This is a genomic window from Pseudomonas sp. GW460-LB5 (assembly GCF_059423245.1).
In genome coordinates this window covers 31,959-89,629 of record NZ_JBWKXT010000019.1, presented here as the reverse complement: position 1 = coordinate 89,629, position 57,671 = coordinate 31,959, and the positions used below count along the sequence as shown (strand labels likewise).

General features: G+C 62.2%; 53 protein-coding genes (1 of these 53 only partly in view). 27 read left to right on the top strand and 26 right to left on the bottom strand.

Translation table 11 applies throughout. From position 1 onward, the window contains the following. Positions 1-2,412, bottom strand: the 5' portion of a protein-coding gene (gene smc / locus AC07XM_RS14000; RefSeq protein ID WP_102688969.1) for a chromosome segregation protein SMC. Its footprint begins 1,077 nt before the window's first position; 2,412 of the gene's 3,489 nt are visible here — the first part of the coding sequence; it begins with the start codon at positions 2,410-2,412; its stop codon lies off the left edge, out of view. A 3-nt stretch (positions 2,413-2,415) separates the two neighbouring features. Beyond that, positions 2,416-3,075: a GntR family transcriptional regulator gene (locus tag AC07XM_RS13995; protein ID WP_016488356.1), complete on the bottom strand. Its 660-nt coding sequence runs from the start codon at positions 3,073-3,075 to the stop codon at positions 2,416-2,418. Positions 3,076-3,343: 268 nt separating this feature from the next. On the opposite strand from AC07XM_RS13995, the gene xdhA reads away from it, so the two are divergent. Genes xdhA through guaD form a run of 4 tightly spaced genes read left to right on the top strand, consistent with a single transcriptional unit; the run spans position 3,344 to position 9,401 of the window. After that, positions 3,344-4,798, top strand: coding sequence for a xanthine dehydrogenase small subunit (gene xdhA, locus AC07XM_RS13990; protein WP_102688970.1), 1,455 nt, complete (start codon positions 3,344-3,346; stop codon positions 4,796-4,798). After that, the gene (xdhB, locus tag AC07XM_RS13985; RefSeq protein ID WP_016488358.1) at positions 4,791-7,190 is read left to right on the top strand and encodes a xanthine dehydrogenase molybdopterin binding subunit; all 2,400 of its coding nucleotides are present in this window, start codon (positions 4,791-4,793) and stop codon (positions 7,188-7,190) included. Before xdhA ends, xdhB begins: the two co-directional genes overlap by 8 nt. Positions 7,191-7,240: 50 nt before the next feature. Beyond that, entirely contained in the window at positions 7,241-8,086 is an 846-nt protein-coding gene (gene xdhC / locus AC07XM_RS13980; RefSeq protein WP_016488359.1) for a xanthine dehydrogenase accessory protein XdhC, read from the top strand. 10 nt (positions 8,087-8,096) lie between these two features. Next, positions 8,097-9,401: a guanine deaminase gene (gene guaD / locus AC07XM_RS13975; protein WP_016488360.1), complete on the top strand. Its 1,305-nt coding sequence runs from the start codon at positions 8,097-8,099 to the stop codon at positions 9,399-9,401. Here the strand turns inward: guaD and aqpZ are convergent. Beyond that, entirely contained in the window at positions 9,398-10,096 is a 699-nt protein-coding gene (gene aqpZ / locus AC07XM_RS13970; RefSeq protein ID WP_019472843.1) for an aquaporin Z, read from the bottom strand. The genes guaD and aqpZ overlap by 4 nt on opposite strands. A gap of 150 nt (positions 10,097-10,246) precedes the next feature. Next, entirely contained in the window at positions 10,247-11,002 is a 756-nt protein-coding gene (locus tag AC07XM_RS13965) for a GntR family transcriptional regulator (RefSeq protein ID WP_012273431.1), read from the bottom strand. A gap of 283 nt (positions 11,003-11,285) precedes the next feature. Here AC07XM_RS13965 and AC07XM_RS13960 point away from each other — a divergent pair, with 283 nt between their 5' ends. Together AC07XM_RS13960 and AC07XM_RS13955 are read left to right on the top strand one after the other, a co-directional pair. Further along, positions 11,286-12,635, top strand: coding sequence for an NCS2 family permease (locus AC07XM_RS13960; RefSeq protein WP_102688971.1), 1,350 nt, complete (start codon positions 11,286-11,288; stop codon positions 12,633-12,635). Positions 12,636-12,790: 155 nt separating this feature from the next. Next, positions 12,791-13,570, top strand: a complete 780-nt coding sequence (locus AC07XM_RS13955) for an RHS repeat-associated core domain-containing protein (protein ID WP_256596920.1) — start codon at positions 12,791-12,793, stop codon at positions 13,568-13,570. 60 nt (positions 13,571-13,630) lie between these two features. On the opposite strand, the gene uraH is transcribed toward AC07XM_RS13955, so the two are convergent. After that, a complete protein-coding gene (gene uraH / locus AC07XM_RS13950; protein WP_003254328.1) occupies positions 13,631-13,984 on the bottom strand; it encodes a hydroxyisourate hydrolase in 354 nt (117 codons plus the stop codon). Positions 13,985-14,383: 399 nt separating this feature from the next. On the opposite strand from uraH, the gene puuE reads away from it, so the two are divergent. The 8 genes from puuE (at position 14,384) to AC07XM_RS13910 (ending at position 23,604) form a co-directional block, all read left to right on the top strand. Then, entirely contained in the window at positions 14,384-15,310 is a 927-nt protein-coding gene (gene puuE, locus AC07XM_RS13945) for an allantoinase PuuE (RefSeq protein ID WP_016488363.1), read from the top strand. Beyond that, positions 15,310-15,825 carry a 2-oxo-4-hydroxy-4-carboxy-5-ureidoimidazoline decarboxylase gene (uraD, locus tag AC07XM_RS13940; protein ID WP_016488364.1) on the top strand — a complete coding sequence of 172 codons (516 nt, stop codon included), beginning with the start codon at positions 15,310-15,312 and terminating at the stop codon, positions 15,823-15,825. The genes puuE and uraD overlap by 1 nt, the downstream gene beginning before the upstream one ends. A 48-nt stretch (positions 15,826-15,873) precedes the next feature. Then, positions 15,874-16,377, top strand: a complete 504-nt coding sequence (locus AC07XM_RS13935; protein ID WP_016488365.1) for an ureidoglycolate lyase — start codon at positions 15,874-15,876, stop codon at positions 16,375-16,377. A 43-nt stretch (positions 16,378-16,420) separates the two neighbouring features. Continuing rightward, positions 16,421-17,749, top strand: a complete 1,329-nt coding sequence (locus AC07XM_RS13930) for a urate hydroxylase PuuD (RefSeq protein ID WP_016488366.1) — start codon at positions 16,421-16,423, stop codon at positions 17,747-17,749. Positions 17,750-17,974: 225 nt separating this feature from the next. Further along, positions 17,975-19,330: a nucleobase:cation symporter-2 family protein gene (locus AC07XM_RS13925; RefSeq protein ID WP_016488367.1), complete on the top strand. Its 1,356-nt coding sequence runs from the start codon at positions 17,975-17,977 to the stop codon at positions 19,328-19,330. Between the two features lie 150 nt (positions 19,331-19,480). Further along, on the top strand, positions 19,481-20,266 hold the full coding sequence (locus tag AC07XM_RS13920) for an outer membrane protein OmpK (RefSeq protein WP_023047851.1): 786 nt from the start codon (positions 19,481-19,483) through the stop codon (positions 20,264-20,266). Positions 20,267-20,619: 353 nt separating this feature from the next. Then, positions 20,620-21,402, top strand: a complete 783-nt coding sequence (locus AC07XM_RS13915) for an outer membrane protein OmpK (protein WP_016488369.1) — start codon at positions 20,620-20,622, stop codon at positions 21,400-21,402. Positions 21,403-21,660: 258 nt separating this feature from the next. Next, positions 21,661-23,604, top strand: a complete 1,944-nt coding sequence (locus AC07XM_RS13910; RefSeq protein WP_016488370.1) for an LTA synthase family protein — start codon at positions 21,661-21,663, stop codon at positions 23,602-23,604. A 130-nt stretch (positions 23,605-23,734) separates the two neighbouring features. Here the strand turns inward: AC07XM_RS13910 and AC07XM_RS13905 are convergent, their stop codons facing one another. Next, positions 23,735-24,649, bottom strand: coding sequence for a DUF808 domain-containing protein (locus tag AC07XM_RS13905; protein WP_016488371.1), 915 nt, complete (start codon positions 24,647-24,649; stop codon positions 23,735-23,737). 132 nt (positions 24,650-24,781) lie between these two features. Here AC07XM_RS13905 and AC07XM_RS13900 point away from each other — a divergent pair, with 132 nt between their 5' ends. After that, positions 24,782-25,393, top strand: coding sequence for a TetR/AcrR family transcriptional regulator (locus tag AC07XM_RS13900; RefSeq protein ID WP_010955036.1), 612 nt, complete (start codon positions 24,782-24,784; stop codon positions 25,391-25,393). 135 nt (positions 25,394-25,528) lie between these two features. Here the strand turns inward: AC07XM_RS13900 and AC07XM_RS13895 are convergent, their stop codons facing one another. After that, a complete protein-coding gene (locus AC07XM_RS13895; protein ID WP_016488372.1) occupies positions 25,529-25,969 on the bottom strand; it encodes a GlcG/HbpS family heme-binding protein in 441 nt (146 codons plus the stop codon). Between the two features lie 257 nt (positions 25,970-26,226). Between AC07XM_RS13895 and gcl the strand changes: the two genes are divergently transcribed. From gcl to AC07XM_RS13865, 6 genes are all read left to right on the top strand, one after another. Further along, positions 26,227-28,002 carry a glyoxylate carboligase gene (gcl, locus tag AC07XM_RS13890; protein WP_016488373.1) on the top strand — a complete coding sequence of 592 codons (1,776 nt, stop codon included), beginning with the start codon at positions 26,227-26,229 and terminating at the stop codon, positions 28,000-28,002. Positions 28,003-28,056: 54 nt separating this feature from the next. Further along, positions 28,057-28,881: a hydroxypyruvate isomerase gene (hyi, locus tag AC07XM_RS13885; RefSeq protein WP_016488374.1), complete on the top strand. Its 825-nt coding sequence runs from the start codon at positions 28,057-28,059 to the stop codon at positions 28,879-28,881. 89 nt (positions 28,882-28,970) lie between these two features. Further along, the gene (locus AC07XM_RS13880) at positions 28,971-29,864 is read left to right on the top strand and encodes a 2-hydroxy-3-oxopropionate reductase (protein ID WP_016488375.1); all 894 of its coding nucleotides are present in this window, start codon (positions 28,971-28,973) and stop codon (positions 29,862-29,864) included. Positions 29,865-30,042: 178 nt separating this feature from the next. Further along, positions 30,043-31,317 carry a glycerate kinase type-2 family protein gene (locus AC07XM_RS13875; RefSeq protein ID WP_024717675.1) on the top strand — a complete coding sequence of 425 codons (1,275 nt, stop codon included), beginning with the start codon at positions 30,043-30,045 and terminating at the stop codon, positions 31,315-31,317. Beyond that, entirely contained in the window at positions 31,314-32,729 is a 1,416-nt protein-coding gene (gene pyk, locus AC07XM_RS13870) for a pyruvate kinase (protein ID WP_016488377.1), read from the top strand. Before AC07XM_RS13875 ends, pyk begins: the two co-directional genes overlap by 4 nt. A gap of 195 nt (positions 32,730-32,924) precedes the next feature. After that, positions 32,925-33,800 (top strand): urea transporter, encoded by an 876-nt coding sequence (locus tag AC07XM_RS13865; protein ID WP_016488378.1) that lies wholly within the window; start codon positions 32,925-32,927, stop codon positions 33,798-33,800. Here the strand turns inward: AC07XM_RS13865 and AC07XM_RS13860 are convergent. After that, positions 33,785-34,543, bottom strand: coding sequence for an RHS repeat-associated core domain-containing protein (locus AC07XM_RS13860; RefSeq protein WP_102688974.1), 759 nt, complete (start codon positions 34,541-34,543; stop codon positions 33,785-33,787). The two genes, AC07XM_RS13865 and AC07XM_RS13860, sit on opposite strands and share 16 nt — an antisense overlap. 145 nt (positions 34,544-34,688) lie before the next feature. On the opposite strand from AC07XM_RS13860, the gene AC07XM_RS13855 reads away from it, so the two are divergent. The 3 genes from AC07XM_RS13855 (at position 34,689) to AC07XM_RS13845 (ending at position 38,924) form a co-directional block, all read left to right on the top strand. Then, positions 34,689-35,510, top strand: coding sequence for an ion transporter (locus tag AC07XM_RS13855; protein ID WP_016488379.1), 822 nt, complete (start codon positions 34,689-34,691; stop codon positions 35,508-35,510). 217 nt (positions 35,511-35,727) lie between these two features. Continuing rightward, positions 35,728-36,726: a sulfate ABC transporter substrate-binding protein gene (locus AC07XM_RS13850; RefSeq protein ID WP_016488380.1), complete on the top strand. Its 999-nt coding sequence runs from the start codon at positions 35,728-35,730 to the stop codon at positions 36,724-36,726. Positions 36,727-36,899: 173 nt separating this feature from the next. Continuing rightward, positions 36,900-38,924 (top strand): mechanosensitive ion channel family protein, encoded by a 2,025-nt coding sequence (locus AC07XM_RS13845; protein WP_070086967.1) that lies wholly within the window; start codon positions 36,900-36,902, stop codon positions 38,922-38,924. Positions 38,925-39,043: 119 nt separating this feature from the next. Here AC07XM_RS13845 and AC07XM_RS13840 read toward each other — a convergent pair whose 3' ends face one another. Beyond that, complete coding sequence (locus AC07XM_RS13840) at positions 39,044-39,970, bottom strand: class I SAM-dependent methyltransferase (protein ID WP_016488382.1); 927 nt, start codon at positions 39,968-39,970, stop codon at positions 39,044-39,046. Between the two features lie 145 nt (positions 39,971-40,115). Continuing rightward, entirely contained in the window at positions 40,116-41,012 is an 897-nt protein-coding gene (locus tag AC07XM_RS13835) for a DMT family transporter (protein ID WP_102688976.1), read from the bottom strand. Positions 41,013-41,145: 133 nt separating this feature from the next. On the opposite strand from AC07XM_RS13835, the gene AC07XM_RS13830 reads away from it, so the two are divergent. The 3 genes from AC07XM_RS13830 to AC07XM_RS13820 all read left to right on the top strand — a co-directional run bounded on the left by AC07XM_RS13830 (position 41,146) and on the right by AC07XM_RS13820 (position 44,416). Further along, a complete protein-coding gene (locus AC07XM_RS13830) occupies positions 41,146-41,583 on the top strand; it encodes an Lrp/AsnC family transcriptional regulator (RefSeq protein ID WP_019473363.1) in 438 nt (145 codons plus the stop codon). A 555-nt stretch (positions 41,584-42,138) separates the two neighbouring features. Further along, on the top strand, positions 42,139-43,671 hold the full coding sequence (locus AC07XM_RS13825; protein ID WP_023047689.1) for an NCS1 family nucleobase:cation symporter-1: 1,533 nt from the start codon (positions 42,139-42,141) through the stop codon (positions 43,669-43,671). A 16-nt stretch (positions 43,672-43,687) separates the two neighbouring features. Beyond that, a complete protein-coding gene (locus AC07XM_RS13820; protein WP_016488386.1) occupies positions 43,688-44,416 on the top strand; it encodes an aspartate/glutamate racemase family protein in 729 nt (242 codons plus the stop codon). Between the two features lie 120 nt (positions 44,417-44,536). Here AC07XM_RS13820 and AC07XM_RS13815 read toward each other — a convergent pair whose 3' ends face one another. The 16 genes from AC07XM_RS13815 to ccmA all read right to left on the bottom strand — a co-directional run bounded on the left by AC07XM_RS13815 (position 44,537) and on the right by ccmA (position 57,600). After that, a complete protein-coding gene (locus AC07XM_RS13815) occupies positions 44,537-45,730 on the bottom strand; it encodes a D-amino acid dehydrogenase (protein ID WP_102688977.1) in 1,194 nt (397 codons plus the stop codon). 44 nt (positions 45,731-45,774) lie between these two features. Next, positions 45,775-46,437, bottom strand: coding sequence for a hypothetical protein (locus AC07XM_RS13810; protein ID WP_016488388.1), 663 nt, complete (start codon positions 46,435-46,437; stop codon positions 45,775-45,777). A gap of 207 nt (positions 46,438-46,644) precedes the next feature. Beyond that, a complete protein-coding gene (locus AC07XM_RS13805; protein WP_016488389.1) occupies positions 46,645-46,983 on the bottom strand; it encodes an FKBP-type peptidyl-prolyl cis-trans isomerase in 339 nt (112 codons plus the stop codon). Positions 46,984-47,065: 82 nt separating this feature from the next. After that, positions 47,066-47,473 carry a GFA family protein gene (locus AC07XM_RS13800; protein ID WP_016488390.1) on the bottom strand — a complete coding sequence of 136 codons (408 nt, stop codon included), beginning with the start codon at positions 47,471-47,473 and terminating at the stop codon, positions 47,066-47,068. Between the two features lie 193 nt (positions 47,474-47,666). Then, complete coding sequence (locus tag AC07XM_RS13795) at positions 47,667-48,455, bottom strand: PhzF family phenazine biosynthesis protein (protein WP_016488391.1); 789 nt, start codon at positions 48,453-48,455, stop codon at positions 47,667-47,669. Positions 48,456-48,506: 51 nt separating this feature from the next. Next, entirely contained in the window at positions 48,507-49,445 is a 939-nt protein-coding gene (locus AC07XM_RS13790; protein WP_016488392.1) for a 2-hydroxyacid dehydrogenase, read from the bottom strand. An 809-nt stretch (positions 49,446-50,254) separates the two neighbouring features. Beyond that, positions 50,255-50,671 carry a hypothetical protein gene (locus AC07XM_RS13785; RefSeq protein WP_016488394.1) on the bottom strand — a complete coding sequence of 139 codons (417 nt, stop codon included), beginning with the start codon at positions 50,669-50,671 and terminating at the stop codon, positions 50,255-50,257. A 12-nt stretch (positions 50,672-50,683) separates the two neighbouring features. Further along, entirely contained in the window at positions 50,684-51,880 is a 1,197-nt protein-coding gene (gene ccmI / locus AC07XM_RS13780; RefSeq protein WP_070087048.1) for a c-type cytochrome biogenesis protein CcmI, read from the bottom strand. Then, positions 51,873-52,349, bottom strand: coding sequence for a cytochrome c-type biogenesis protein (locus AC07XM_RS13775; RefSeq protein WP_023048719.1), 477 nt, complete (start codon positions 52,347-52,349; stop codon positions 51,873-51,875). Before AC07XM_RS13775 ends, ccmI begins: the two co-directional genes overlap by 8 nt. Then, positions 52,346-52,882, bottom strand: coding sequence for a DsbE family thiol:disulfide interchange protein (locus AC07XM_RS13770; protein WP_016488397.1), 537 nt, complete (start codon positions 52,880-52,882; stop codon positions 52,346-52,348). The genes AC07XM_RS13775 and AC07XM_RS13770 overlap by 4 nt, the downstream gene beginning before the upstream one ends. After that, positions 52,879-54,867, bottom strand: a complete 1,989-nt coding sequence (locus AC07XM_RS13765; RefSeq protein ID WP_016488398.1) for a heme lyase CcmF/NrfE family subunit — start codon at positions 54,865-54,867, stop codon at positions 52,879-52,881. The genes AC07XM_RS13770 and AC07XM_RS13765 overlap by 4 nt, the downstream gene beginning before the upstream one ends. Then, complete coding sequence (ccmE, locus tag AC07XM_RS13760) at positions 54,864-55,319, bottom strand: cytochrome c maturation protein CcmE (protein ID WP_016488399.1); 456 nt, start codon at positions 55,317-55,319, stop codon at positions 54,864-54,866. Before ccmE ends, AC07XM_RS13765 begins: the two co-directional genes overlap by 4 nt. Further along, on the bottom strand, positions 55,316-55,492 hold the full coding sequence (ccmD, locus tag AC07XM_RS13755; protein WP_012273475.1) for a heme exporter protein CcmD: 177 nt from the start codon (positions 55,490-55,492) through the stop codon (positions 55,316-55,318). The genes ccmE and ccmD overlap by 4 nt, the downstream gene beginning before the upstream one ends. Continuing rightward, on the bottom strand, positions 55,489-56,256 hold the full coding sequence (locus AC07XM_RS13750) for a heme ABC transporter permease (RefSeq protein ID WP_012273476.1): 768 nt from the start codon (positions 56,254-56,256) through the stop codon (positions 55,489-55,491). The genes ccmD and AC07XM_RS13750 overlap by 4 nt, the downstream gene beginning before the upstream one ends. 46 nt (positions 56,257-56,302) lie before the next feature. Further along, complete coding sequence (gene ccmB / locus AC07XM_RS13745; RefSeq protein ID WP_013973563.1) at positions 56,303-56,980, bottom strand: heme exporter protein CcmB; 678 nt, start codon at positions 56,978-56,980, stop codon at positions 56,303-56,305. Next, a complete protein-coding gene (ccmA, locus tag AC07XM_RS13740) occupies positions 56,968-57,600 on the bottom strand; it encodes a cytochrome c biogenesis heme-transporting ATPase CcmA (RefSeq protein ID WP_016488400.1) in 633 nt (210 codons plus the stop codon). Before ccmA ends, ccmB begins: the two co-directional genes overlap by 13 nt. Positions 57,601-57,671 lie beyond the last annotated feature (71 nt).

The following is a 57,671-nucleotide window of genomic DNA, read 5'->3' as shown; positions in this document are numbered from 1 at the left end:
GCCCAAGCGCACGGCCAACTGGTGGGCGTGGTCCTTGTGCTGGCGGGCCTCTTGGCGCACCCGGTCGAGGGCTTCGCGCAGGGTGTCGCGGCGGGCCATCAGTTGCTCGCGCTGCTCGGTGTCCTGGGCCATCAGCTCCAGGGCCTCCTGCAGCAGCAGGCGCGCTTCGCCTAGCTGTTCGTGCTCCACGGCGCGCTGCTCTTCAAGCTCGGCCAGTTCTTCAAGCAGGCGCCGACGGCGCAACGCGACCTGCTCGGCTCGGGCGCGGCTGGCCGAGAGCCTGGCATTCAGTTCGCCATGCAGACGGTTTTCTTCCTGGGTACGGCGGCGCAGCTGTTCGCGCTGCTCTTCCTGGTCCAGCTGCTGCTCGCGCAGGGCCTGCAACTGTTGCTCAAGCTGCTCCAGTGCCGCTTCCTGCTCCTGTTGCTCCTGCCCCAGGCGCTCGATTTCCTGGCCACGCGCCAGCACGCCGCCTTCAGCTTCACCACCACGGCGCACCCGCAGGAAGTGCCGGCCAACCCAGTAGCCATCGCGGCTGACCAGGCTCTGGCCTTCGCCAAGCGACACGCGCTGCGCCAGTGCCTGGGCCAAGTCCTCCACAGGCTTGACCTGGCCCAGCCAGGGCGCCAGGTCGATGCGACCTGCGACCTTTTCCAGCAGGCTGCCAGGCAACGATGAACCCTTGCCGCTGGCCTGCAGCAAACGCAGCTCACCTTGCTCAAGGCCTGTGAAATCGAGCGTATCGAAATCATCCACCAGCACCGCCTGCAGATCGGCGCCAAGCACCGTTTCTACTGCCAACTCCCAACCCGGTTCTACGCGCAAGCCTTCAGCCAGGCGTGGCTGTTGCTCCAGACCTTGGCCTTGCAGCCAGCCTGCAGCACCCGCGCCCGGTTCCAGGGCGGCCTGCTGCAAGGCTTCGAGCGAGGCCAGACGACCACCCAGGCGCTGCAGGTCGCCCTGCGCCTGCTGCTGGGCCTGGGTGGCCTGTTGCAGTTGCTCGCGCGCGCCTTCCAGGCGCTCGACCACCTGTTCTTCGGACAGCTGCAATTCTTCCAGCAGCATTTCACTGCTGGCCAGTTGCTCGGCCAGTTCGAGCATGGCGGCATCCTGCGGGTCGCTCCCCAGTTGCTCGCGCTCCTCGCCCAGCTTGCGCTGGCGCTCGGCCAAACGCTCCAGGCTGGCTTCCAGCTGTTGCAGGCGCGCCTGCTGCACTTCGGCCTGGCGACGTGGTTCGGCGGAGCGGCTGTTGAAACTGTCCCACTGTTCCTGCCAGCCGTGCATGCCCGCCTCGGCTTCTTCAAGGGCCGCAGCGGCCTCTTCGGCGGCGGCCAGGGTCATTTCCTGCTCGGGCTCGAGCATGGCCAGCTCTTCGCCCAGGGTGGCCAGCAAGGTGCGGTCGTGGCCCAGGTGCGATTCGGTCTCCAGGCGCGTGCGCTCGGCTTCCTTGAAGTCGTCCTGCAACTGCCGCAGGCGCTGCTGGCCATGCTGGATACTCTGCTCGACCCGGGCAATATCACCGGCTACCGAGTAGAAGCGGCCCTGCACCTGGTTGAAGCGCTCGGATAATTCATGATGGCCATCGCGCAGGCGCTCGATACTGGCATCGGCATTGCGCTGCTCGGCCACCAGTGCTTCATGGGACACACCCTGGTCGCCAATCACCGACTCGCGCTGGCGTACCTGTTCGTCCAGGCCGCGCCAGCGCAAGGCCGAAAGGCGTGCCTTCAACTGGCGTTCCTGCGCTTTGTACTCGCGGTACTTCTCGGCGGCCTGGGCCTGACGGTGCAGGCGCTCCAGCTGGCGCTCCAGCTCTTCGCGCAGGTCGGTCAGGCGCGCGAGGTTTTCCTGGGTGCGGCGGATGCGGTTCTCGGTTTCGCGGCGCCGCTCCTTGTACTTGGAGATGCCGGCCGCTTCTTCGATGAAGTTGCGCAGTTCCTCGGGCTTGGCCTCGATCAGCTTGGAGATCATCCCCTGCTCGATGATCGAATAGCTGCGCGGCCCCAGGCCGGTACCGAGGAAAATATCGGTGATGTCACGCCGACGACACTTGGTGCCGTTGAGGTAATAGCTGTTCTGCCCGTCGCGGGTAACCTTGCGGCGGATCGAGATTTCGGCATAGGCGGCATACTCGCCGACCAGGGTGGTTTCGCTGTTGTCGAACACCAGTTCGATGCTGGCCTGGCTGACCGGCTTGCGGCCACTGGAGCCGTTGAAGATGACGTCGGTCATCGACTCGCCGCGCAGGTTCTTTGCCGAACTCTCGCCCATCACCCAGCGCACCGCGTCGATGATGTTGGACTTGCCACAGCCGTTGGGGCCGACCACGGCCGCCATGTTACTGGGGAAATTGACCGTGGTCGGGTCGACGAACGACTTGAACCCGGCCAGGCGAATGCACTTCAGGCGCATCGGTCAGCCTCGGGCCAGCGCCGCCAGCACCAGTTCGCAGCTGCGCTGGCCGTAGGCAGTTAGCACCTCCCGGATGCGTGGCAGGTCGCGGGCGACCACGGCGTCGAGCAGGCGGGCGAACAGGTCCAGGTAATCGATCATGTTGGCCTGGCGCTGGTCCAGCGACAAATAGTAGGCACGGCTCATCGCCGGTTGCAGGTTTTCCACGGTTTCCTGCAGGAACGGGTTGTCGGCGAATGGATAGGCCGCGCGCATCACCGCGAAGCTCTCGGCGACAAACGTCTTGATGTCGAGCTGGTCATGGGCGCGCTGCAAACGCTGCTGAATATCCAGAAACGGGCGCAGGTCGGCATCGGTGCGCCATTTTTGCGCAACCGCGTTGCCCAGCAGGATGTAGAACTCGCCCATCAAGGAACACAGGCTACGCACGCTGCGCTCGTCCAGCACGGTCACGTGGGCACCCCGGCGCGGCAAAATCGCCACCAGGTGCCGGCGCTCGAGGATCAGCAGCGCTTCGCGGACCGAGCCACGGCTGACGTTGAGGGCCAAGGTCACCTTCTGCTCCTGGATACGCTCGCCTGGCGCCAGCTCGCCGCGGATGATGCGTTCGGCCAGGTAATCGGCAATCTGCTCGGAGAGGCTGTCCGGGGCCTTGAACGTCATGGTTTTCCTTCAAAATCATTGAACTGGGCACAAGGGGCGGATTGTAGCGTACTTGGGCGGTAATCGCGCAGAGGGGCCAGGCGGTTTATTTGACCCGCCAGACAGCCGCGCGCCCGGCGCGATCTATGCTTGTTGTATGGGCAACGTGTTCGGCCGGGCGGCTACACGCGCAATTTCTTGACCTTTGAGTCAGAAAAATATTGACCTGCTGGACAGGTGTTGCTTAGAGTCCGCCCAACAACAATAAAACCATTGCGAGGCTATCCCCGTGATCCAGTTTCTCGTCAACCAGGAGCTGCATAGTGAGCACGCCCTGGACCCGAACATGACGGTGCTGCAGTACCTGCGCGAGCACCTGGGCAAACCCGGCACCAAAGAGGGCTGCGCCAGTGGTGACTGCGGCGCCTGCACCGTGGTCGTCGGCGAACTGAGCCAGGACGAGCAAGGCAACGACAGCCTGCGCTACCGCAGCCTCAACTCGTGCCTCACCTTTGTCTCGTCGCTGCACGGCAAGCAACTGATCAGCGTCGAAGGCCTCAAGCATCAGGGCCAACTGCACAGCGTGCAACAGGCCATGGCCGATTGCCACGGTTCACAATGCGGCTTCTGCACCCCTGGCTTTGTCATGTCGCTGTTCGCCTTGCAAAAAAACAGCAGCGGCCCGGACCTGCACCAGGCCCAGGAAGCCCTGGCCGGTAACCTGTGCCGTTGCACCGGCTACCGCCCCATCCTCGAAGCCGCCGAGCAGAGCTGCCGCCAGCCCTGTCGCGACCAGTTCGATGCCCAGCAGGCGCAAACCATCAGCCGCCTCAAGGCCATTGCACCGACCCAGACCGGCGAGCTGAACAGCGGCGACAAGCGTTGCCTGGTGCCGCTGACCGTGGCCGACCTGGCCGACCTGTACAGTTCACACCCCGAAGCCCGCTTGCTGGCCGGCGGTACCGACCTGGCCCTGGAAGTGACCCAGTTCCACAGGACGTTGCCGGTGATGATCTATGTCGGCCACGTGGCCGAGCTCAAACGCATCGAAAAAACTGCCAGCCACCTGGAAATCGGCGCTGCCACCCCGCTCACCGACTGCTACGGCGCACTCCACGAGGAATACCCGGACTTCGGCGACCTGCTGCACCGCTTCGCCTCGCTGCAGATCCGCAACCAGGGCACGCTGGGCGGCAATATTGGCAACGCCTCGCCCATCGGCGACTCGCCTCCCCTGCTGATTGCCCTGGACGCGCAGATCGTACTGCGCCAAGGCGAGCGCCAGCGCACCATGGCGCTGGAAGACTACTTCATCGATTACCGCATCACCGCCCGCCAGGACAGCGAGTTCATCGAGAAGATCATCGTGCCTCGCGCCACCAATGACTGGGCGTTCCGCGCCTACAAAGTGTCCAAGCGCCTGGACGACGACATTTCTGCCGTGTGCGCGGCCTTCAACCTCAGCATCGAAAACGGCGTGGTCAGCGGTGTGCGCATCGCCTTCGGCGGCATGGCGGCCATCCCTAAACGGGCCCGCGCCTGCGAAGCAGCGCTGCGCGGCAAGCCGTGGAACCAGGCCGCCATCGAGCGGGCCTGCCAGGCCCTGGCCGTAGATTTCACCCCGCTCAGCGACTTCCGCGCCAGCAAGGAATACCGCCTGCTGACCGCACAAAACCTGCTGCGCAAGTACTTCATCGAACAGCAAACGCCGCACATCGAAACCCGGGTGACCGCTTATGTCTAACCATCACGTAGCCAAGAGCCAGGCCGAGATGGCCGAGCTGTTCAGCCAGGACCTGACCACCGGGGTTGGCCGCAGTGTCAAGCACGACAGCGCCGACAAGCATGTATCTGGCGAGGCGCTGTACATTGACGACCGCCTGGAATTCCCCAACCAGCTGCACGTCTATGCGCGCACCGCCGACCGCGCCCATGCGCGTATCCTGCGCATCGACACCACGCCGTGCTATGCCTTCGAGGGTGTGCGCATCGCCATCACCCACGAGGACATCCCCGGCCTGAAAGACATCGGCCCGGTGGTGGCCGGTGACCCGCTGCTGGCCATCGACAAGGTCGAGTTCTTCGGCCAGCCGGTGCTTGCCGTTGCGGCCCGTGACCTTGAAACCGCGCGCCGCGCGGCCATGGCCGCCATCGTCGAATACGAAGACCTGGAGCCGGTGCTGGATGTGGTCGATGCGCTGCGCAAGAAGCACTTCGTGCTCGACAGCCACACCCACCAGCGCGGTGATTCAGCTACCGCCCTGGCCAGCGCCCCGCACCGCATTCAGGGCACCCTGCACATCGGCGGCCAGGAACACTTCTACCTGGAAACCCAGATTTCCTCGGTAATGCCCACCGAAGACGGCGGCATGATCGTCTACTGCTCCACGCAAAACCCCACCGAAGTGCAGAAACTGGTCGCCGAAGTGCTCGACGTGCCGATGAACAAGGTAGTGCTGGACATGCGCCGCATGGGTGGCGGGTTTGGCGGCAAGGAAACCCAGGCCGCCAGCCCTGCCTGCCTGTGCGCGGTGGTGGCGCGCCTGACCGGGCAGCCGACCAAGATGCGCCTGCCACGGGTCGAAGACATGACCATGACCGGCAAACGCCACCCGTTCTATGTCGAATACGATGTGGGCTTCGACGACAACGGCCGCCTGCACGGCATCAATTTCGACCTGGCCGGCAACTGCGGGTACTCGCCCGACCTCTCCGGCTCGATCGTCGACCGCGCCATGTTCCACTCCGACAATGCCTACTACCTGGGCGATGCCACCGTGCATGGCCACCGCTGCAAGACCAACACCGCCTCCAACACCGCCTACCGCGGCTTTGGCGGCCCGCAGGGTATGGTCGCCATCGAGCAGGTGATGGACCATATCGCCCGCCACCTGGGCCGTGACCCCCTGGCCGTGCGCAAGGCCAACTACTACGGCAAGACCGAACGCAACGTTACCCACTACTACCAGACCGTCGAGCACAACATGCTCGAAGAGATGACCGCCGAGCTGGAGGCCAGCAGCGACTACGCCGAGCGACGCGAGTCGATCCGGCGCTTCAACGCCAACAGCCCGATCCTGAAGAAAGGCCTGGCGCTGACGCCGGTCAAGTTCGGCATCTCGTTCACCGCCACCTTCCTCAACCAGGCCGGTGCGCTGATCCATATCTACACCGATGGCAGCATTCACCTTAACCACGGCGGCACCGAGATGGGCCAGGGCCTGAACACCAAGGTGGCACAGGTGGTGGCGCAGATCTTCCAGGTGGATTTCAGCCGCATCCAGATCACCGCCACCAATACCGACAAGGTTCCCAATACCTCGCCGACCGCCGCCTCCAGTGGTGCCGACCTGAACGGCAAGGCAGCGCAAAACGCTGCCGAAATCCTCAAGCGGCGCCTGACCGAGTTCGCCGCACGGCACTATCAGGTGACCGAGGAAGATGTCGAATTCCGCAACGGCCATGTACGCGTGCGCGACCAGATCGTCAGCTTCGAGCAACTGGTGCAGCAGGCGTACTTCGCCCAGGTGTCGCTGTCCAGCACCGGGTTCTACCGCACGCCGAAAATCTTCTACGACCGCAGCCAGGCACGCGGCCGGCCGTTCTACTACTTCGCCTTTGGCGCCGCCTGCGTGGAGGTGATCGTCGATACCCTGACCGGCGAATACAAGATGCTGCGCGCCGACATCCTGCACGACGTGGGCGATTCGCTGAACCCGGCCATCGACATCGGCCAGGTGGAAGGCGGCTTCATCCAGGGTATGGGCTGGCTCACCACCGAAGAGCTGGTGTGGAACGCCAAGGGCAAACTGATGACCAACGGCCCGGCCAGCTACAAGATCCCGGCAGTCGCCGACATGCCGCTGGACCTGCGGGTGAAGCTGGTGGAAAACCGCAAGAACCCGGAAGACACCGTGTTCCACTCCAAGGCCGTGGGCGAGCCGCCGTTCATGCTCGGCATTGCGGCCTGGTGTGCGATCAAGGATGCCGTGGCCAGCCTGGCTGACTACCGCGTACAGCCGAACATTGACGCGCCGGCGACACCGGAACGGGTGCTGTGGGGTTGTGAACAGATGCGCAAGGTAGTGGCTGCAGCGCAACCTGAAGCCCCAGAGTTGGAAACTGTGACTCAGTAACGCCGCTCCTACACAAAGCCGACCGCGTTGCACTGAAGAGGATCTGCATCATGCACCAATGGATCAACGCCCTCGCCGACCACCAGTCCCGTGGTGAAGCGTGCGTGCTGGTGACCATCATCGAGGAGCGCGGCTCGACCCCGCGCAACGCAGGCTCGAAGATGGTGGTCAGCGCCAGCGGCCTGTTCGACACCATCGGCGGCGGCCACCTGGAATACAAGGCGCTGCACATCGCCCGGCAAATGCTCGAAGAGCAGCGCACCACGCCGCACCTGGAGCGCTTCAGCCTCGGCGCCAGCCTGGGCCAGTGCTGCGGCGGCGTGACCGTGCTGCTGTTCGAGCCGATGGCCGCCGTGCAGGCGCAGATCGCCGTGTTCGGCGCGGGCCATGTCGGCCGGGCTCTGGTACCCTTGCTCGCCGCGCTGCCCTGCCGGGTGCGCTGGATCGATTCGCGCGAACAGGAATTCCCCGAGCTCATCCCCAACGGGGTGACCAAGGTCGTCAGTGAGGAACCGGTCGACGAAGTCGCAGGCCTGCCACCAGGCTGCTACTGCATCGTCATGACCCACAACCACCAGCTCGACCTGGAGCTGACCGCCGCCATTCTCAAGCGCAACGATTTCACCTGGTTCGGCCTGATCGGCTCGAAGACCAAACGGGTCAAGTTCGAGCACCGCTTGCGCGAGCGCGGCTACGACGAGGCCGTGCTGGCGCGTATGCGCTGCCCGATGGGCCTGCCCGAGGTAAAGGGCAAGCTGCCCATCGAGATCGCCGTGTCCATCGCCGGCGAAATCATCGCCACCTACAACGCCTGCTTCGGCCAGCACGACGCTGCGGCCAATGCCGGCCCCATTGCCCAGTTGCTGCCGCCCTCCCGGCGCAGCCAAGCTATTTGACGAGTGTGTTATGACCGTTACCCGTAAAGCCTACCGCGCCGCCATCCTGCACAGCATCGCCGACCCGGCCGAGGTGGGCCTGGAGGCTTCCCATGAGTACTTCGAAGACGGCCTGCTGGTGGTCGACGATGGGCGCATCAGCGCCATTGGCCACGCCAGCGAACTGCTGCCGACCCTGGACGCAGGCATCCCGGTGGAGCACTACCAGGACGCGCTGATCACCCCAGGCTTTATCGACACCCATATCCATTTCCCGCAAACCGGCATGATCGGCTCCTACGGCGAGCAATTACTGGACTGGTTGAACACTTACACCTTCCCCTGCGAAAAGCAGTTCGCCGACAAAGCGCACGCCGACCAGGTGGCGAAAATCTTCCTCAAGGAACTGCTGCGCAACGGCACCACCACTGCATTGGTGTTCGGCAGCGTGCACCCGGAATCGGTCAACGCCCTGTTCGAAGAGGCCGAGCGCCTGGACCTGCGCCTGATCGCCGGCAAGGTGATGATGGACCGCAACGCGCCGGACTACCTGACCGACACCGCCGAATCCGGTTACGCCGACAGTAAAGCGCTGATCGAGCGCTGGCATGGCAAGGGCCGCCTGCACTACGCGGTTACCCCGCGTTTCGCCCCGACCAGCACGCCTGAACAGCTGGCACTGGCTGGTCAGTTGCTGAAGGAACACCCCGGCGTGTACATGCACACGCACCTGTCGGAAAACCTCAAGGAAATCGACTGGGTCAAGTCGCTGTTCCCCGAGCAGAAGGGTTACCTGGACGTGTACGACCACTTCGAGCTGCTGGGCGAGCGCTCGGTGTTTGCCCACGGCGTGCACCTGTGCGACGACGAATGCCAGCGCCTGGCCGAAACCGGCTCGGCCGTGGCCTTCTGCCCCACTTCCAACCTGTTCCTGGGCAGCGGCTTGTTCAACCTGCCCCAGGCCGAGCGCTTCAAAGTCAACGTGGGCCTGGGTACCGACGTCGGCGCCGGCACCAGCTTCTCGCTGCTCAACACCCTGAACGAAGCGTACAAGGTGATGCAGCTGCAGGGCGCGCGCCTGCACCCGTACAAGTCGCTGTACCTGGCCACCCTCGGCGGCGCCCGCGCCCTGCGCCTGGACGACCGCATCGGCAGCCTGCGCCCGGGCAACGATGCCGACTTCGTGGTGCTGGACTACAAGGCCACGCCGCTGCTGGACTACCGCATTCAGCAGTCCAACAGCATCGAAGAGACCCTGTTTGTGCTCACCACCCTGGGCGACGACCGCACTGTGCGTGAAACCTACGCTGCAGGGCGTTGCGTGCACCAGCGCTAAGGTTCTTTGGCAAGCCCCCGGTAAAGCGCGCCGCCGATAGCAGCACCAATAAGCGGCGCCACCCAGAACAGCCACAGCTGTTGCAGGGCCCAGCCGCCGACGAACAAGGCCGGCCCCGTGCTACGCGCGGGGTTGACCGAGGTATTGGTCACCGGAATGGAGATCAGGTGGATCAGGGTCAGGGCCAGGCCGATGGCAATCGGTGCAAAACCTGCCGGCGCCCGCGAATCGGTCGCGCCCATGATCACCACCAGGAACATCGCCGTCATCACCACTTCACTGATGAACCCCGCCCCCAGCGTATAACCGCCGGGCGAGTGGTCGGCGTAGCCGTTTGAAGCCAATCCCGAAGACAACTCGAAACCGGCCTTGCCGCTGGCGATGAGGTAGATCACCCCGGCCGCCAGGATGGCGCCAATCACCTGCGCGATCACGTAGGGCAGCAGCTCTTTGGCCGGAAAGCGCCCACCCACCACCAGCCCGAACGACACGGCAGGGTTGAGGTGACAGCCGGAGATATGGCCGATGGCGAAGGCCATGGTCAGCACTGTGAGGCCGAAGGCGAAGGCGACACCGAGCACACCGATGCCGAGAGGGGAACTGGCTGCGAGTACTGCACTGCCACAGCCGCCAAGCACTAACCAGAAGGTGCCGATCAGCTCGGCACCCATACGTTTACCCAAAGACATGCTCATGAACCCATTCCTCAAGAAGTTGAACGCAACGAATGCGCAAGCCCAACTGCTTGATGAAGGTTTGCTCACAAGAATTTAGCAGACCTTTGGCTGATGGCCAGAAATGACTGGGGGCTGCAAAGCAGCCCCCTTCAATCACCTTGCAAACGATCAACCCTTCGCTGAAACCTTGGGCTTTTTCAGCAAATGCGAGAACACCGCATGCAGATCGTCCGAGGCACTCTCCTCGTCCAGGTTCAGCTTGCTGTCAATGTGGTCCATGTGGTGCATCATCAAGCTTACGGCCTGCTCGGCATCACGCGCCTCGATGGCATCGATCAGCTGCATGTGCTCATCGTACGAACAATGCGAGCGGTTGCCGCTTTCGTACTGGGCAATGATCAGTGAGGTTTGCGACACCAGGCTGCGCTGGAAGCTCACCAGGGGTGCATTGCCCGCCGCTTCGGCCAGCTTGAGGTGGAACTCGCCGGAAAGACGAATACCGGCACCGCGGTCACCGCGCGAGAAACTGTCGCGCTCCTCACGCACCATCTGCCGCAGCTCGTTGAGTTGATCCAGGGTGGCGTGCTGCACGGCCAGTTCGGTGATGGCCCGCTCCACCATGCGTCGCGAGAAGAACACCTGGCGCGCCTCTTCCACCGTCGGGCTGGCCACCACTGCACCGCGGTTCGGCCGCAGCAGCACCACGCTTTCGTGGGCCAGGCGCGACAGGGCGCGGCGGATGATGGTGCGGCTGACGCCGAAGATTTCGCCCAGCGCTTCCTCGCTCAACTTGGTGCCCGGCGCCAGGCGCTGCTCGAGGATCGCCTCGAAAATGTGCGCGTAGACGATATCGTCCTGGGTACCGCTGCGGCCGGCCTTGCCGACACGTGCAGGTTTCTTCAGAGGTTGCAGCTGTTCGTTCATGGGCTCTCGAGGCACGAAGAGAAAGTATGGCGCCATTGTACACAGGCTGAGGCGATTCCGCAGGGGGCGTTTTACCTATATAGCCGTTGTACGACGCATTGCGCACACAAAACATAAAACATTATTTGCATTCTTTGTACACAAAAGCATAATCCACCGAGCAACTTCTTGACCCATTAGTCAACAAAATGGTCAGACGTCTGCCTTCCCTCGCGGAGCCGCCAAGTGCATTGCGCAGGAAACTGGCTCCATAACAACAAGAAAGACTTGAGGAGTACCTGCTGTGGAAAGCCGCAAATCCGAAGCCCCTACGCTGGATCTCGCCCCACCACTCGAAACGAGCTGGCTGGAGCGGATTTTCAAACTCAAGCAACACGGCAGCACCGTCAAAACCGAAATGATCGCCGGGGTGACCACCTTCATCACCATGGCCTACATCATCTTCGTCAACCCCAACATCATGGCCGACGCCGGCATCGACCATGGTGCCGCCTTCGTCGCCACCTGCATCGCCGCCGCGCTGGGCTGCCTGCTGATGGGCCTGTACGCCAACTGGCCGGTGGGCCTGGCACCGGGCATGGGGCTTAACGCCTTCTTCACCTACACCGTGGTCGGCACCATGGGCTACAACTGGGAAACGGCACTGGGGGCAGTGTTTGTCTCGGGCGTGCTGTTCATGTTCCTGACCTTGTCGAAAGTGCGCGAATGGTTGCTCAACAGCATCCCGGTCAGCCTGCGCCATGCCATGGGGGCCGGCGTCGGATTGTTTCTCGGGCTGATCGGCCTGAAGACGGCAGGCATCATCGTCGACAGCCCCGCCACCCTGATCAAGCTGGGCTCGCTGCATGAGCCGGGGCCGCTGCTGGCGGCCGTGTGCTTTCTGCTGATTGCCATCCTCAGCTACAAGCGGGTATTCGGCGCGATCCTGATCAGCATCATTGGCGTCACCCTGGCAGGCTGGGGCCTGGGCCTGGTCACGTTTGGCGGGGTGATGTCGATGCCGCCAAGCCTGGCACCGACCTGGATGGCCATGGACGTGGCCGGGGTGTTCAACGTCAGCATGATCAGCGTGGTGCTGGCGTTTCTGTTCGTGCACATGTTCGACACGGCTGGCACGCTCATGGGTGTGGCACAGCGAGCGAACCTGGTAGCGCCTGACGGGCGTATCGAAGGCCTGTCGCGCGCATTGAAGGCCGACAGTGCCTCCAGCGTATTCGGTGCCGTGGTCGGCGTACCGCCAGTGACCAGTTATGTGGAGAGTGCCGCAGGTGTCGCCGCAGGTGGCCGTACCGGTCTCACGGCGGTGGTAGTCGGTTTGCTATTTGTCGCAGCGATGTTCTTCGCCCCGCTGGCGGGGATGATCCCGGCCTACGCGACAGCAGGCGCGCTGATCTACGTGGCGATGCTGATGATGGGCAGCATGGCGCACATCCATTGGGACGAAGCTACCGACAGCATCCCGGCGATCGTCACTGTCATCATGATGCCCCTGACCTTTTCGGTAGCGGATGGTATTGCCTTAGGCTTCATAAGCTATGTGGCGCTGAAGGCAGGGACCGGCAAGTACAAGGAAATCTCCGCCAGCCTGTGGGTGCTGTGCGCGATCTTCATTGCCAAGTTTGTGTTCCTCTGACCCCAATAGCACCAATCAAAGGGCGCTTCGGCGCCCTTTTGTCATTTCCTGCGCCGCACACACATTGACCGTGCCCACCTATCATTTTTGGCAGATGCGGGATGTGCCCAGGTTTGATACAAATTCCACAAGCGTCAACAGACGGAGACAACTCAATGTACAAAGGTTTAACGACGCGGACCTATACCCCATTTGGCTTCAGCACCTCTGGTGCAAGCCTGCTAGCCTTCAACGGCGAATTTCAAGAAGCGCTTAGCGGTTTTTATCCGCTAGGTAATGGGCATCGCATATACCGCCCGACACTGATGAGATTCTGCAGTCCGGATAACCTGAGCCCCTTCGACAAAGGCGGGATGAACAGTTACGCCTATTGCGGAGGGGACCCAGTAAATTATTACGACGCTTCAGGCAGCAATCGCGTCTCCGCCATTGTCTCCATCTCCGCAATGGGAAGGGCAATAAAAATACTTAAAAAGCTTACTGGCGCGGGTGCAATTGCCTACGCCTATGACAAGAGAGAGCTCATTACGGAATTCAAGCAGACCATCAAGCACACGGTTGTCCCAGGTGAATTCACTATGCGAGACGCGTCGCCAGCCAGACAGTTGATCGATCAGAACACGGCAAAAAGCAACCGGATTTTCAATGAAGGGCTGATCATTTCAAATCGGACATTGGCCAGCAATGGAAATGGCAGCGTGGGTTTCCGTCAGGCACAAACGTATGCTGCCGATAGTGCACAGGACTGGTCGGATACCTATAAGTTTGCGCGCTCAACCTTTCGCTGGACGGTCAAGGCAATCAAGTACAGGCGTCCCGACGCAGCAGCAGGCGCGGTCCTGAACGGTTCCAGTGCGCTTTTGGCTGCAAGCCACGACTACAGAATGTACAAGACAGGTGGACTATTCAGAGAAGCATATGACATTCGACAATAAAAAAAGCCCGCCAGTGTGAGAGCGGGCCAAAGGACCTACGAAGATTCTTCTAGCGACCAACTAGCTTCCACGATAGGTCGAATAGCTGTACGGCGAGATCAGCAGCGGCACGTGGTAGTGCTCCTGCGACTCGTCGATGCCAAAGCGCAGCACAACAACATCCAGAAACGCCTGGGCCGGCAACTGCACGCCACGGGCGCGGTAGTAATCACCCGCGCTGAACTGCAACTGGTAAACACCGGTGCGGTAGTCGTCACCCTGCAGCAGCGGCGCGTCGACGCGGCCATCGCTGTTGGTCAGGGCGGTGTTCACCAGCTCCAGCTGCTGGCCTTCGACGCGGTACAGCTCGACCTTGATCGAGCTGCCCGGGCAGCCATGCGCGGCATCCAGTACGTGTGTGGTCAAACGTCCCATTGCGTGTCGCCTCTTGTTCAATCTGTGGGCAAAAAATACTCAGCCATCGCACCAGCATAGCGCCTGCGGCAGGCGGGAATGACGCCATTAAGACATTCCATCGCTAAATTGTACACAATTTTTTGAACCCATCTGTCGCCCCCAGCGTTTCGTGCCCTTAAACGACCCACCGGTCGCAAATACAGGCACCGTAACGAGGCAAACGTCATTAGCTGACCAATCAGGCAGGTTTCTTGCACTGTGTTGCAAGGTCGCTGCGCGGCGACAAAAGGAAAGAAATGCGGAAAAACAGGCTTACAAAAGATTTCAGAAGTTGTATACAATCAGCCCATCCGGTGGTGCGACATACCGACGCGGCCCGCCCACCACCCGCACTAACGCACAAGAAGGAAGACTGCAGTGAGCGCTGACTACCCTCGCGACCTGATCGGTTACGGCAACAACCCTCCTCACCCGCAATGGCCGGGCAACGCTCGCATCGCGCTGTCTTTCGTCCTCAATTACGAGGAAGGTGGCGAACGCAACATCCTGCACGGTGACAAAGAGTCCGAAGCCTTCCTGTCCGAGATGGTCGCTGCCCAACCGTTGCAGGGCCAGCGCAACATGAGCATGGAATCGCTGTACGAATACGGCAGCCGTGCTGGCGTGTGGCGCCTGCTGAAGCTGTTCAAGGACAGCGGCGTGCCACTGACCGTCTTCGCCGTGGCCATGGCCGCCCAGCGCCACCCCGACGTGATCCGCGCCATGGCCGAAGCCGGCCACGAGATCTGCAGCCACGGCTACCGCTGGATCGACTACCAGAACATGGACGAGGCCCAGGAGCGCGAGCACATGCTCGAAGCCATCCGCATCCTCACCGAACTCACCGGCGAGCGCCCGGTAGGCTGGTACACCGGCCGCACCGGCCCGAACACCCGCCGCCTGGTGATGGAAGAAGGTGGTTTCCTGTACGACAGCGACACCTACGACGACGACCTGCCCTACTGGGAGCCGAACAACCCCACCGGCAAGCCGCACCTGGTGATCCCCTACACCCTGGACACCAACGACATGCGCTTCACCCAGGTACAGGGTTTCAACTGCGGCGAGCAGTTCTTCCAGTACCTGAAAGACGCCTTTGATGTGCTGTACGCCGAAGGCGCCGAAGCACCGAAAATGCTGTCCATCGGCCTGCACTGCCGCCTGGTCGGCCGCCCGGCACGCCTGGCTGCACTCAAGCGCTTCGTCGATTACGCAAAAAGCCATGACCAGGTCTGGTTCGCCCGTCGCGTGGATATCGCCCGCCACTGGCACGCCACCCACCCGTACAAGAAAGAGAACGCCTGATGACCGCCTTCAACACCCTCAAGCCCTCCGCCCTGAGCCGTGACGCCTTCGTCGAGGCCTTCGCCGACATCTACGAGCACTCGCCTTGGGTTGCCGAAAAAGCCTACGACCTGGGTCAGCTGAGCGAGCTGGACGAGATCGAAGCGCTGCACCAGCGCATGAGCGACATCCTGCTCAGCGCCAACCACGCCGACCAGCTGGCGCTGATCAATGCTCACCCGGACCTGGCCGGCAAGGCCGCCATCCAGGGCGAGCTGACCGAATCGAGCACTAACGAACAGGCCGGCGCCGGTATCCACCAGTGCACCGCCGAAGAGTTCGCCCGCTTCACCGAGCTGAACGATGCCTACAAGGCCAAGTTCCAGTTCCCGTTCATCATGGCGGTGAAGGGCAGCAACCGGCACCAGATCCTCGCCGCCTTTGAAAAGCGCATTCACAACGATGCCGATGCCGAATTCAAGGAAGCCCTGGCGCAGATCAACCTGATCGCCCTGTTCCGCCTGCTGCAGTTGTAAACGGCAGCCGAACCTTTTCAGTACAACGAATATATAAGAGAGACCCGCATGCGCACCCTGATGATCGAGCCCCTGACCAAAGAAGCCTTCGCCCAGTTCGGAGACGTGATCGAAACCGACGGCAGCGACCACTTCATGATCAACAACGGCTCGACCATGCGCTTCCACAAGCTCGCCACGGTCGAGACCGCCGAGCCCGAAGACAAGGCGATCATCAGCATCTTCCGCGCCGACGCGCTGGACATGCCGCTGACCGTGCGCATGCTGGAACGCCATCCGCTGGGCAGCCAGGCTTTCATCCCGCTGCTCGGCAACCCCTTTCTGATCGTGGTCGCGCCCGTTGGCGATGCACCTGTATCAGGCTTGGTCCGCGCCTTCCGCAGTAATGGCAGGCAGGGCATCAATTACCATCGCGGCGTTTGGCACCACCCGGTGCTCACGATCGAAAAGCGGGATGATTTCCTGGTGGTTGATCGCAGTGGTTCTGGCAACAACTGCGATGAGCATTACTTCACCGAGGAACAGATGCTGATCCTCAATCCCCACCAATAAGAAAAGGTCGATCATCGCAAGGTGATCGGCAGAGGTACATACTGTGGAAGCACACCTTCACGAATGGCTGAACCTGAGCATTCGCTGGGTTCACATGATCACCGGTGTCGCCTGGATCGGTGCATCGTTCTACTTCGTCTGGCTGGAGAACCACCTGAACCGAAGCAACCCGCGCGATGGGTTGTCGGGTGATCTCTGGGCGATTCACGGCGGTGGTATCTACCACCTGGAGAAATACAAACTCGCGCCCCCGAAAATGCCCGAGAACCTGCACTGGTTCAAATGGGAAGCCTACTTTACCTGGATGTCCGGTATCGCCCTGCTGTGCGTGGTGTTCTACTGGAACCCGGCCTTGTACCTGCTGGCACCTGGCAGCACCCTGAGCGGTGCCGAAGGCGTGGCCATCGGTATCGGCTCGCTGATCGCTGGCTGGTTCATCTACGACTTCCTGTGCGACTCGCCCCTGGGCAAGAAGCCAGCGCTGCTCGGCGGTGTGCTGTTCGTGCTGATCATCGCCGCCTGCTGGGGCTTCAGCCTGGTGTTCAGCGGCCGTGGTGCATACCTGCACACCGGCGCGATCATCGGCACCATCATGGTCGGTAACGTGTTCCGCATCATCATGCCGGCCCAGCGCCAGCTGGTGGCGGCGATCGAGAACAACCAGACACCCGACCCGGTACTGCCGGCCAAGGGCCTGCTGCGCTCGCGTCACAACAACTACTTCACCCTGCCGGTGCTGTTCATCATGATCAGCAACCATTTCCCGAGCACCTACGGTAGCCAGTACAACTGGCTGATCCTGGCCGGTATTGCGGTAGCTGCGGTTCTGATCCGCCACTACTTCAACACCCGCCACGACAGCAACAAGTACGCCTGGACCCTGCCGGTCGGCGCCCTGGCGATGATCTGCCTGGCCTACGTCACCGGTCCTAAACCGATGGCCGTAAGCCCTGAGCAAGCCGCAGCGAAAGTCGAATACCAGCCGCTGCCTGCGACTGCCGTCGGTGGCAAGACCGCTGCCGAGCAGCGCGCCGAGGACGCCGCCAAGGCTGCCGAAGCGCCGGCTGCACCTGCGCAAGCACCGGCCCAGGCCGCTGCCCAGGCCGGCGGTGGCGACTTCGACAAGATCCACAATGTCATCCAGGAACGCTGCACCGTGTGCCACTCGTCCAAGCCGACCAGCCCACTGTTCAGCGCCGCCCCTGCCGGCGTGATGTTCGACACCCCGCAGCAGATCCAGGCCCAGGCCGCGCGCATCCAGGCGCAAGCGGTCGCCAGCCAGATCATGCCGCTGGGCAACATCACCCAGATGACCACCGAAGAGCGCAAGCTCGTCGGCGACTGGATCGCCAAAGGCGCCCAGGTCAACTGATAGCACCTCGCCAGCCAACCCGCTCCCAGGGGGATCACCTCCCCTGTGGGAGCGGGCTTGCCCGCGAAGAGGCCGGTAGCCCCGGCCTCAAAGCTTCATGTGTTACGCAACAAGCAAGCATCGAGCGTCAGCATTCACAGCGGGAAATCCAAGCTTCTTCCTGAAGCTTGCCGCTTGGAGCTTGTCGCTTGGATCCGAGAATAAAAACAAAACTCGAGGTGCTGCATGTCCGAGTCACGCAAGGCGTATATTCCCATTGCGCCGCCGCGCGAACCCTTGCCCCTGTTCCAACTGTTCCTGGTTGGCCTGCAACACGTTCTGCTGATGTACGGTGGCGCGATTGCCGTGCCGTTGATCATCGGCCAAGCCGCCGGGTTGTCCCGTGAAGAAGTCGCATTCCTGATCAACGCCGACCTGCTGGTCGCTGGCGTCGCCACCATTATCCAGTCGTTCGGTATCGGCCCGGTGGGCATCCGCATGCCGGTGATGATGGGTGCCAGTTTCGCTGCCGTCGGCAGCATGGTGGCCATGGCCGGCATGCCCGGCGTAGGCCTGCAGGGGATCTTCGGCGCGACCATCGCCGCCGGGTTCTTCGGCATGCTGATCGCGCCGTTCATGTCCAAAGTCGTGCGCTTCTTCCCGCCGCTGGTCACCGGTACGGTGATCACCTCGATTGGCCTGTCGCTGTTCCCGGTGGCGGTCAACTGGGCCGGTGGCGGCCATGAAGCCGAAACCTTCGGCTCGCCCATCTACCTGCTGGTGGCCGGTCTGGTGCTGGCGGTGATATTGCTGATCAACCGCTTCATGCGCGGCTTCTGGGTCAACGTGTCGGTACTGGTAGGCATGGGCCTTGGCTACATCCTGGCCGGCTCCATCGGCATGGTCGACCTGTCTGGCCTGAAAGACGCTCCGTGGTTGCAGGTGGTAACTCCACTGCACTTCGGCATGCCGACCTTCAGCCTGGCGCCGATCCTGTCGATGTGCCTGGTGGTGGTGATCATCTTCGTCGAGTCCACCGGCATGTTCCTGGCCCTGGGCAAGGTGACTGATCGCGAAGTCACGCCAGGGATGCTGCGTCGCGGCCTGCTGTGCGATGCCGGTGCATCGTTCATTGCCGGCTTCTTCAACACCTTCACCCACTCCTCGTTCGCCCAGAACATCGGCCTGGTGCAGATGACCGGGGTGCGCTGCCGCTTTGTCACCATCGTGGCCGGTGCATTGCTGATCCTGCTCAGCCTGCTGCCCAAGGCGGCCTTCCTGATTGCCTCGATCCCGCCTGCGGTACTGGGCGGTGCCTCCATTGCCATGTTCGGCATGGTCACCGCCACCGGGATCAAGATTCTTCAGGAGGCGGACATCGGCGACCGCCGCAACCAGTTGCTGGTGGCGGTGAGCGTCGGCTTCGGGTTGATTCCCGTGGTGCGTCCTGAGTTCTTTGCCCAGATGCCGCAGTGGATGGAACCCATCACCCACAGTGGTATCGCCATGGCCACGGTCAGTGCCCTGGTGTTGAACGTCCTGTTCAACATCCTCGGTGGCGCCGACCGCGCGGTGCACAACGACGTCTGTCACCAGCATTGAGCCTGCAGGGGCGGCGCATTGCGGCGCATTGCCGCCCCTCACCTACGCCTGCAGTAACCGCTACGCCGTCGACCCGCCGGAATGGGTCGCCCGGGGTGCTTTTGCGCCAAAAAAACCGCCAACAAAAACAATAAGTCCGGGAATCACAACATGAAGCGCATCACCACGTCCCTGTTGTTGGGCAGCAGCCTGCTGGCCACCCTACCCTCGCATGCAGGCGAATGGCTGCAATGGCATGGCGAAAGCCTGACATACCTGTATGGCAAGGACTTCAAGGTCAACCCTGATATCCAACAGACCATCACGTTCGAGCACGCCAACAAATGGAAGTACGGCGACACCTTCATGTTCGTCGACAAGATCTTCTACAACGGCAAAGCCGACGCCAGCAAAGGCGTGACCACCTACTACGGCGAGTTCAGCCCGCGCCTGTCGTTCGGCAAGATCTTCGACCAGAAGCTGGCCTTCGGCCCGATCAAGGACGTGCTGCTGGCCATGACCTACGAGCGGGGCGAAGGCGACAACGAAGCCTACCTGATCGGCCCCGGCTTTGACCTGAACATCCCCGGCTTCAACTATTTCACCCTCAACTTCTACGTGCGCAACACCGAAGGCAGCCGCCCAGGCGACAACGTCTGGCAGATCACCCCCGGCTGGTCCTACACCATCCCGGTGGGCAGGTCGGACATTCTGATCGACGGTTACATGGACTGGGTCCCCGACAACGACCAGACACGTCGGGGCACCTACCACGCCAACCTGCACTTCAACCCGCAGGTCAAATACGACCTGGGCAAGGCGCTGAACCTGGGCGCCAAGCAGCTGTACGTGGGCTTTGAGTACAGCTACTGGAAGGACAAATATGGCATCGATAGCCGCGGCAACCTGGAGAGCAACCAGAGTGTCGCCAGTGCGCTAATCAAAGTACACTTCTAAGAAGCTGACCAAACGCACAAGTTTGATACAGCACGCTCCAGGACGGAGCACTTGAGGCGCGGCGCGCAAGCCAGTAATCTGCGCGCCCCCTCGATCAGGGCAGAACGGATTCTGCCTGCGTTTACTGACCGCTCAGTCAATGAATACGGGCGGTTGGCCAACGTGTTGCCAGCCTGAAAGACCCTTTTCATCCGTTCAGAACGAAGTCGAGCAGGAAGGTTTTGCCAACCCGGAAAAGTTGGCCCAACCCTTGCCAAACAGCTGTGGCCTATCGAAAAAAGCTGACTCGCAAGACAACAAAAGCGCCATCAACGAGCGCTGACAACAGATCAATCAAGGGAGCGACACTCGCAATGCGTACCATCAACAGCCTGATCCTCGCCGGCGGCCTGCTGGCCTGCGGCACCACCTTCGGCGGCGACCTGCTGCAATGGCAGAACAACAGCCTGACTTACCTGTGGGGCAAGAACTTCAAGGTCAACCCGGCCATTCAGCAAACCGTCACGTTCGAACACGCCGATGGCTGGAAGTACGGCGACAACTTCATCTTTGTCGACAAGATCTTCTACCAAGGCCAGAAAGATGCCGGCAACGGCCCGAACACCTATTACGGTGAGATCAGCCCACGCCTGTCGTTCAACAAGATCTTCGACCAGAAGGTCGAGTTCGGCCCGGTCAAGGATGTGCTGCTGGCGATGACCTACGAGTTTGGCGAGGGTGACACCGAGTCGTACCTGATCGGCCCAGGTTTCGACCTGGCCATTCCCGGCTTCGACTACTTCCAGCTGAACTTCTACAACCGCACCACCGACGGCAGCCGCGCGGGCGACAACGTATGGCAGATCACCCCGGTATGGTCGTACACCATCCCGGTGGGCGATTCCGATGTGCTGATTGATGGCTTCATGGACTGGGTGGTGGACAACGACGAAAACCGCCGCGGTACCTACCACGCCAACCTGCATTTCAACCCGCAGATCAAGTATGACCTGGGCAAGGCGCTGCACCTGGGCGAGAAACAACTGTATGTGGGTGTGGAATACGACTACTGGAAAAACAAATATGGCATCAAGGACAGCGATGCCTTTACCACCGACCAGAACACCATGAGTTTCCTGGTAAAAGTGCACTTCTGATGCGCTGAAACGTGACAGCGCGTTGTATTTTTAACGCGTTGTCACGTGCAATTCCATGCGCATCATGTAAGTAATTTCCTACAGCGGATTCAGATAGTTCTTAATTGCATTAAGTCTCGCCTTAAAAAAACACAGCATCAGGACAATCAACAACACATCAAATAGCACAATAGCCCCCTCTGTTTTGACAAATTTTTTGCACTCCGCCCTTTAGCATGCTTGTCTTCTGCATTCAAAAAAAGAAAACAGGCCTACTTAATGCGCACCTCCCTCACCGCCCCCTGGCGGTATCTTCTGTTAGTTTGCTCACTGTGGTTTGGCATTTTCCTGCTGACCCGCCTGATATTGCTGGCTACCCATCTGGATGAAGTCCATGGCGACTACCTCTCACTGCTCTTCAGTGGGGCCCTTTACGACCTGAGCTTCCTCACCTACGCCGCACTGCCGCTGGGGTTGTACCTGGCAGTGTGCCCGGCCGCCTTGTGGCGCACACGCTGGCACCACCGGCTGATGAGCGGGGTGCTGGTTGTCAGCCTGTTCGTGATGCTGTTCGTCGCCGTGGCCGAGTGGCTGTTCTGGGACGAGTTCGGGGTACGCTTCAACTTCATCGCCGTCGACTACCTGGTGTACTCCAAGGAGGTGCTGGACAACATCCGCGAGTCCTACCCGCTACCGACCCTGTTGGGCTGTATTGCCGTGGTTGCGGTGCTGCTTGCCCTGATCCTGCACAAACCACTGGCCCGGGCGCTGGCAGCGCCCAGCGCCAACCTGCGCCAGCGCCTGGGCGGTATTGCGCTGCTGGCAGTGCTAGGCGGGTTGAGCGCGCTGCTGGTCGACCAGCAGTTCCCCCGCGGCCAGGGCGGCAATGCCTACCAGCGCGAGTTGGCCAGTAACGGACCGTATCAGTTCTTTGCCGCGTTCCGTAACAACGAACTCGACTACACCCAGTTCTATGCCAGCCTCGACGCAGCACAAGCCGGTGCGCAGATGCACCAGGAACTGGCCGAGCCCAACGCACGGTTCCAGGCCAGCGAGCCCGAGGACATTCGCCGCCACATCAGCGCCAGCGGCGAGCCACGCAAGCCCAACATCATCCTGGTCACCATCGAGAGTTTCAGCGCCAAGTACATGGGCAGCAACGGCGACCCGCGCAACCTCACGCCCAACCTGGATGCCTTGCGCCGCGAGAGCCTGTACTTCAACAACTTCTATGCCACCGGCACCCGTACCGATCGCGGCCTGGAGGCCATTACCCTGTCGATTCCGCCAACGCCGGGGCGCTCCATTGTCAAACGCATCGGCCGTGAAAGCGGCTACGGCAGCCTCGGCCAGCAACTGGCTGCAGTCGGCTATGACCCCGTGTTCGTCTATGGTGGGCGCGGATACTTCGACAACATGAACGCCTTCTTCAGCGGCAACGGCTACCGCATCGTCGACCAAAGCAGCGTGGATGAAAGCGAAATCGGCTTCAAGAATGCCTGGGGCATGGCCGATGAAGACCTGTATCGGCAGGCGCTGAAACTGGCCGATGCCGACCATGCCAAGCAGCAGCCGTTCTTGCTACAACTGATGACCACCTCCAACCACCGCCCTTATACCTACCCGGACGGCCGCATCGACATCCCCTCGGGCGACGGCCGCGAAGGTGCCGTGAAGTACACCGACCATGCCATCGCCCAGTTCCTGCGCGAGGCCAAGGGCAAGCCGTGGTTTGACAATACGTTGTTCGTCTTCGTCGCCGACCACACCGCCGGTAGCGCCGGCGTGGAAGACTTGCCGGTGAGCAATTACCAGATTCCGCTGTGGATCTATGCACCCAAACTGATCGCCCCGCGCGAAGACGCACAACTGGCCAGCCAGATCGACCTTGCACCGACCTTGCTCGGCCTGCTCAACCTCAGCTACACCTCAACCTTCTTTGGCCGCGACCTGTTGGGTGAGGATGCCTTGCCGCCACGGGTCTTGATCGGCAACTACCAGCACTTGGGGCTGTTCGACGGCAAGGACCTGGCGATCCTCAGCCCACGCGGCGGCATGCGGGTGCACCAGGATGCCTTGGGCAACAGCCGGGAAATGGCAGCCACCAGCGACAACCCGCTGATCCGCCGGGCTATCGCGTACTACCAGAGTGCGGCAAACGACTTCAGCAAAGGGCTGCTGGCCTGGAAACCACAGGATCAAGGTGCGGTGGTAGAACAATAAACCCGTGAGCCAACAACGCGGTATATGGCACCGGCTTTGCCGGTGTTCGCGGGCTTGCCCGCTGCCACAGGGTTAAAGCTGTTTCTGAGGTTTGCAGTGTACTTGTGGGCAAAGCCCCGGCCCTGCAGCCTCATGTGCCCGGCCGGATCGCCCGCCACAATTTGCCGGCAATCGCTACCACCGCCAGTACCACGGCACCGGCCACCACCCCGACAAGACCGTTTAGCAGCGCCCCGGTCAGGGCGCCACCGCGCCCCTCGCTGAACGCTTCGATGGCGTGATGCAGCGGCTCGATGCCATGCACCAGAATCCCACCGCCGACCAAAAACATCGCCGCCGTGCCGATCACCGACAGGCTCTTCATCATGTAGGGCGCAGCCCGCAGGATGCCGTTGCCGACGGCCTGGGTCACGCTAGACGCCTTTTGGGTCATCCACAACCCCAGGTCATCGAGCTTGACGATACCCGCCACCAGCCCGTATACGCCGATGGTCATGACGATGGCGATGCCCGACAGCACGATGATCTGCTGGCTCAGCGGCGCATCGGCCACGGTACCCAGGGTAATGGCAATGATCTCGGCCGACAGGATGAAGTCGGTGCGCACCGCGCCCTTGATCTTGGCCTTCTCGAAGGCCACCAGGTCGACATTGGCATCAGCCACGGCTTCCTTTCGCGCCTTGTGCTGCGCGTCGTCCTCTTCCTTGCTGTGCAAGAACTTGTGCGCCAGCTTCTCGAAGCCTTCGAAGCACAGGTAGGCACCACCGATCATCAACAGCGGCGTCACTGCCCACGGAATGAACGCGCTGATCAGCAGCGCCGCCGGCACCAGGATTGCCTTGTTGACGAATGACCCCTTGGCCACCGCCCACACCACCGGGACCTCCCGCTCGGCACGCACACCGGTAACCTGCTGAGCGTTCAGCGCCAGGTCATCGCCCAGCACACCTGCAGTTTTTTTTGCCGCCACCTTGGTCATTAGCGAGACGTCATCAAGCACCGTGGCGATGTCGTCGATCAGTACCAGTAGACTGCTTCCTGCCATGTTTGCCTGTATCCCGATAAGTGTGTGCCACGGATTCTAGCCCAAAGCCGCTGCCTTGAGCGCCCGTCGAGCCCGGTGCTACCATGCCCGATCCCTCTTAGAGGTGGCCAGACACGAGGAAGATCCCTGACCATGAGCACCATTCGCGAGCGCAACAAGGAACTGATCCTGCGCGCGGCCAGCGAGGAATTCGCCGACAAGGGCTTCGCCGCCACCAAGACCAGCGATATCGCGGCCAAGGCCGGCCTGCCCAAGCCGAACGTGTATTACTACTTCAAGTCCAAGGACAACCTCTACCGCGAGGTCCTGGAAAGCATCATCGCGCCAATCATGCAGGCGTCGACGCCGTTCAATGCCGACGGCGACCCGAAGGAAGTATTGAGTGCGTACATTCGTTCGAAGATCCGCATTTCGCGCGACCTGCCACACGCCTCCAAGGTTTTTGCCAGCGAGATCATGCACGGCGCCCCGCACCTGTCGCCGAACCAGGTAGAGCAGCTGAACGAACAGGCCCGGCACAACATCGAGTGCATCCAGCGCTGGATCGACCGCGGGCAGATCGCCCACGTGGATGCGCACCACCTGATGTTCAGCATCTGGGCGGCGACACAGACCTATGCAGATTTTGACTGGCAGATTTCTGCGGTGACCGGCAAGGCCAAGCTGGCCGACAGCGATTATGACGCGGCAGCCGAGACCATCATCCGCATGGTCTTGAAAGGCTGTGAGCCTGAAGCAGCCTGACAGGGCCAGTGGGGCTGCTTTGCAGCCCAATCGCCGGCAAGCCAGCTCCCACAGGATTTCCACAGTTCCTGATCACTGTGGTGTACCTGTGGGAGCTGGCTTGCCGGCGCTGTGGCCAGATCAGGCCACAGCGATTTAGGCTGCTACACCCGCATCCGCCTTCATACCCACCTCCTCGATTGCACTGATTGCACACTGCTCGTCGATATCCGACGTATCGCCGCTGATCCCTACCGCACCCAGCACCTTGCCGTCCTGATCACGGATCAGCACGCCCCCCGGCGCCGGCACCACCGGCCGCTCGCCCATCCCGTTCAATGCGGCAAAAAACGCCGGCCGTTGCTGCGCATCCAGCGCCAGCAAGCGCGATCCCTTGCCCAGGGCAATCGCCCCCCAGGCTTTGCCAGTGGCCACCTCAGGCCGGATCAGGCTGGCGCCGTCCTCACGCTGAAGCGCCAGCAGGTGCCCGCCGGCATCCAGCACCGCCACGGTCAGTGGCGCGGCATTGATCTTGCGGCCCGCCGCCAGTGCGGCGTTCACCAGGCTGACAGCGACTTTCAGGTTCAAGACGTTCATGGAAAGGTCCTCTTCTTGTTGTGAGAAGCCCTGAGGGCAGTTGAAAACCGATAGGGCAAATAGAACACAACGAAAGGCATTTTTGTATACAATATTTTGAAACGATCGTATGCGATGGCGCAAATAGCCGTTTTCACGGCCGCTCTGACGAATCCTGGCCCACCCGATGAAAACCCATTGACCTGAGCCGCCAGCCGTGAATACACTCTATCGCAAAGCAAGTTGTATACAATTACAAAATCGATGAGGCACAACCCATGAGCAAAATGAGAGCAATCGATGCAGCCGTTCTGGTCATGCGCCGTGAAGGTGTAGATACCGCGTTCGGCATCCCAGGGGCTGCCATCAACCCGTTGTACTCGGCCCTGAAGAAAGTCGGTGGCATCGATCACGTCCTCGCTCGCCACGTCGAAGGTGCCTCGCACATGGCCGAGGGCTACACCCGTGCCAACCCGGGCAACATCGGCGTGTGCATCGGCACTTCCGGGCCAGCCGGCACCGACATGGTCACCGGCCTGTACAGCGCCTCGGCCGACTCCATCCCGATTCTCTGCATCACCGGCCAGGCCCCGCGTGCACGCCTGCACAAAGAAGACTTCCAGGCCGTCGACATCACCAGCATCGTCAAGCCGGTGACCAAGTGGGCAACCACCGTTCTGGAGCCAGGCCAGGTGCCTTACGCCTTCCAGAAGGCCTTCTATGAAATGCGCACCGGCCGCCCAGGCCCGGTACTGATCGACCTGCCGTTCGACGTGCAGATGGCCGAAATCGAATTCGACATCGACGCCTACGAGCCGCTGGCCGTCAACAAGCCGTCCGCCACTCGCGTACAGGCTGAAAAAGCCCTGGCCCTGCTCAACGACGCCGAGCGTCCGCTGCTGGTAGCCGGTGGCGGCATCATCAACGCCGATGCCAGCGACAAGCTGGTTGAGTTCGCCGAACTGACCGGCGTACCGGTAATCCCGACCCTGATGGGCTGGGGCACCATCCCGGACGACCACGCACAAATGGTCGGCATGGTCGGGCTGCAAACTTCGCACCGCTACGGCAACGCCACCCTGCTCAAATCCGACCTGGTGTTCGGTATCGGTAACCGCTGGGCCAACCGCCACACCGGCTCCGTCGATGTCTACACCGAAGGCCGCAAGTTCGTGCACGTCGACATCGAACCGACCCAGATCGGCCGCGTATTCACCCCGGACCTGGGTATCGTGTCCGACGCCGGCAAGGCCCTGGACGTGTTCCTGGAAGTGGCCCGCGAGTGGAAAGCCGCTGGCAAACTGAAAGACCGTGCTGCCTGGCTGGAAGACTGCCAGCAGCGCAAAGCCAGCCTGCAACGCAAGACCCACTTCGACAACGTGCCGGTCAAGCCGCAGCGCGTGTACGAAGAGATGAACCAGGTATTCGGCAAGGACACCACCTACGTCAGCACCATCGGTCTGTCGCAGATTGCCGGCGCGCAGTTCCTGCACGTTTACAAGCCACGCCACTGGATCAACTGCGGCCAGGCCGGCCCGCTGGGCTGGACCATTCCTGCCGCACTGGGTGTAGTGAAAGCAGACCCGAAACGCAAGGTGGTCGCGCTGTCGGGTGACTACGACTTCCAGTTCATGATCGAAGAACTGGCAGTTGGCGCGCAGTTCAACCTGCCGTACGTCCACGTACTGGTGAACAACGCCTACCTGGGTCTGATCCGTCAGGCGCAGCGTGGCTTCGACATGGATTACTGTGTACAACTGGCGTTCGAGAACATCAACTCGACCGACGCCGCCACCTACGGTGTCGACCACGTTGCAGTGGTCGAAGGTCTGGGCTGCAAGGCCATTCGCGTATTCGAGCCGGCTGAGATCGCCCCTGCCCTGCTCAAGGCACAGAAGATGGCCGAAGAGTTCCGCGTGCCGGTCGTGGTCGAAGTGATCCTCGAGCGCGTGACCAACATTTCCATGGGCACCGAGATCAACGCGGTCAACGAGTTCGAAGACCTGGCGCTGGTCGGCAACGACGCGCCAACCGCCATCTCGATGCTGGACTGATCGCCTGACGCCCCCAGGCACGCCCTGGGGGCCTTCAACGCAAGGAGACAACTCATGCCTCGCTTCGCTGCCAACCTGTCCATGCTGTTCACCGAACAGGACTTCCTGGCCCGCTTCAAGGCTGCCGCCGATGCTGGTTTCAGCGGCGTCGAATACCTGTTCCCGTATGACTTCAGCGCTGCCGACATCAAGCAGCAGCTAGAAGCCAACGGCCTGACCCAGGTGCTGTTCAACCTGCCTGCTGGCGACTGGGCCAAGGGTGAGCGCGGTATCACCTGCCACCCCGACCGCATCGAAGAGTTCCGTGCCGGTGTCGACAAGGCCATCGAGTACGCCAAGGTGCTGGGCAATACCCAGGTCAACGCCCTGGCCGGCATTCGCCCACAAGGCCCGGACTGCGCCACCGTGCGCAAGACCTTCGTGGAGAACCTGCGCTACGCCGCCGACAAGCTCAAGGCTGCCGGTATTCGTCTGGTCATGGAAATGATCAACACCCGCGACATCCCGGGCTTCTACCTGAACACCACCCAGCAGGCGCTGGAAATCCAGGCTGAAGTGGGCAGTGACAACCTGTTCCTGCAGTACGACATCTACCACATGCAGATCATGGAAGGTGACCTGGCTCGCACCATGGAAACCAACCTGCAGCTGATCAACCACATTCAGCTGGCCGACAACCCGGGCCGTCACGAGCCTGGTACTGGCGAAATCAACTACCGCTTCTTGTTCGAGCACCTGGACCGCATTGGCTACCAGGGCTGGGTGGGCGCGGAGTACAAGCCCAAGACCACCACCGAAGCGGGCCTGGGCTGGCTGAAAACCCATGTGGGAGCGGGCTTGTCCCGCGAAAGCGCCCGCAAAGACACCTCCATTGCCTGACCGATCACATTCGCGGGGCAAGCCCGCTCCCACAGGGTTTTGTGGCAGCCCCGCAGTCAGGTATCAACAAATATAAGAGGCACATTATCATGGCTAAAATCGGTTTCATCGGCACCGGCATCATGGGCAAGCCCATGGCCCAAAACCTGCAAAAAGCAGGTCACAGCCTGTTCGTTTCCACCCACCACGACGCCGCGCCAGCCGACCTGATCGCCGCCGGTGCAGTGGCCCTGGCCAACCCGAAAGAAGTTGCCCAGGAAGCCGAATTCATCATCGTCATGGTGCCGGACACCCCGCAGGTGGAAGCCGTACTGTTCGGTGAAAACGGCGTTGCCGAAGGCGTGGGCCCGAACAAGGTCGTGATCGACATGAGCTCGATCTCGCCTACCGCCACCAAAGCGTTCGCCGAAAAAATCAAGGCAACCGGCGCAGCCTACCTGGACGCCCCGGTGTCCGGTGGTGAAGTCGGCGCCAAGGCCGCGACCCTGAGCATCATGGTCGGTGGCTGCCCGAAAGCCTTCGAGCGCACCCTGCCGCTGTTCGAAGCCATGGGCAAGAACATCACCCGCGTGGGTGGTAACGGTGACGGCCAGACCGCCAAGGTTGCCAACCAGATCATCGTTGCCCTGAACATCCAGGCCGTGGCCGAAGCCCTGCTGTTTGCCGCCAAGAACGGCGCCGACCCGGCCAAGGTGCGTGAAGCACTGATGGGCGGCTTTGCTTCGTCGAAAATCCTCGAAGTGCACGCAGAGCGCATGATCAAAGGCACCTTCGACCCAGGCTTCCGCATCAACCTGCACCAGAAAGACCTGAACCTTGCCCTGCAAGGCGCCAAGGAACTGGGCATCAACCTGCCCAACACCTCCAATGCCCAGCAAGTGTTCAACACCTGCCAGGCCCTGGGTGGCGGTAACTGGGACCACTCGGCGCTGATCAAAGGCCTGGAGCACATGGCCAACTTCTCGATCCGCGGCGACAAGTAAGTTGTAGACCGTACCGGCCTCTTCGCGGCGGTTCGGCGCGAAGAAGCCAACACCGCTGAACCTGCGACCACAGGTTCAGCGGGAGCACCGAGCAACACCCGCCCCTGGTTCGGCCTGCACGGAGGCAGTTCCAGGGGCGTTTTTGGTTTTGCAGAACAACAATAACTGGGAGCCTGCCATGTCGGTCGATCCGCAAAAAATTCTCCGCGAGCTGTTCGACACAGCCATCGCTGCCGCCCACCCCCGCCAAGTCCTCGAACCCTACCTGCCCGCCGACCGTAGCGGCCGGGTCATCGTCATCGGCGCCGGCAAGGCCGCAGCCGCCATGGCCGAAGTGGTCGAGAAAAGCTGGCAGGGCGAAGTTTCCGGCCTGGTCGTGACCCGTTACGGCCACGGCGCCAACTGCCAGAAGATCGAGGTGGTCGAAGCCGCCCACCCGGTCCCCGACGCCGCCGGCCTGGCGGTAGCCAAGCGCGTGCTGGAGCTGGTCAGCAACCTCAATGAAGACGACCGCGTCATCTTCCTGCTGTCTGGCGGTGGTTCCGCCCTGCTGGCACTGCCGGCCGAGGGCCTTACCCTGGCCGACAAGCAACAGATCAACAAGGCACTGCTCAAATCCGGCGCCACCATCGGCGAGATGAACTGCGTGCGCAAGCACCTCTCGGCGATCAAGGGCGGCCGCCTGGCCAAGGCCTGCTGGCCGGCCACGGTCTACACCTATGCCATTTCCGATGTACCGGGCGACCTTGCCACCGTGATCGCCTCTGGCCCCACCGTGGCCGACCCGAGCACGTCGGCTGACGCCCTGGCTATTTTGAAACGCTACAACATCGAAGCGCCCAAAGCAGTCATCGACTGGCTGAACAACCCGGCTTCGGAAACCGTCAAGGCCGATGACCCGGCCCTGGCTCGCAGCCACTTCCAGCTGATTGCCAAACCCCAGCAATCGCTCGAAGCCGCTGCGGTAAAAGCCCGACAGGCAGGTTTCAGCCCGCTGATCCTCGGCGACCTGGAAGGCGAATCACGCGAGGTGGCCAAGGTGCACGCCGGTATCGCCCGGCAGATCGTCCAGCATGGCCAGCCACTGAAGGCACCCTGCGTGATCCTGTCAGGCGGCGAAACCACTGTGACCGTACGCGGCAATGGCCGTGGCGGGCGCAACGCCGAGTTCCTGCTCAGCCTCACTGAAAGCCTGAAAGGCCTCGCAGGTGTATACGCCTTGGCCGGCGACACCGACGGCATCGATGGCTCGGAAGAAAACGCCGGTGCCTTCATGACCCCAGGCAGCTACGCCCGCGCCGAGGCCCTGGGCCTGTCGGCCAGCGACGAGCTGGACAACAACAACGGCTATGGCTATTTCGCCGCGCTGGATGCGCTGATCGTCACCGAACCGACCCGCACTAACGTCAACGACTTCCGCGCCATCCTGATCCTCGAGACTGCCCAATCATGACGCCTGATAAAAAAGTAAAGATCCTCGCCACCCTCGGCCCTGCGATCAACGGCATCGACGACATCCGCCAACTGGTCGAAGCCGGGGTGAACATCTTCCGCCTCAACTTCAGCCACGGCGAACACGCTGACCACGCCCTGCGTTACCAGTGGATCCGCGAAGTGGAGCAGCAACTGAACTACCCGCTGGGTATCCTCATGGACCTGCAGGGGCCGAAGCTGCGCGTGGGCCGCTTCGCTGAAGGCAAGGTGCAGCTGCAACGCGGCCAGGCCCTGCGCCTGGACCTGGACAAGACCCCGGGCGACAGCCGTCGGGTCAACCTGCCACACCCTGAAATCATCGCAGCCCTTGAGCCCGGCATGGACCTGTTGCTGGACGACGGCAAGCTGCGCCTGCGCGTCACCGCCAAGCACAACGACGCAATCGACACTGAAGTGCTGAACGGTGGCGAGTTGTCCGACCGCAAGGGCGTCAACGTACCGCAAGCAGTACTCGACCTGTCCCCGCTCACCGAAAAGGACCGCCGCGACCTGGCCTTTGGCCTGGAACTGGGCGTGGACTGGGTGGCCCTGTCGTTTGTACAGCGCCCTGAGGACATCGTTGAAGCCCGCCAGCTGATTGGCGACCGTGCCTACCTGATGGCCAAGATCGAGAAGCCGTCGGCAGTCGAACAACTGCAAGCCATCGCCGAACTGGCAGACGCAATCATGGTGGCCCGCGGTGACCTTGGCGTGGAAGTGCCGGCCGAAAGCGTGCCGCAAATCCAGAAGCGCATCATCAGCACCTGCCGCCAGCTGGGCAAACCGGTGGTGGTGGCCACGCAGATGCTCGAGTCCATGCGTTTCTCCCCAGCGCCGACCCGGGCCGAAGTCACCGACGTGGCCAACGCCGTGGCCGAAGGTGCCGATGCGGTCATGTTGTCGGCTGAGACTGCCTCGGGTGACTACCCGTTGGAGGCCGTGCAGATGATGAGCAAGATCATACGCCAGGTGGAAAACGGCCCGGACTACCAGGCCCAGCTCGACGTTGGCCGGCCAAAAGCCGAGGCCACCGTGTCGGACGCCATCAGCTGCGCCATCCGCCGCATCAGCGGCATCCTGCCGGTGGCGGTGCTGGTCAACTACAGCGAGTCAGGCGCCTCGACCCTGCGCGCTGCACGCGAGCGGCCACGGGCACCGATCCTCAACCTGACACCGAACCTGAACACCGCGCGCCGCCTCAGCGTGGCCTGGGGCGTGCATTCGGTGGTCAACGACCGCCTGCGTCAGGTGGACGAAGTGGTTTCCACCGCCCTGGAGATTGCCCAGGCGCAAGGCATGGCCAGCCGTGGCGACACGCTGCTGATCACTGCCGGTGTGCCTTTCGGCAAGCCAGGCTCGACTAACACGCTGCGGATCGAGACTTTGATCTGATCCAAAGGCCCTTTCGCGGGGCAAGCCCGCTCCCACAAGTACGCCGCTGTCCCAAGGAAAGCGCTTTACCTGTGGGAGCGGGCCTGCCCCGCGAATGGAGGGCAAAGCCCTCCCCTTGCACCACGACAACAAACCTGCGGAAAAACGAGGCCCAAAGAGGCCCACCGCTCCCCCATCAACCTCACTGACTGCCCCATGTACACCAAAAATTTCGTCAACCCGTGCCCTGACTGGGCCACGGCGTTACTCAACGGCTTCAGCCAGGTGCTGCTGCTGCGCAACCCCCTGTGCGGCCTGTGCTGCCTGCTGGCCATCCTGCTGACCGCGCCCGACCTGGTCGGCGGCGCCCTGCTCGGCGCCCTGGCCGGCCTGCTCACCGCCCAGGCCCGCGGCTACGACCGCGCCGACCGCCAGGCCGGGCTGTACTGCTACAACGGCGTGCTGATCGGCATCCTGATCAGCGCCGTGTTGCCCTGGTCGGTCATGCTGCCGCCGCTGATCATCGCTGCCGGCGGGCTGTCCAGCATCATTACCCACCAGTGGCGCAAGCGCGGCGGCAAACTGCTGATCGCCTACACCGCGCCGTTTGTGCTGCTGGGCTGGGCCACCCTGCTGATCACCAGCCCCGCCCCCAGCGGCTTCGTCGAAGCCGACCCGCTGCAGGCCCTGGCGCGTGGTGTGGGTCAGATCTTCCTGCTCGACCAGCCCTGGGCCGGCTTGCTGATCATTGTCGGCATGTTCATTGCCAACCCCTATGCGGCAATGTGGGCTGTGATCGGCTCGGCCATCGGTGGCGGTGTGGCGCTGCTCGCCGATCAGGCGCAAGGTGCCTGGTTGGGGCTATACGGTTTCAACGCAGCCTTGGCGGCACTGGCCTTCAGCAGACAAGGTGAAAAGCCGTGGGTGACGCTGCTGGCGATTGCCCTGGCCTTGCTGCTGCAACCGCTATTCAAGCTGCTGCCGGTTCCTGGCCTGACCGCGCCCTTTGTCGCCGCCTGTTGGCTGATGCATGTAGCGGGTCACCTAGGTCACAGGACACAGAAAGACAGCTCACATCAATTACCGAACTGACTGGGGGCTGCAGGTATCCACTCCGTCTCTGACGGCTGCCTAATGGGGGCTGGATCGGGTGCCGAGGACATCCTCTTTGGTAGGCCCCGGGGCGGAAGTGGGGGCGGTCGCGAGGGCGGAGGTAGAGGATGAAGAGGCTTCGGAAGACGGCGTAGCGCTAGCTGCTCATCGATCTTCCTCTGCAGCGCTAGATTCTGTTCTTGAAGGCGAGCATTGTCCGCTTGAGATCGCTCCAACTGTTTCCGAGTAGCGCCCAGACCAGCAACCTTCGCCACCGTAAACCGTCCATCCTTCCCTTTGGAAATCTCGTATCCAGCATTACCAATACCCAAGCTGTAAGCTTCAGACCTGTTCTCGAAATGTTTCTTCACTCCCGGTTTGAAAGCGCTCGGTATGCCTAAGCGCTTAAACTCAGCAGTTAGCCCAGTTTTCATACTTTTCATCTGACCTGACGGGTCAGAGCTGTTTATCGGATCACCCTCACAATAACAGTAAGCATTCAGCCCACCCTGCCCAAAAGGGCTTAAACCATCCGGGCTGTGAAAGCGCATAAAAATGGGGCTATAAAATCGGTGGCCATTGCCCAGCGCATAGGCTTGCAAGGTACCATCGTGCCTTTCGCCATTGAAACCTACTGAAGGAATCGGCCAATTCAGTGAATACCCATAAGCTGTGTATGACCGTATCCACTTCGCCTGACCACCCTCGACAGCGATTTGCTCGGGTAACTGTCCATTGTTCATTACATACTCGCCTCATGCCCCCTGACCCTAAGCTATTCTGGTCCAGCCAATCCGATCCGGAAAACTAGCAATTTTAACAGCTCATTCGTTGCAGCCTTGGGCAAAGACCCTCTAGGCTCACTGCTTCGTTTTCGGAACACAAACCATGTCCCCTCCGCTATCCCTGCGCGAACGCCTCTACATCATGGTCTTCCAGACCGACACCGTAGCCGGTCGCCGCTTCGACAAAATCCTCTTGTTGATCATCCTGGCCAGCCTGGTCACTGTCATCCTCGACAGCATTGACGAAGTGCACCAGGGCTACTCCGGCGTGCTGGCGGCCATCGAATGGGGCTTTACTGCCGTTTTCCTGGCCGAGTACATCACCCGCCTGTACTGCTCGCCCAAGCCCTTGCGCTATGCCTTCAGTTTTTATGGCCTGGTCGACCTGCTGGCGATCGTCCCCGGGATCATCGCCCTGTACTACAGCGACGCCCAGTACCTGCTGATCATCCGGGTGATACGCATGCTGCGGATCTTCCGCGTGCTCAAGCTCAGCCCGTACCTCAAGCAGGCCAACTACCTGATGGAGGCGCTGCGCGGTAGCAAGCAGAAGATCATCGTGTTCCTGGTCAGCGTATCGACCCTGGTAACGGTGTTCGGCACGCTGATGTATGTGATCGAAGGCCCGGAACATGGGTTTACCAGCATCCCCAAGGGCATCTACTGGGCCATCGTCACCCTCACCACCGTGGGCTTTGGCGATATCGTGCCAAAGACGCCGCTTGGGCAGGTGCTGTCGTCGCTGGTGATGATTACCGGTTACTCGATCATTGCTGTGCCGACCGGCATCTTTACCGCCGAACTGGCCAATGCCATGCGCGGGGAGCAGTTGCAGCATGATTGCCCGACGTGTCACAAGAAGACGCATGAGCATGGGGCGGCGTTCTGTTCCCGGTGTGGGAATGGGCTGTTTCCCAGACAATGATGCTGCCTGTGCTGGCCCTTTCGCGGGCACGCCCGCTCCCACAGATACCGTGCAATTTTCAGGTTTGTGGTGGTCCTGTGGGAGCGGGCGAGCCCGCGAAGAGGCCGGGACTGGCAACGGCATAACCAAAGTGTTTTTTGTTCTTTATCCCGCTTCAAGCCACCCGCTATAGTCGCTGGCACTCTGCCCCAAAACCCTTCAAGAACAAGGAAGCAACGTGAAAAAACTCTTCACCGCCTCGCTGCTCGCCGCAGGCCTGGCCCTGGGCAACCTCGCCCAGGCCGCCCCCACCCTGCTGAACGTTTCCTACGACGTGATGCGCGACTTCTACAAGGACTACAACCCGGCCTTCCAGAAGCACTGGGAAGCCGAGCACAAAGAGAAGGTCAACGTGCAAATGTCCTTCGGCGGCTCGAGCAAACAGGCGCGTGCGGTAATCGATGGCCTGCCAGCCGATGTCATCACCATGAACATGGCCACCGATATCAACGCCTTGGTCGACAATGGCAAGCTGGTGCCGGATAACTGGGTCACCCGCCTGCCGAACAACAGCGCGCCGTTCACCTCGGCCACTGTGTTCATCGTGCGCAAGGGCAACCCAAAAGCCCTGAAAGACTGGCCCGACCTGCTCAAGGACGGCGTGCAGGTGATCGTGCCCAACCCGAAAACGTCGGGTAACGGCCGCTACACCTACTTGTCGGCCTGGGGCTATGTGCTCAAGCAAGGCGGCGACGAGGCCAAAGCCCGTGATTTCGTTGGCAAGTTGTTCAAACAGGCGCCAGTGCTGGATACCGGTGGCCGTGCCGCCACCACCACCTTCATGACCAACCAGATTGGTGATGTGCTGGTCACCTTCGAGAACGAAGCCGAAATGATCGCCCGCGAGTTTGGCCGCGACCAGTTCGAAGTGGTCTACCCAAGCGTGTCGGCCGAAGCCGAGCCACCTGTCACTGTGGTCGACAAGGTCGTGGCGAAGAAAGGTACCCAGGCTGTGGCCGAGGAATACCTGAAGTACCTGTGGTCGCCAGCAGCCCAGGAGATCGCCGCCACCAACTACCTGCGCCCGCGTGATGCGACGGTACTGGCCAAGTACACCGACCGCTTCCCCAAAGTGGAATTCCTGTCGGTGGAGAAGACCTTCGGTGACTGGCGCACCGTGCAGAAGACCCACTTCAACGATGGTGGCGTGTTCGACCAGATCTATACCGGCCAGTAATTGATGCAGGCAGGCACTGCACAATGCCCGCAGCGTGTGCAGTGCCTGTAGGAGCTGGCTTGCCGGCGATAGGGCCAGTTGCTTTGACACACTTCTTCGAACTTTCTTCATCAACCGACAATCAGTTCCTTGAGTAACCCTGCCCCGCTCACCCCGGCCCAAGGAGTACTCCAGTGCTGCGCTTTCTCTCAACCCTGCTGCTCGGCTGCCTGCTGAGCACCCACCTGCTTGCCGCTGACCCCGCCCCCACCGAAGAACAACCCGCCGAACCCGCACCGGTCTTGCAAGGCGGCCTGCTGGGCGCCCTGGCCGACGGCCTGGACAGCGCCGCACAGGAACTCGACCTTGATGCCCATCTGGTTGATGCCTGGCGCCTGCGCACCGACCGCGCCGCCAAGGAAGTCGAGCGCCTGGTTGACCGGCACTCGGCCGACGACTCGCTGCATCTGATCGGCAACTTCATCCTGCTTACCCTGACTTGGGCCGCCAGCTTCGCCGCATTCACCAGCCTCGGCCGGTGGGTCGCCAACCGCGCTTCAGGCAAGCCCTGGCTACGCGAACGCAAGCGCGCCAGCAGCCTGCTCGGCTACTTGCTGCCCTATACCCTGCCGGCATTGGCCAGCTTACCGCTGACACTGTACGCCAGCCGCTTTCTCGACCCGTCGGTAGCGCGCGCACTGGGCCTGAGCCTGGCCTACGCCACCAGCAGCGGCCTGTTCTCGACCTCGATCATCCTGTGCCTGGTGACCCTGTTCGACGCCGGCCACAAACGCGCCGCTGTGGCGGTAATCAAACGCCTGGCCCCCCGCCCGCTGTTCATGATCGGCTTTCTCGCTGCCTGGAGCGATGCCCTGACCAGCCCACAGATTGCCCGCCAGCTTGGCGGCAACATCACCGCCAGCGTCGCCGTGGCCACCGGCCTGATTGCCACCTTCATCTTCGCCAGCCTGGTGGTCCGCCTGCGCCGCCCGGTCGCGCACCTGATCCGCAACCGCGCCTTCAAGGACCGCGTGCAGCATCGCGCGGTGCAGGAAACCCTGCGGATCTTTTCGGTGCTGTGGTATTTGCCGATCCTGCTGATGATCTTGGTGTCGGCCATTCACCTGATCGGCGCCGGCGAAGAAAGCCAGAAAGCATTGCAGAAGGCCTTGCTGACCACAGTGCTACTGGTCTCCACGGTGTTTGTCAGCACACTATTGCAACACCTGCTGGCACCGCGCGACGCAGATGCCGGGCAACGGGTACGGCCCTACAGGGAACTGCTGCGCAGCCTGGCCCACGCGCTGCTGCGCATCGCCATGGCAGTGGCCTTCATCGAACTGCTGGGGCGCATCTGGGGCGTTTCGGTGATCGGCTTTGCGCTAAGCAACAGCCTCGGCCAGGCCATCAGCAATTCGCTGTCGAGTATCGGCCTGATCCTGCTGGTCACCTGGCTGCTGTGGGTGGTGCTCGATACTGCCATTCAGGAAGCGCTCAAGCCTGCGGTGGGGCGGCGCGCATCGCGCCAGCCGAGTACCCGGGTACGCACCATCCTGCCGATGCTGCGCAACGCCATCAAGGTCATCCTCATCGTCATCTGCACCATCACCACCATGGCCAACCTGGGGATCAACGTCGCGCCTCTGCTCGCCGGTGCGGGGGTGATCGGCCTGGCCATCGGCTTCGGCTCGCAGCAACTGGTGCAGGATGTGATTACCGGGTTGTTCATTCTGATCGAGGACACCATTTCCATCGGCGATTGGGTCGTGCTTGACTCCGGCCATGCCGGTACCGTCGAGAGCCTGACGATCCGTACGTTGCGCCTGCGCGATGGCAAAGGCTTTGTGCACTCGGTGCCGTTCGGTCAGATCAAGGCGGTTACCAACCAGTCGCGGCAGTTCGCCTATGCGTTTTTCTCGGTGCAGTTCACCTACGACAGTGATGTGGATGCGTCACTGGCACTTATCCATGAAGTGGGCAAGTCGATCAGCGAAGACCCGCTGCTACGCATCAACCTGCAAGGGCCGCTGCAGGTGTTCGGGGTGGACCGCATGGACCTGAACGGGTTTGTGCTGACGGCGCAGTTCCGCACCATTTCCGGCGGGCAATATGCGGTGAGCCGAGCGTTCAACGAGCGGCTGAAGAAGCGGGTGGACCAGACCGACAACGTCAGCTTTGCCCAGGTGTACCCGCTGCCGCTGCAGGCCCTGGGGGCTTGATGCTGTCAGCACTGGCCCTATCGCCGGCAAGCCAGCTCCCACAGGCCCCCACCACATTCAGGGTTGTGCTGCCCCTTGTGGGAGCTGGCTTGCCGGCGATAGGGCCGGTACTGGCAACTTCAGGTCTGGCGGAATACCAAGGCCTTGAGCCCCCCGGCCGGGTCCACATCCGGAAACTCCGGCGGGTTTTCCAGCCGCTCGACAAACGCCAGCGATGGCGCCTGCTCAGCCATCCCCTCGATCAGAAACTCCGGCCCGATCGCCGGGTCGTTGACACACGCCAGCACCGTTCCACCGGCGCTCAGCAACTCTGGCAAACGCCGCAGGATCTTCGCGTAATCCTGGGTCAGCACGAAGCTGCCACGCTGGAAGGTTGGCGGGTCAATGATGATCAGGTCGTAAGGCCCGTACTTGCGCACCTTGCCCCACGACTTGAACAGCTCATGCCCCAGATACGCCACCCGCGATGCGTCATGGCCATTGAGGCGGTGGTTGTCCCGACCCCGTGCCAGCGCCGACTTGGCCATGTCCAGGTTCACCACCTGCTCGGCGCCCCCGGCAATCGCTGCTACCGAGAAGCCGCAGGTGTAGGCGAACAGGTTCAGCACGCGCTTGCCCGCCGCCTGCTCGCGCACCCAGCGGCGGCCATAGCGCATGTCGAGAAACAGGCCGATATTTTGCCGCACCCCCAGGTCCAGCAAGTAGGACAGGCCGTCCTCGACCACCTCACGTTGCTGACACGGCTCACCCAGCAGCCACTGACCAGGGCTGTCGGGCAAGTAGCGGTGCTGGATGAGGATGGCTTGGCCGGCCCATTGCGGGCACTGGGCCAGGTTGCGCAGCATGGCTTCCAGTTCGGCCAGTTGGCCCTCGGGCAGCTCGCGGAAGAGGGCTACCGAGAGCACGCCTTGCAGCCAGTCGACAGTGACCTGCTCCAGGCCTGCCCAGCAGCGGCCACGGCCATGGAACAGGCGGCGGGTTTCCTGCGGGGCAGGGTCGAGGGCGGCGAGCAGGTGTTGCTCCAAGGTGTGAATCGGGGAAGTCATGGTGGGTCGCAGGCTGGCAAAAGCGGCATTCTACCTTGAGGGCCTCTTCACGGGTAAACCCGCTCCCACAGGGACCCCACAGTATTCAGAGCTACGGTGATCCTGTGGTAGCGGGTTTACCCGCGAAGAGGCCGGCAAGGTCACTTCAATTCTTGACTGCAAGCCGCGCCGGCCGGAACCACCATCCCTGCTGCATCCCCGCCGCTGCCAGCAGAATCAGCCCTACCCCCAGCCATTGCAGCGGCGCCAAGCGGTGCCCGAAGGCCACCCAGTCCACCAGAATCGCAGCAATCGGGTAAATGAATGACAGCGCCCCCGTCAACGCCGTGGGCAAACGCTGAATGGCACTGTACAGCAGCACATACATGAGGCCGGTGTGGACGATGCCCAGCGTCAACAGGCTGGCCAGCGCTGGCACTTCACCCGGCAATCCGCCGAGCTTGACCCACGGCGCCAGCACCAGTACACCCGTCGTTACCTGAATCAACGCGATCAGGTGAGGTGGCGTGCCTTTCAGCCGCTTGATGATCAACGCCGCAATGGCATACAAAAACGCCGCACCCAGTGCCAGGGCAATGCCCAGCAAGTATTCCTCACCGCCGCCCTGCCCCGCACCATGGGCGCTGACGATGGCCAACATGCCGAGGAACGCCACGCTAAGCCATGTAAGCTTGGCCAGTGTGATCTTTTCGCCCAGAAACAGCGCTGCCAGCCCCACCAGCATGAACGGCTGCACGTTGTACACCGCGGTCCCGATGGCGATCGACGCACGGGAATACGAGGCAAACAGCAGCAGCCAGTTGCCGACAATGGCCACGCCGCTGGCGATCGCCAACAGGAACGCCGTGCGGCTGATGACTCCGGCCCGCAAAAAGCCGAAAGCGGCGCAAATCACCAGCAGGGTCACGGCACCGAACACGCAGCGCCAGAACACCACCTCGAGCACCGGCTGCCCCGACACCAGCACGAACCAGCCGATGGTCCCGGAAATCAGCATGGCGGCGACCATTTCCAGCGAGCCACGGCGCAACGAACTGTCCATCTCACACCTCCCGTTGTTGATGGCAACAGTATGCAAAGGTTACAGCTCAGCCTTCCAGCGGATAACCAAGGCAGATTTGCATCCTTGCCTTTACTATCAAGGCAAATTACGCGAATTACCTGACGAGGTGACCATGACCGATGCCATCGACCAACTGTTGATCAATGCACTGATGGAAGACTCGCGCCGCTCGCTCAAAGCCCTGGCGCAAGTCAGCGGGCTGTCCGCGCCCAGCGTCAGCGAGCGCCTGCGCCGCCTGGAAGAGCGCGGTGTGCTGCGCGGTTACACCGTGGAGGTCGATCCGCGCGCCTTTGGTTACCAGTTACAGGCCATCGTGCGCATCCGCCCACTGCCGGGCCAGCTGCAGGAGGTAGAACGGCAAATCATCGCCATCCCCGAGTTCACCGAGTGCGACAAGGTCACCGGGGAGGACTGTTTCATTGCCCGGTTGCATGTGCGCTCGATGGAGCAACTGGACACCCTGCTCGACCGCATCAATGTGCTGGCCGAGACCAACACCGCCATCATCAAGAAAAGCCCGGTGAAGCGGCGATTGCCGCCAATGGAATGAATTCGCCTGTTCCGGCCTCTTCGCGGGTAAACCCGCTCCCACAAGTACTGCACCAGATTTGGGCTTGTGATGAACCCTGTGGGAACGGGTTTACCCGCGAAGAGGCCAGCGCAGAAAAACCTGACGATTTTTTGTACACATAAATGTCACCATAAGTGCCATTTTTGTGTGCACCTTCTTCAGAAACGCCCCATTGCGTTACACACTACCCGCAACTAATTTTGACCATTCGATCAACTAAATAGTCGACAGAAAATTTAAACCTGTTCATTCGGTCAATTTATACCTCACTTATTTCATTAACTTATCTTTCAAAAAGATAAGTTCGAAATGTCCATCTGTTACAACTTGCTTTCCCCTGGCATGGAACTCGCTTTTGTGTGTTCGTGTTTTGTATACAACTTAAACAAAACATAAATACACAAGAACCCGCCACGCCGGTCCAAAGCCGGCCGCCGCGCCCAGAACCCTGTGATGCCAAGCTGCACCGACGAGGTGGCGAGCCCGTGCGCATGCCCGCTCATCGCAGTCAAAGTGCATCAGGAGCCCGCCGGAATGAGTAGCAGCCTCGACCTTGCCCCTGAACTATCCGTCGCCAGCACCCACCCCGCTTCCAACCTTGTTGGCGAGGTGCCGCAACTGGCGCTGAGCCCGCGCCTGCACAACCGCGACCTTGCCCCGACACGCACCGAAGGGCGGCGCTGGGGTGGCTACAGCATCTTCGCGTTGTGGACAAACGATGTGCACAATATTGCCAACTACTCCTTCGCCATGGGCTTGTTCGCCCTCGGCCTGGGTGGCTGGCAGATTTTGCTGTCGCTGGCCATTGGCGCAGCGCTGGTGTACTTCTTCATGAACCTGTCCGGCTATATGGGGCAGAAAACCGGGGTGCCGTTCCCGGTCATCAGCCGCATTGCCTTCGGCATCCACGGCGCACAGATACCGGCGCTGATCCGCGCAGTCATTGCCATTGCCTGGTTCGGCATCCAGACCTACCTGGCCTCGGTGGTGCTGCGTGTGCTGCTTACAGCCGTGTGGCCGCAAGTGGCGGCCTACGACCACGACAGCATCCTCGGCCTGTCGAGCCTGGGCTGGGCGTGCTTCGTGTCGATCTGGCTGGTGCAGCTGGTGATCCTGGCCTACGGCATGGAGATGGTGCGCCGCTACGAGGCCTTCGCCGGCCCGGTGATCCTGCTGACCGTTGCCGCCCTGGCGGTGTTCATGTACGTCAAGGCCGACGCGCGCATCGCCTGGTCGGTCTCCGAGCCACTGACCGGCGTTGATATGTGGCGCAACATCTTCGCTGGCGGCGCATTGTGGCTGGCGATCTACGGCACCCTGGTACTGAACTTCTGTGATTTCGCCCGCTCCTCGCCGTGCCGCAAGACCATCCGCGTCGGCAACTTCTGGGGCCTGCCGGTGAACATACTGGTGTTTGCCGTGATCACCGTGGTGCTGTGCGGCGCGCAGTTCCAGATCAACGGCCAGATCATCGACAGCCCGACCCAGATCGTCGCCGCCATCCCCAGCACGCTGTTCCTGGTACTGGGCTGCGTAGCCTTCCTGATTGTCACCGTGGCGGTGAACATCATGGCCAACTTCGTCGCCCCGGCTTTCGTGCTCAGCAACCTGGCGCCACGCCACCTGAACTTCCGCCGCGCGGGGCTAATCAGCGCCACCCTGGCGGTGCTGATCCTGCCGTGGAACCTCTACAACAGTCCGCTGGTGATCGTGTACTTCCTGTCCGGCCTGGGCGCCCTGCTCGGCCCGCTGTACGGGGTGATCATGTCCGACTACTGGTTGCTGCGCAAAGGCTGCATCAACGTGCCGGAGCTGTACACCGAGCACCCGACCGGCGCCTACCACTACAGCAAGGGCATCAACCTGCGCGCCGTGGCCGCCTTCGTGCCTGCTGCGTTGCTGGCCATCGTGCTGGCCCTGGTACCCCATTTCCACAGCGTGGCCCCGTTCTCCTGGCTGATCGGTGCTGGCATCGCCGCCGTCCTGTACCTGCTGATCGCACCACGCAACCGCCACTACCACGACGTCAGCGGCGAATGCATCGCCGTCGACCACAGCAGCCATTGATCAGGGAGGACTGCCCATGCGTATTCTGATCGCCAACGTCAACACCACCGAAGCCATCACCGAAGCCATTGCCCAACAGGCCCGTGCAGTAGCCGCACCCGGTACCGAAATCGTGGGGCTTACCCCTTGGTTCGGCGCCGAGTCGGTGGAAGGCAACTTCGAAAGCTACCTGGCTGCCATTGCGGTGATGGACCGGGTGCTCGCCTACGAAGGTCCTTACGACGCCGTGATCCAGGCCGGTTACGGCGAACACGGCCGCGAAGGCCTGCAGGAACTGCTGAACGTGCCGGTGGTGGACATTACCGATGCGGCCGCCAGCACCGCGATGTACCTGGGCCATGCTTATTCCGTGGTAACCACCCTGGACCGCACCGTGCCACTGATCGAAGACCGTCTGAAGCTGTCTGGCCTTTATGACCGCTGTGCCTCGGTGCGGGCCAGCGGGCTGGCGGTGCTGGAGCTGGAAGCCGACCCGCAGCGGGCTGTGGAGGCGATTGTCGAGCAGGCCGAACGCGCCGTGCATGACGACAAGGCCGAAGTGATTTGCCTGGGTTGCGGCGGCATGGCCGGGCTGGACGAGCAGATCCGCCAGCGCACCGGCGTGCCGGTGGTGGATGGGGTGAGCGCAGCGGTGACCATTGCCGAATCGCTGGTGCGCATGGGCTTGAGCACCTCCAAGGTGCGCACCTATGCCACACCGCGGGTGAAGAAAGTGGTGGGTTGGCCGATGCGCCTGGGCCGCTGACTGTTTGGTTTGCCTGTACTGGCCTCTTCGCGGGTAAACCCGCTCCCACAGGTATCCCACAGCATTCAGGCTTGTGGTGAACCTGTGGGAGCGGGTTTACCCGCGAAGAGGCCGGTAGGGTCAACCGATTTTTCTAGCCAGCCGCTCTGCACTGCCACAGGCCAGTGTAAACCCCAACGCCCCATGCCCCAGGTTCAGCCACAGGTTGCGATACACCGTCCCCCCTATGATCGGCACCCCGGTCGGTGTCGCCGGTCGCATGCCCGCCCACTCCACCGCCTGCCCATAATCCGCAGCCATCGGTAATGTCTCCAGCGCCAGCCGTCGCATGCTCTGCAACCTGCGCTTTTCCACCGATTCGTCGAACCCGACAATGTCCACCATCGCCGCTACCCGCAGCTGCTGCCCCAGGCGGGCATAGACGATCTTGCGTTCATAGTCGGTAAGGCTCACTTCCGGTGCCCGATGCCCAGTGCTGATCGGTGCCGTCAGGCTGTAGCCCTTCAGCGGGTAGACCGGTATCTGCACCCCCGGTAATGCCAAGCTTGGGCCACGATGCCCGGCACACAGCACCAACTGTTCCACGGCCAGTTGCTCGTTGCCCAGTTGCAGCGCTACGACCTGGTCCTGGCGCCGTACCAGCTGCGTCACTGGCCGCCCAAGCAGGAAACGGCATTGCCCCGAAGCGCGCAACAGTGCCTCCAGGCGCTGGCAGAACAAGTGGCAATCGCCCACCTCTTCATCCGCTGTGAACACGCCACCCACAAACGGTGCGCCCTCCAGGGCGGGTTCCAGCGCGCGCAACTCGGCTGCTGCCAGCACCCGCTGGCTGGCCGGGTCCGTCAACTGAGCCCGGCCATGGGCAAAGGCCCGCTCGCTGCGAAAAGCCACCAGCTTGCCATTGCGCCGCCAGTTGAAATCACCCAGGTTCTGGTCCTCGCGCCATTGCGCCAGCACGGCCTGGCTGCGCAGCGCCAGCTCCAGCAGCTGCTCGGCATTTCGGCGATTGACGCTGCGCCGGCAAGCCAGGGTGAATGCCAACAACCAGCGCCACTGCGCCGGGTCCAGGCGCAAGCGCAGGCGCAGCGGCGACTCGCCCTGCAATAGCCAACCCAATGCCTGCCACGGCACCCCGGCATCAGCCAGCGGCGCCACATAGCGATAGGACAATTGCCCGCCATTGGCGAAGCTGGTCGCCGACGCCAAGCTGTCGCGGGCCTCGATCAAATCAACCGACCGCCCTTCACGAACAAGCGCGTAAGCCGTCGCCAGGCCAACCACCCCGCCCCCGATTACCGTTACCCGCTGCTTCATCGCGCTTCCCTGTGGTGGCTTCCTGGCCAAACAGTACCAGCGGATCAGGTCGGGCAGCTATGCGCACCGTCATTCAGGCCCTGGCGCACGTTGCGGCTGAGCAGGCTAGCCTTGCCGTCGTGCCAGGTCAGGGTCAGTACATAGAGGGTGTCGAAGTCATCGCCGTTCCAGTCCTGGGTGATCACCCGCTCTTCACCCAAGGCCTTGCCGGCCACCGTGTTGATCAGTTCAGGCAGGTAGCCGTGGGACCAGGCGGTGTAGATGGTCGCGTTGCGGTATTTGTCGCTCAGTAATTCATCGGCCAGTTCATCGGTGTCGTTGGCGCCGTAGTCGATATTCACCGGCAAGCCGAGGCGGATGGCGCTAGGGGTGATGGTCATCAGCGGGCGGATGTAGCTGTAGCTTTCGTCCTTGCTGCCTTCCTCGACCTGCCGCGAAGGGTTGGCGGCAAACACGTAGTCTGCATTACCGAAGCGCTCTGGCAGCAAGGTTGCCAGGTCCAGTGCGCGATTGAGGCCCTGGCAGTTCAACTGGCCAAGCCCCTCACCCGGCTTCTCCGCATGGCGCAGGAACACCAGGGTCTGTGTGCCATCCACCGGTTGAGCCCGGCTGTCGACAGCCTCCAGCGCCAGCGGTACGCCGACGACCGTGAGTGCCAGGCTCAGTACCAGATGGCGACGACGGCGGAAGAATGTGGGCAACTTCATCAAGGCAGGCTCGTGTGGCAGAGAAAATCGGGTTGACCCGCCACATCGCCCCATCGGTTGCAGGGCGCCCTTGCAGTAAATGCCATCCTTGGCAACGAGTGAGCGTCAGAGTGCCCTGAACCCGTTTGGTTCCTCCCTGGAGGTGGATGCCGTTCCCTAGGCAAGCCTAGATTAGGGGATGGGTGTTGCTAAATTATGTCCGGTGCTTCAATCATCCCGCGTCAGCACTTCCAGCAATTCGATCTCAAAGGTCAGGTCCGAGCCAGGCGGTATCGCCCCCACGCTGCGCTCGCCATAGCCCAAGTGTGCTGGAACCTGCAGTTTGCGCTTGCCGCCAACGCGCATCCCCATCAGGCCCTGATCCCAACCTTTGATCACTCGACCGGTACCAATAACGCACTGGAACGGCTTGCCGCGTGACCAGGACGAGTCGAACTCGCTGCCATCAGCCAGCCAGCCAGTGTACTGGGTGGTGATCAGGGCGCCCTTGACGGCGGCTTTGCCTTCACCCTCGACCAGGTCGATGATCTGCAGTTCTTGGCTCACAGGCACACTCCAACGCTGAAAAACAAAGCCGCCCTTTTCTCAGGAATGCACGGGTTTGGCAAGAAGGATCGACAGGCCACTTTTAACTGCTCTGCTCAAACACTTCTTGACCGGTCAGCTCTTTGGTCTGGTTGGCAAAGCAGTACCAGGCGGGCTTCTGCTCGACAAAAATCTGCAGATCGAAATCCCACTCCTGATCCCCATCCAGCAGGCCGACCGGCACCGCATGGAAGTCATTGGACTTCAGCCGGTAATACAGGTGCGTGCCGCATTGGCCGCAAAACCCTCGCTGCGCCCAGTCGGACGAATCGTAGACATTGGGGGTACGCCCTTCGATGACCGGCGGCTGGCTGCAATGCACCACCAGCAACGGGCCGCCGGTCCACTTGCGGCACATGCTGCAATGGCAGGCGCTGATATGGGTGTTGTCGACGGTGACCTTGAGCGTGGTGGCGCCGCACAGGCAGGTGCCTTGTTTTTCCAGGGCCATGGCTGGCTCCTTGAGCGGAAGATGGGCCAGCAATTATAGATGCCAGCTGCAACGCGGTCGGTGTAGGAGCGGCCTTGTGTCGCGATCGGGCTGCAAAGCAGCCCCTTGGGTGATGCATCTACGCGAAAGCCGAGGGGCGCGCGTTGCGCCGCGCGCGACACAAGGCCGCGCCTACAAAGGATCGCGTGAAGCGTCAGATGTACACAGTGCCGCGCAGGTACAACGCCGCCCGCCCGCTGATGATCACCCGGCCATTGCCCGGTACTTCGCACAGCAGCTGCCCTTTACGTGCACCGCCCTGCTCGCAGCTGAGCACCTGCTTGCCCAGGCGCTCAGCCCACACCGGCGCCAGCGAGGTGTGTGCCGAGCCAGTGACCGGGTCTTCATTCACGCCGACCCGCGGGCCGAACCAGCGGGTGACAAAATCAAAGCCACGCCCTGCAGCCGTCACGGCAATGCCGCGCACGTCGAAGGCCGAAAGTGCCACAAAGTCAGGCTTTAACGTATCGAGCAACAGGGCGTCATCAATCACGACGACGTAGTCATCGCTACGGTACACCGCCTGTGCCTGGCTCAGGCCCAGCGCTTGCAACAGGCCCGCCGGGGTTTCCACGATGCCCGGTTGTTTGGCCGGGAAATCCATGGCCAGCAACCCGTCAGCGCCACGGCTGACACGCAATTCGCCACTGCGGGTATTGAAACGCAGCACCTGCGCCTGCTCACCCAGTTGCTCGAACAGCACATAGGCCGACGCGAGAGTCGCGTGGCCGCATAGGTCAACTTCAACGGTCGGGGTGAACCAGCGCAGGTCAAAGGTTTCGCCGTTGCGCACGAAATAGGCCGTTTCCGACAAGTTGTTTTCTTCGGCGATGCGCTGCAGCACATCGTCCGGCAGCCAGGCCTCAAGCGGGATCACCGCCGCCGGGTTGCCACCGAACGGTTCAGCGGAAAAGGCATCGACCTGGAAGATTTCGAGTTGCATGCACACACTCCTTGTTGCCCGGGCCTTGCCAGGCAGATGTCTGAAAAGGGGTTACGGGCGTACCGGGGTCAATACCGGCTCGCCGGCAAAGAAGGCCTGCAGGTTGCGCAGCACCAGGGTCACGGTATCGCGCGCAGCCTCCGGTGACTGGCCGGCAACGTGGGGCGTGAGCACGGTATTGGCCAAAGCCTTGAGGCCTTGGGGTACTGCCGGTTCGTCGTCGAACACGTCCAGCGCGGCGCCCGCCAGCTGACCCTGCTGCAATGCGGTAATAAGAGCCTGCGTGTCGACCACGCTGGCCCGGGCAATATTCACCAGATAGCCATTTGCGCCCAGCGCCTGCAGTACCTGAGCATCGACCAGGTGCTGGGTATTGGCGCCACCGGGAGTGGCCACGACCAGGATGTCGACAGCAGCGGCCAGGTGCAGCGGGCTGTCGTACCAGGTGTAAGGTACATCTTCGCGCGGCGTGCGGCTGTGATAGCTGATGGACATGTCGAAGCCCAGATTGGCGCGCTTGGCAATGGCCTGGCCCACCGCCCCGAGGCCAAGAATACCCAGGCGTTTGCCGCTCACCGAGGGGCTGATCACCCGGTTCCATTCACCGCGCCGGGTGCTGGCATCAGCACGGGGAATGTCGCGCAGTAGTGCCAGCAACAGGGCCAGGGTGTGGTCGGCGACTGCGCTGGCATTGGCACCAGCGCCATTGGTTACGGTGATGCCGCGGGCGGCGGCGGCAACCAGGTCGACTTGCTCGTAGCCGGCGCCGATCACGCAGATGATCTGCAACTTGGGCAATGCGTCGATTTCGGCGGCAGTCAGCCCCAGCGGGCCGCGAGTGAGCACGGCATCGATTTCACTGGCGTGGCGCTGAATGGCCTCGGCGCGCAGTTGCGGTAAGGGGGCACGGATAAGGCGGTAACCGGCCTGCTCCAGCATGGGCAGGTAATCGTCGACGGTTTCTACCAGTACCAGGACTGTCTTGCGCATGCCACCTCCGGGTCAATTCGAGGCGTCATTATGCGGAGTCACCAGCCAGTACAGTCAATTGAAATAACAAGGCAAAACTGTACTGTGCTGCTCCGCTATAGCCGTTGCTCTTGCTCTTGCTCTTGATCTTGATCTTGATCTTCGCGACTTCAGGAGGCCGAACGCAGGGCTTGCGGAGGGAGGTGACGGGCATGGATGCCCGTCAAGCGCTGGGCCCCAGGATGGGGCCTGCAGCGCGGTCCTCCCGGGAGCGAGGCCGGAGTGAGGGAACCCCGGAGCGCAGCGCAGGGGCCGGATGATGGGAGCGCAGCGTTTTTTGGTTACTTTTTGTCGCGTTTGACAAAAAGTGACTCGCCGTAAGGGCGAAAAGGTGAGTGTGCGTCGCCATCGCAAATGGCCTATGCGCGAGCTAAAAACCAGCACCGTTTCGCTTGTCGCTTGGAGGCGTGGAGGCGTGGGCATCAATGAGGAGGCTGACATTCATTTTCGAAGGTAGCGTCAAGTCACCTTTCCGCCCTTACGGCGGGTCACTTTTTGTCAAACGCGACAAAAAGTAACCAAAAAACGCTGGCTCCCATCATCCGGCCCCTACGCTGCGCTCCGGGGTCCCCTCGCTCCGGGCTTGCTCCCGGGAGGACCGCGCTGCAGGCCCCATCCTGGGGCCCAGCGCTTGACGGGCATCCATGCCCGTCACCTCCCTCCGCAAGCCCTGCGCTCGGCCTCCTGAAGTCGCAATCTGCGTCGCCTGAGCTACCGCGCGCTTAAAAGCAAAAGCAAAAGCAAAAGCAAAAGCAAAAGCCGAAGCAGGGTTACTGGGCGAACGCTCGCCCTAACCCACCCGGCACGCCACTGCTGTCAGTGTCCTGCCAAGGCCCATTCGGGCTCAGCGACCAGCTCCAGCCGTTATCAAACCGGTAGTACGTACGCTGCCGGTAGAACGTATTGGGCTGCTTTTCCAATACATATACACCCAGCTTGGGGTCCCAGTGGCTGGCACCGCCAGGCGGTGGCGCAAAGCTGGCCGAGGTACGCGGCATCGGCTTGGGAATCGCCGCCGGTTTGCTCGGCTGGGTGGACGGTTGCCCACCCGGCAACGGCTTGACCACCGGCCCCTGCGGCGGCACGCGCTCGATCGGGGGTGCCGGCTGTTCATACGGCTGATGCACCGTACACGCAGACAAACCCAGGGCCAGGGTGATCAGGGTCAGGCGGACGGTGCTGTGCATGGCTTTGCTCTCTTACAGGTCTGGGCTGTCGATGGTCAGGTGCTGGGTAGCCTGGGTGGTGCTGGGCAACGGCGCGCCCTGGCCAATCCACTCGCCGCGGGTAGGCTGGCCAGCGCGGGAAACCCGTGCAACCAATTGGACTTCGGCAAATTGCGACAGTTTCATCTGCGGCATCATCGCGTCAGCATCGGACAACTCCACTTCGATCGGCAACTGCGCCACCGTCACCCGCTTGGCTGCCAGGGGCATCGGCGGGCCATTGCTGGCGCGAGCGAAGATGAACACCGTATCGTCAGGTTTTACCTTGTCCTTCAGTGCCGCCGCCAGTTCCACCCGCACTTTCATCCGCGCAGCCACCGGCGCGGGCTCTGCAGCCTGCCCTGCCGGGCCACCCAGGCGTTCGGCAGCGCGGTCGATGCCGCCTTGCAGGGCATCGCGCGATGCATCGCCTTCCGGCAACTGCGCCAGCAGGCGCTTCCAGTAGTCGATGGCTTCCTGGTAACGCTCGCCTTCAAAGGCCGCGATACCGCGCAGGCCCAGGCTGGTCACCTCGTTGGGGTCGGCCTTCAGCGCTTCATCCGTCAGTGCCTGCAACTGCGGGCTCCACTGCTTGTCGGCCGCAAAGTACAGGGCCTGGGCCCACTGGCCCAGCAGCTCGGGCTGGCGGCCAGCCAAGGCCACCGCCCGCTCGAAAGTACGCGCAGCATCGGCCGGGCGCTGCTCGGCCATGTAGGCACGGCCCAGGAAATACACGGCCTCGGCCGACTCAGGCTGGGCCTGCACCACACGCTCCAGGCGCGTGGTCATTTCTTCCATCGACTTGGGTGCTTCGGCGAATTCCTGGGTCAGCGCCACCTTGTCGGCCGCACCAAAATGCAGGTACAGCCCCAGCGCCATCAGCGGTACCAGCACGGCAGCCAGTAGCGGCAGGGCTTTGCCCAAATGCCCCTGGCGTGGGGCATCGGCGCCTTCGGTATCAGCCAGCAATTCGCGGGCAGCCTCGTCACGGCCCTTGGCCAACTGTGCCTCATCGAGCACACCGGCAGCCTGCTGGGCAGCCAGTTCGGCAACGCGTTCCTGATACAGGGCCACGTTCAGGGCAGTGCGGTCTTCTTCCTGCTGGCGACGGCGGCCACGCAGGATCGGGATCAGCAAAAAGCTGAGGGCGGCGAGCAGCAGCAGGCCCGCGCTAAGCCAGAATTCAATCATGGGTCTGTTCTTTTTCCAGCAGTTTGGCGAGTCGCTCGCGTTCTTCGACAGAAAGCTCGTTGTTGCCCGGCAAAGCCGTACCACGGCGTCGGCGCACGATCACCGCCAGCACCACGAAACCACCGGCCAACAGGATGCCCGGGCCGAACCACAACAGCCAGGTACGCCCGCTGAGCGCCGGTTTGTAGCGCACGAAGTCACCGTAGCGGTCCACCATGAAGTCGACGATCTGCTGGTTGCTCTTGCCTTCGCCAAGCATGCGGAAGATCTCTCGGCGCAGGTCGGCAGCAATCGGTGCGTTGGAATCGGCGATGTCCTGGTTCTGGCACTTGGGGCAACGCAGTTCCTTGGTCAACTGCTGGTAGCGCTCGCGCTCGGCTTCATCGCGGAACTGGTAAGTGTCGATGGCCGCCTTGGCCACACTGCCCAGGCTCATGCCCAGCACGGCAGCTGCCAGCCAGCGCCTCATTGCCTGGCCTCATCGACCAGGCCCTGGTACAGCGGTGCCAGCTGCTCACGCCACACCGTGGCATCGACAATGCCCACATGCTTGTAGCGGATGATGCCCTTGGCGTCGATCAGGAAAGTTTCCGGCGCGCCGTACACCCCGAGATCCAGGCCAAGGCTGCCCTGCTCGTCACGGATGTCCAGCTGGTAAGGGTTGTGGAATTCGGCCAGCCATTTCTGCGCAGCGGCGTTGTCGTCCTTGTAATTGACGCCGTGGATCACCACGCCCTGCTGCGCCAGCTGGTTCAGGTAGGGGTGCTCGACCTTGCACGACGGGCACCAGGTGGCCCACACGTTGACCAATGCCGGGCGGCCCTGCAAGTCGGCCTGGGTCAGGGTCCGGTCGCCCTGGGTCGAAGCCAGGGAAAACACCGGGAACGGTTTGCCGATCATTGCCGAAGGCAGCTCGTCGGGCTTGAGAAACAGCCCCTTGTAGAGAAACACCGCCACCAGCAGGAACACTGCCAGGGGGACTACCATGATCCAACGCTTCATGCAGCTGCTCCAGACACGCCCAGGGCCTCACGCACCCGGGTCTTGACCTTGACGCGGTAGCGCCGGTCGAGTGCCGCCAGCAACCCGCCCAGGCCGGTCAGCAGACCGCCCAGCCAGATCCAGCGGACATAAGGCTTGATGTGCACACGCACGGCCCAGGCGCCGTTCTCAAGCGGCTCGCCAAGGGCAACGTAAAGGTCGCGGGTAAAGCCGGCGTCGATGCCGGCTTCCGTCATCATCGATTGCTGCACGGTGTACAGGCGCTTTTCCGGGTGCAGGGTCGTCACTTCACGGCCACCACGGCTGACGACCACCGTACCCTTGTCGGAGATAAAGTTCGGCCCTTCGAAGTGCTTGGCGCCCTGGAACAGGAACTGGTAGCCACCCAGCTCCACGCTTTCGCCCGGGGCCATGCGCAGGTCGCGTTCGGCGCTGTTGTTGCTCGACAGCACCACACCCAGCGCACACACCGCCAGGCCCAGGTGTGCCAGTTGCATGCCCCAGTAGCTGCGGCCCAGGCCAGGCAGGCCCTTGAGCAGGCCTTTGTGACGGGTCTTGTCGAGGATGTCGCGCAGCCCGCCAAGTACCACCCAGGCAGCCAGGGCGAAGGCGGTCAGGGTCGGCCAGTCGAAGTCGTCAACGATAAAACCGGCAACCGGAGCAAGAATGGCACTGCCGATCAGCACCGGGGTCATCATGCTGACCAGCCATTTGCCCGGGGTGTCCTTCCAGCGCACCACCACGCCCACGCTCATTACCACCATCAGCAGTGCCATCAGCGGCAGGAACAAGGCATCGAAATAGGGCGGCCCCACCGACAGCTTGGCCCCGGTCAGGGCATCAAGCACCAGCGGGTACAGCGTGCCGAGCAGAATCATCGATGCGGCCACCACCAGCACCAGGTTGTTGGCCAGCAGCAGCGTCTCGCGCGACCACAGGGCGAAACCGACCTGGCTCTTGACCACCGGTGCGCGCAGGGCGAACAGGGTCAGCGAACCACCGACCACGAACAACAGGAAGAACAGGATGAAAATGCCCCGCGATGGGTCGGCAGCAAATGCGTGCACCGAGGTCAGCACGCCGGAACGCACCAGGAAAGTACCCAGCAGGCTCAGCGAGAATGCGGCAATTGCCAACAGCACGGTCCAGCTCTTGAACACCCCGCGCTTTTCAGTCACCGCCAGCGAGTGGATCAGCGCCGTGCCCACCAGCCAAGGCATGAACGAGGCGTTTTCCACCGGGTCCCAGAACCACCAGCCACCCCAGCCCAGCTCATAGTAGGCCCACCAGGAGCCCAGGGTGATGCCGACCCCCAGGAAAGCCCAGGCGACGATGGTCCAGGGCCGCGACCAGCGCGCCCAGGCAGCGTCCAGACGGCCGCCGAGCAAGGCGGCAATGGCGAAGGCAAAGGCCACCGAGAAGCCCACGTAGCCCATGTACAGCATCGGCGGGTGAACGATCAGGCCGAAGTCCTGCAGCAACGGGTTTAGATCGCGACCGTCAGTGGGCACTTGCGGCAGCAGGCGCTGGAATGGGTTGGAAGTGATGATCAAAAAGCTCAGGAAGCCGACGCTGATCATGCCCATCACTGCCAGCACGCGGGCCAGCATCACCTGCGGCAACTGCCGCGAAAACACCGACACGGCAAAGGTCCAGCCGCCCAGGATCAGCGCCCACAGCAGCAGCGAACCCTCGTGGGCGCCCCACACGGCGCTGAATTTGTAGTACCAGGGCAAGGCGCTGTTGGAGTTGCTGGCCACATAGGCGACCGAGAAGTTGTCGGTCATGAAGGCATGGGTCAAACAGGCGAAGGCAAAAGCCAGGAAGGCGAATTGCCCCCAGGCCGCCGGCCGTGCCAGGCTCATCCACAGGCTGTCGCCACGCCACGCGCCAAGCAGCGGCACACTGGCCTGCACGGTGGCAAAGCAGATGGCCAGGATCATCGCCAACTGGCCGAGTTCGGGTATAACCAGCGCCGCATTCATGGCCTGGCCTCCGTTCCTGTGGCGGCCTGGCCGCTTTCCTTCAGGGCCTTGGTGACCTCGGGCGGCATGTACTTCTCGTCGTGCTTGGCCAGTACTTCATCGGCCACCACCACGCCGTCGGCGTTGACTTTGCCCAGGGCAACAATGCCCTGCCCTTCGCGGAACAGGTCAGGCAGGATGCCGCGGTAGGTGATCGGCACCGACTTGTTGAAGTCGGTGACCACAAAGCGCACGTCCAGCGAGTCGGACGAGCGCTGCACCGAGCCTTTCTCGACCATGCCGCCAGCACGGATGCGGGTGTCCAGCGGCGCTTCGCCATTGGCGATCTGGGTGGGCGTATAGAACAGGTTGATGTTCTGCTGCAATGCGCTCAAGGCAAAGCCGACGGCAACCCCGACACCGACCAGCAGGCCGACGATGAGCAACAGGCGTTTCTTGCGCTGCGGATTCACTGGTTGTTCTCCCGGCGCAAACGGCGCGCCTCTTCTTGCAGGTAGCGACGACGGGCCAGCAGCGGCGCGGCGACATTCAGCGCCAGCACTGCCAGGCAGATGCCATAGGCCGACCACACGTACAGGCCATGGTGGCCCATGGCGAGAAAATCACCGAAGGTGGCAAAGCTCATTGTGCGGCCCTCCGCCCCAGGCTGTTCAACACTTCATCCTTGACCCAACTGGCGCGCGCCTCGCGCTTGAGCACTTCAAGGCGCATGCGTAGCAACAGCACGGCGCCGAAGAAACAGTAGAAACCCAACGCCGTGCACAGCAACGGCAGCCACATTTCGGCGGGCATCGCCGGCTTTTCGGTGAGGGTGAAGGTGGCGCCCTGGTGCAGGGTGTTCCACCACTCCACCGAGTACTTGATGATCGGGATGTTGACTACGCCGACAATCGCCAGCACCGCGCAGGCCTTGGCCGCACTGTCACGATTACTGATCGCCTGGCCCAGCGCAATAATGCCGAAGTACAGGAACAGCAGAATGAGCATGGACGTAAGGCGGGCGTCCCACACCCACCAGCTGCCCCAGGTCGGCTTGCCCCAGATAGCGCCGGTAACCAGCGCCACGGCGGTCATCCAGGCGCCGATGGGCGCGGCACATTGCAGGGCGACGTCGGCCAGTTTCATCTTCCACACCAGCCCCACCACACCGGCGACGGCCAGCAGCACGTAGCAGGATTGCGCCAGCATCGCCGCCGGCACATGAATGTAGATGATGCGGAAGCTGTTGCCTTGCTGGTAGTCCTGGGGGGCAAACGCCAGGCCCCAGGTGATACCGACCAGCAGCAGGAGCACGGCAGCGCCGGCCAGCCATGGCAGCATGCGGCCGCTGATGGCATAGAACCATTTCGGGGAGCCCAGCTTGTGGAACCACGTCCAGCTTATTTTCATCAGGGTACATCCAGGGTATTTGCCGGGCTTGAGAGCCCGGGACTCGTTATTCGCCGACGCTGATCTTCAGGCCGGCCGCTATCGCAAAGGGTGCCAGGGTCACGGCCAGGGCCGTCAGGCTGGCGAGCCAGAGCAGGTGGCCGGTTGCGGGCATATTTTGCAATGCCGCTTGCAACGCACCACTGCCCAGGATCAATACAGGGATATACAACGGCAGAATCAGCAACGCCAGTAACAAACCACCGCGCTTCAGACCGACCGTCAGGGCGGCGCCCACCGCACCCAGCAGGCTCAATACCGGCGTGCCCAGCAGCAAGGAGCCAAGCAGCACCGGCAGGCAATGGCTCGGCAGCCCCAGCATCAGCGCCAGCAGCGGCGCCAACAATACCAGTGCCAGCCCGGAAAAGATCCAGTGCGCCAGCACCTTGGCCAGCACCAGCAACGCCAGTGGATGCGGTGACAGCACCCACTGCTCCAGCGAGCCGTCCTCGAAATCGCTGCGGAACAAGCCGTCCAGCGACAGCAGCACTGCCAGCAGTGCCGCCACCCAGACCAGGCCCGGCGACAAGGTTTGCAACAATTGGCTTTCTGGGCCGACCGCCAAAGGGAACAGCGCCACGACGATGGCAAAGAACACCAGCGGGTTGGCCAGCTCGGCAGGGCGACGGAACAGCAGCCGCGCTTCGCGACGCAACAACAAAATGAATACGCTCATGCCGCCCATTGCCCCAGGTTCAGTTCACGGTAACCGGAGGGCTTGCGTTCCAGCGTGTGGTGGGTGGTCAGCACCACCGTGCCGCCCTGTTCGCAGTGTGCCGCCAGGTGCGCTTCCAGCTGGGCCACGCCTTGCTTGTCGAGCGCGGTGAACGGTTCGTCGAGAATCCATAACGGCGGGCAAGCCAGGTGCAGCCGGGCCAGGGCCACGCGGCGCTGTTGACCAGCTGACAGGGTATGGCAGGGTACGTCTTCGAAACCGCGCAGGCCGACCGCCTCCAGCGCCGCCCAGATCGCCTCGCGGCTGGCCGGCTGGTGCAAGGCGCACAGCCAGGTGAGATTTTCCTCGGCGGTGAGCAGGTCCTTGATACCTGCGGCGTGGCCAATCCACAGCAGGATGCTTTCCAGCGCATGGCGCTGCTCGGCCAGTGGCTTGCCGCCCAGCAGAATCTGCCCGGCGGTCGGCTGCATCAAGCCGGCCAGCAGGCGCAGCAAGCTGGTCTTGCCGCTGCCATTAGGACCGCTGATTTGCAGCATGTCGCCGGCGCCCAGCTCAAAATCGAGCTGCTCGAACAGCAAGCGCCAGTCGCGCTCGCAGGCCAGGCCTGCGGCTTGGAGGTGAAGGGTCACGGTTTCGCCTTATCTTTGTAGGGCTTCGGGCCGGCGTCGCCTGTTTCGCGGGCTTGCCCGCGAAGCAGGCG

Excerpts from the sequence above, each read along its gene's own strand:
- AC07XM_RS13995 (WP_016488356.1), bottom strand. The coding sequence starts at position 3,075 with ATGACGTTCAAGGCCCCGGACAGCCTCTCCGAGCAGATTGCCGATTAC.
- xdhB (WP_016488358.1), top strand. The coding sequence starts at position 4,791 with ATGTCTAACCATCACGTAGCCAAGAGCCAGGCCGAGATGGCCGAGCTG.
- xdhC (WP_016488359.1), top strand. The coding sequence starts at position 7,241 with ATGCACCAATGGATCAACGCCCTCGCCGACCACCAGTCCCGTGGTGAA.
- guaD (WP_016488360.1), top strand. The coding sequence starts at position 8,097 with ATGACCGTTACCCGTAAAGCCTACCGCGCCGCCATCCTGCACAGCATC.
- aqpZ (WP_019472843.1), bottom strand. The coding sequence starts at position 10,096 with ATGAGCATGTCTTTGGGTAAACGTATGGGTGCCGAGCTGATCGGCACC.
- AC07XM_RS13965 (WP_012273431.1), bottom strand. The coding sequence starts at position 11,002 with ATGAACGAACAGCTGCAACCTCTGAAGAAACCTGCACGTGTCGGCAAG.
- AC07XM_RS13955 (WP_256596920.1), top strand. The coding sequence starts at position 12,791 with ATGTACAAAGGTTTAACGACGCGGACCTATACCCCATTTGGCTTCAGC.
- uraH (WP_003254328.1), bottom strand. The coding sequence starts at position 13,984 with ATGGGACGTTTGACCACACACGTACTGGATGCCGCGCATGGCTGCCCG.
- uraD (WP_016488364.1), top strand. The coding sequence starts at position 15,310 with ATGACCGCCTTCAACACCCTCAAGCCCTCCGCCCTGAGCCGTGACGCC.
- AC07XM_RS13935 (WP_016488365.1), top strand. The coding sequence starts at position 15,874 with ATGCGCACCCTGATGATCGAGCCCCTGACCAAAGAAGCCTTCGCCCAG.
- AC07XM_RS13925 (WP_016488367.1), top strand. The coding sequence starts at position 17,975 with ATGTCCGAGTCACGCAAGGCGTATATTCCCATTGCGCCGCCGCGCGAA.
- AC07XM_RS13920 (WP_023047851.1), top strand. The coding sequence starts at position 19,481 with ATGAAGCGCATCACCACGTCCCTGTTGTTGGGCAGCAGCCTGCTGGCC.
- AC07XM_RS13915 (WP_016488369.1), top strand. The coding sequence starts at position 20,620 with ATGCGTACCATCAACAGCCTGATCCTCGCCGGCGGCCTGCTGGCCTGC.
- AC07XM_RS13910 (WP_016488370.1), top strand. The coding sequence starts at position 21,661 with ATGCGCACCTCCCTCACCGCCCCCTGGCGGTATCTTCTGTTAGTTTGC.
- AC07XM_RS13905 (WP_016488371.1), bottom strand. The coding sequence starts at position 24,649 with ATGGCAGGAAGCAGTCTACTGGTACTGATCGACGACATCGCCACGGTG.
- AC07XM_RS13900 (WP_010955036.1), top strand. The coding sequence starts at position 24,782 with ATGAGCACCATTCGCGAGCGCAACAAGGAACTGATCCTGCGCGCGGCC.
- AC07XM_RS13895 (WP_016488372.1), bottom strand. The coding sequence starts at position 25,969 with ATGAACGTCTTGAACCTGAAAGTCGCTGTCAGCCTGGTGAACGCCGCA.
- gcl (WP_016488373.1), top strand. The coding sequence starts at position 26,227 with ATGAGCAAAATGAGAGCAATCGATGCAGCCGTTCTGGTCATGCGCCGT.
- hyi (WP_016488374.1), top strand. The coding sequence starts at position 28,057 with ATGCCTCGCTTCGCTGCCAACCTGTCCATGCTGTTCACCGAACAGGAC.
- AC07XM_RS13880 (WP_016488375.1), top strand. The coding sequence starts at position 28,971 with ATGGCTAAAATCGGTTTCATCGGCACCGGCATCATGGGCAAGCCCATG.
- AC07XM_RS13875 (WP_024717675.1), top strand. The coding sequence starts at position 30,043 with ATGTCGGTCGATCCGCAAAAAATTCTCCGCGAGCTGTTCGACACAGCC.
- pyk (WP_016488377.1), top strand. The coding sequence starts at position 31,314 with ATGACGCCTGATAAAAAAGTAAAGATCCTCGCCACCCTCGGCCCTGCG.
- AC07XM_RS13865 (WP_016488378.1), top strand. The coding sequence starts at position 32,925 with ATGTACACCAAAAATTTCGTCAACCCGTGCCCTGACTGGGCCACGGCG.
- AC07XM_RS13860 (WP_102688974.1), bottom strand. The coding sequence starts at position 34,543 with ATGAACAATGGACAGTTACCCGAGCAAATCGCTGTCGAGGGTGGTCAG.
- AC07XM_RS13855 (WP_016488379.1), top strand. The coding sequence starts at position 34,689 with ATGTCCCCTCCGCTATCCCTGCGCGAACGCCTCTACATCATGGTCTTC.
- AC07XM_RS13840 (WP_016488382.1), bottom strand. The coding sequence starts at position 39,970 with ATGACTTCCCCGATTCACACCTTGGAGCAACACCTGCTCGCCGCCCTC.
- AC07XM_RS13835 (WP_102688976.1), bottom strand. The coding sequence starts at position 41,012 with ATGGACAGTTCGTTGCGCCGTGGCTCGCTGGAAATGGTCGCCGCCATG.
- AC07XM_RS13830 (WP_019473363.1), top strand. The coding sequence starts at position 41,146 with ATGACCGATGCCATCGACCAACTGTTGATCAATGCACTGATGGAAGAC.
- AC07XM_RS13825 (WP_023047689.1), top strand. The coding sequence starts at position 42,139 with ATGAGTAGCAGCCTCGACCTTGCCCCTGAACTATCCGTCGCCAGCACC.
- AC07XM_RS13820 (WP_016488386.1), top strand. The coding sequence starts at position 43,688 with ATGCGTATTCTGATCGCCAACGTCAACACCACCGAAGCCATCACCGAA.
- AC07XM_RS13815 (WP_102688977.1), bottom strand. The coding sequence starts at position 45,730 with ATGAAGCAGCGGGTAACGGTAATCGGGGGCGGGGTGGTTGGCCTGGCG.
- AC07XM_RS13810 (WP_016488388.1), bottom strand. The coding sequence starts at position 46,437 with ATGAAGTTGCCCACATTCTTCCGCCGTCGTCGCCATCTGGTACTGAGC.
- AC07XM_RS13800 (WP_016488390.1), bottom strand. The coding sequence starts at position 47,473 with ATGGCCCTGGAAAAACAAGGCACCTGCCTGTGCGGCGCCACCACGCTC.
- AC07XM_RS13795 (WP_016488391.1), bottom strand. The coding sequence starts at position 48,455 with ATGCAACTCGAAATCTTCCAGGTCGATGCCTTTTCCGCTGAACCGTTC.
- AC07XM_RS13790 (WP_016488392.1), bottom strand. The coding sequence starts at position 49,445 with ATGCGCAAGACAGTCCTGGTACTGGTAGAAACCGTCGACGATTACCTG.
- AC07XM_RS13785 (WP_016488394.1), bottom strand. The coding sequence starts at position 50,671 with ATGCACAGCACCGTCCGCCTGACCCTGATCACCCTGGCCCTGGGTTTG.
- ccmI (WP_070087048.1), bottom strand. The coding sequence starts at position 51,880 with ATGATTGAATTCTGGCTTAGCGCGGGCCTGCTGCTGCTCGCCGCCCTC.
- AC07XM_RS13775 (WP_023048719.1), bottom strand. The coding sequence starts at position 52,349 with ATGAGGCGCTGGCTGGCAGCTGCCGTGCTGGGCATGAGCCTGGGCAGT.
- AC07XM_RS13770 (WP_016488397.1), bottom strand. The coding sequence starts at position 52,882 with ATGAAGCGTTGGATCATGGTAGTCCCCCTGGCAGTGTTCCTGCTGGTG.
- AC07XM_RS13765 (WP_016488398.1), bottom strand. The coding sequence starts at position 54,867 with ATGAATGCGGCGCTGGTTATACCCGAACTCGGCCAGTTGGCGATGATC.
- ccmD (WP_012273475.1), bottom strand. The coding sequence starts at position 55,492 with ATGAGCTTTGCCACCTTCGGTGATTTTCTCGCCATGGGCCACCATGGC.
- AC07XM_RS13750 (WP_012273476.1), bottom strand. The coding sequence starts at position 56,256 with ATGAAAATAAGCTGGACGTGGTTCCACAAGCTGGGCTCCCCGAAATGG.
- ccmB (WP_013973563.1), bottom strand. The coding sequence starts at position 56,980 with ATGGGCGGCATGAGCGTATTCATTTTGTTGTTGCGTCGCGAAGCGCGG.